The organism is Bradyrhizobium sp. 45, assembly GCF_023073155.1.
Lineage (GTDB): Bacteria > Pseudomonadota > Alphaproteobacteria > Rhizobiales > Xanthobacteraceae > Bradyrhizobium > Bradyrhizobium canariense_D.
Genome location: NZ_JADPIX010000143.1, coordinates 1 through 56,653, shown reverse-complemented (window position 1 = coordinate 56,653; position 56,653 = coordinate 1). Strand labels below are relative to the sequence as shown.

Below are 56,653 nucleotides of genomic sequence, written 5' to 3'. Positions count from 1 at the left end.
TTCCGTCGCCGGATTGACCACGGCGGTGGACTTCTTGACGGCGGGATCGACCCAGGCGCCGTCGATGTAGAACTGCATGCGATTGACCATAGTGAACCTCTTCTTGGGGGCTTGGGGGGCGTTTCGGCAGGCATCCTTGCACGAAAGCGCCGGCAATTGAACCCGCCATATGCGGGGCCAGCATTGCGGCGGACCGAGGTTATATGAGCCGATGGCGGAGGGGTGGCAAGGTCTCGATTGCCGTCGTCCTGGCCCCGTGCGCAATTGCGCACGGGGGCCAGGACCACGACGGAGAACTACACCGCCATCTTCCGATGCAACACCGGCGCGCCGGTGGTGAGGCTTTCGGCCGCATCGATGATGGCGTTGGCGTCAATGCCGTGGTGGCGGTAGAGGTCTGCGATGGTGCCGGTCTGGCCGAACTGCTCGACGCCGAGCGCCTCGACGCGATGGCCGCGGATGCTGCCGAGCCAGCCGAGCGCCGCCGGATGGCCGTCGATCACCGTCACTATGCCGCAGTCGCGCGGCAGCGGTGCGAGCAGTTTTTCGATGTGGCTGAGATGCTGCACGCCGCGCCGATCACGGCGCAACTTCCGTGCGGCCGTCCATCCCGCATGCAGACGATCCGCGGACGTGATCGCGAGCAGGCCGATGTCGCGCCGGCTCTCGCCAATGAAGCCGGTCGCTTCGATCGCTTCTGGCGCCACGGCGCCGGTATAGGCGATGACGGCTTCGGCATTGGGCCCCGGCTTGCGCAACCAATACGCGCCGTCGGTGATGCCCTGTGCAAGCTCGGGCGTCATGATCCGCTGCGCCTGCTCGATCGAGCGCGTCGAGAGCCGCAGATAGACCGAGCCGCCCTCACCCGGATCGCGCTGCATGTGATTGAAGCCCCACCCCATGATCACGGCGAGCTCGTCGACAAAGGCCGGCTCGAACGAGGCAAGGCCATCCTGCGCCATGCCGATCAAAGGGGTTGCGATCGACTGATGCGCGCCGCCTTCGGGCGCGAGCGTGATACCTGAGGGGGTCGCCGCCACCATGAAGCGCGCATCCTGGTAACAGGCATAGTTCAGCGCATCGAGACCGCGCTCGATGAAGGGATCGTAGAGCGTGCCGACCGGCAGCAGCCGCTCGCCGTTGATCTGGTGCGACAGGCCGAGCGCCGAGAGCATGATGAACAGGTTCATCTCGGCGATGCCGAGTTCGAGATGCTGGCCCTTGGGCGAGAAGTCCCAGTTGAAGGTGGATGGAATTTTCTCGCTGCGGAATAAGTCCGCCTTCTCGCCGCGCGCAAACAGGCCGCGCCGGTTCACCCACGGACCGAGATTGGTCGAGACGGTGACGTCAGGCGATGTCGTCACGATGCGCTTGGCGAGCTCGCTGTCGCCGCGCGCGATCTCGTTCAGCACCAGCCCAAAACCCTGCTGGGTCGACATCTGCGGCGCCGGCTTGAAGGCAAGCTGCGACGGCACCTCGATAACAGGCGCGGTGAGCCGGCGGCCGTCCTGGTTGAACGGCACGCCCGCGAGGAAGGCGTCGAGCTCGGCGGCACTTTGCGCGAGACCCTCGTATCTGTCCCATTCGTGTCCGGGCCGGATGTTCTGGCTGTCGCGATATTTCTCCATCTGCGCGACCGTCATTAGGCCGGCATGATTGTCCTTGTGGCCCTGGAACGGCAGGCCGACGCCCTTGATGGTGTAGGCGATGAAGCAGACCGGGCGGTCGTGGTCGATGGATTCGAAGGCGTCCAGCATGCTCGCCATGTCATGGCCGCCGAGGTTCGACATCAGCGCCAGCAGCTCGTCGTCGCTGCGCCTGTCGATCAGCTTGGTGATGGGGCCCTGATCGCCGATCTCGTCGTGCAAATGCTTGCGGAACGCCGCGCCGCCCTGAAAACACAATGCGGCGTAGAGTGCGTTCGGACAATTGTCGATCCAGCGCTTCAGCGCCTCGCCGCCAGCTTCCGCAAAGGCCTCGCGCATCAGGCGGCCATATTTCACGATCACCACGTCCCAGCCGAAATTGCGGAACACGGTCTCGAACTTCTCCCAGAGGCCTTCGCGGACGACGGCGTCGAGCGACTGCCTGTTGTAGTCGACCACCCACCAGGTGTTGCGCAGGCCGTGCTTCCAGCCCTCCGCCAGCGCCTCGAAGATGTTGCCCTCGTCCATCTCGGCATCGCCGACCAGAGCGATCATCCGCCCTTCGCGGCGATCCTTCATCCAGCCATGTGCCTTGACGTAGTCCTGCACCAGCGAGGCGAACAGCGTCTGCGCCACGCCAAGGCCGACCGAGCCGGTGGAGAAATCGACGTCGTCGACGTCCTTGGTGCGCGAGGGATAGGACTGCGCGCCCTTGAAGCCACGAAAATTCTCCAGCTTCTCGCGGCTCTGCCGGCCGAACAGATACTGGATGGCGTGGAACACCGGGCTCGCATGCGGCTTCACCGCGACGCGATCTTCGGGCTTCAGCACGTGGAAATACAGCGCCGACATGATGGTGGCGAGCGAGGCCGACGAGGCCTGATGTCCCCCGACTTTCAGGCCGTCCGCATTCGGGCGGATGTGGTTGGCGTGATGGATGGTCCATGACGACAGCCACAGCGTCTTGCGGGCCAGCGCGGTCAAGGTGTCGAGGCGGGCGGTATCAACGGGCATGGCAATGCTCCCGGAAAACAGGTGCCCGATGATACCCCTGCAGGAAGCGCCAAACTTCTCAATTTTTCGCGCAATACCAGCCAATATTGGGATAGCTTACCAATCAGCCGACAAAAACGACAGGTTCATCCCAATGCCCGACCTCGACGCCATTGACCGAAAAATCCTCGCTCTGCTCCAGAACGACAGCCGCCTGACCATGCAGGAACTGGCCGACAAGGTCGGGCTGTCGGTGTCGCCATGCCATCGCCGGGTCAAGCTGCTCGAGGAACGCGGCGTCATCTCGCGCTACATCGCGACCGTGGACCAGAAGGCGCTGGGGCTGCATGTCAGCGTCTTCATCTCGATCAAGCTGGCCCGGCAGAAGGAGGAGGACCTCAACCGCTTCGCGCGCGCGATCTCGAAATGGGACGAGGTGCTGGAATGCTATCTGATGACCGGCAATCGCGACTATCTCTTGCGCGTGGTCGCCGCCGACCTCGCCTCCTACGAGACTTTCCTGAAGACCAAGCTGACCCGGCTCGACGGCATCGCCTCGATCGAGTCCAGCTTTGCGCTCAGCCAGGTGAAATATTCGATCGCGCTGCCGGTGTAAGGCATCACCGCCACGGCTGCACGATGATCTTGGTGTGAGCCTCAGGGTTGGCGAGATCTGCGAAAGCCTTTGCGACACCGTCGATGCCGACTTCCGCCGTCACCATTGCCGCCGCATCCACCTGCCCCTCCGCGATCAGGCGCAGTGACGCCGCGAATTCGTCCGGCGTGTAGCCGAGCACATACTGGACGTTGAGCTCTTTCATGATGCCGAGCATGGGCTCGCTCCTGTCGGTCTCCATGCACACACCGACCACGACGATCCTCGCATCGCGCGGCGCGCCTTCGAAGACCTGCTGCAACAGACCGGGCACGCCGACGCATTCGAAGATGATCGCGGGCTTCAGCGCGGGCAGCATCGCCTGGAACGGCGGCCGGGCCGCCTTTTCGGCATCGGACATCTGCGCATGCTCGGCCCAGGTGGCATAGGGCTGCGACACTCGTGGATCCACGACGACATCGGCGCCGAGTTTTGCCGCAAGCGCGCGCCGCGCCGGCGAATAGTCGGCCGCGACGATCGGATGCAGGCCCTTGAGCTTTAGCGCCGCAATCACCGCGAGCCCAACCGGACCGCAGCCGATCACGAGCGGCACTTCGCCGCCTCGGATGTTGGCCTTGGCGACGGCGTGAACGCCGACCGCGAGCGGTTCGGTGAGCGCGGCATGCTCCGGCGCGAGACCGTTGGGCACCTCGAGCAGCAGCGCTTCGCTCAGCAGCATCGCCTCGGCATAGCCGCCAATATTGTCGTTGGAGTAACCGATACCTTCGATGCCCTGCGGCGTTACGAGGGCTGGCAGCGAGCAGACGCGCGTGCCCGACTTGAGCTTGCGCACGGTCCCCGGGCCGAAGTCGACGATCTCGCAGCAGAACTCGTGGCCGAACACGACGTCGCGGGCGAGATCCATCGGCTTGCGGCCGGTCTTTCGCGCCATCTCCACCATGCGGTGGGCGTGCTGGCGCGCGTGCAGATCGGAGCCGCAGATGCCGCAGGCGAGCGTCTTGACAAGCACCTGGCCGGGGCCGGGCTTTGGCTCGGCCATCCGGTCGACGACAATCTCACCGTTCCTGAAAATCGCAGCGCGCATCCGGCTCCTCCCGTCTTGTTGGAGCCGTCGATAGCACGAAGCGGACGCGCGATCTTGCGTCAGGGGTTCGGGGAACGCTCTTCCAGGATCAGGAGCTGGGCGCGGCGGATGCGCTCGCGATGGGCGATGTAGAGGCCGCTGGCGACGATGAAGGCCGCACCGGTGACGGTCCAGACATCAGGCACTTCGCCGAACAGGAAGAAGCCGAGGATGCTCACCCACAGCAACTGCGTGTAGGAGAACGGCGCCAGTACCGAGGCATCGCCGTAGCGATAGGCCAGCACGATGATCCACTGGCCGACGGTGGAGGCGACGCCGATCACGATGCCAAGCCCGATCGCCGTCCAGGTCGGCGTGACCCAGACGAACGGTACCATCAGGGAGAGGATCGCAACGCCCGTCAGCGCCGAATAGGCCATCGTGGTGAGGACGGCTTCACGCCCGCTCATCATGCGCGTCAGGATCAGCGCCGCGGCCCAGCAGAACGCCGAGACGATCGGGAAGAAGGCGGCGGCGTGAAACGCGCTGGAGCCCGGGCGCAGGATGATCAGCACGCCGGTCAGGCCGATCGCGGTCGCGATCCAACGGCGCATGCCGACCTTCTCGCTCAGGAAGACGATCGAGAGCGCGGTGACGAACAGCGGCGAGACGAAGCCGGTCGCGGACGCTTCTGCGATCGGCAGGAAGCTCAGGCCGGTGATGAAGAACAGCGAAGAGCCGAGCAATGCCGCGCCGCGCATCAACTGCAGGCCGAGGCGCTCGGTGCGCATCGCATGGAGCGGCGAGCCCGGCAGCATCACCGGCGTGAACATCAGCGCAAACGTCACGAAGCGGATCCAGGTGATCTCGATCGACGGCAGGCTCGACGACAGATATTTCGCGGTAACATCGGAGCAGCCGAGAAAGATCGTCGACAGCAGCACCAGCGCGATGCCTTTGAACGGGTGATCGACGCGCGCCGGCGCCCGTCGCGCCTGCGGCTTCTTTTCCGGCATGGGCATGGGAATACTGTCGAGCCTTGCGGCTGCGGCGGGCGGCGGGGTCACGGCTGGAACCTAGGAATGCGAATCGGGAATGATCGTAAAAAACGATAATTGCGCCGCTTTCACAACTTCCGAAAACAGGATGCCGATATGCGCTCACGTCCGCGCACGTCAAGACTCCATTAATAACGGGCGTTTGTGCACTACAGCATGGGCAGGCCGCGCGGCTTCGGACCGCGCGGAAACGCCGCATCGAGCGCCGCGATCTCGTCTTTCGTCAGCACCAGATCGCCGGCCGCAGCATTGTCGCCGGCATGTTCCGCGGACGACGCCTTCGGGATCGCGAACACCGTAGTTGCACGGGTGAGGAAGCTCAGTGCGACCTGGCGCGGCGTCGCGCGACGCGCCTCCGCGATGCGCGCCAGCACCGCGCCGCCCTTGCTGTTGCTCGCAGGGAAATCATCGTGGCCGAATGGCGAATAGGCGACCACGGCGACACCATGCCGTTCGCACCACGGGATCACCGCGTGCTCAATCGCGCGTTCCTTCAGATGATAGAGCACCTGATTGCAGGCGATGCGGTGTTCGCCGGCGGCGTCGAGGATCTCGTCGAGATCATCGGCATCGAAATTGGAGACGCCCCAGGATTTGATCTTGCCGGCCTTCACCAGTTCCTCGAATGCGGCGACGGTGTCCTCCAGCGGATACGAGCCGCGCCAATGCAGCAGATAGCAGTCGAGCCGATCGGTTTTCAGCCGCTTCAGCGAGCGCTCACAGGCGGTGATGGTTCCGCGGCGCGAGGCGTTGCTCGGCAGCACCTTTGACACCAAGAAAACCTCGTCGCGTCGGCCCGCGATCGCATCCGCAATGACGAGTTCGGCATCGCCATACATCTCGGCGGTATCGATGTGGGTCATGCCTAGATCGAGCCCGCGCTGAAGCGCCGCGATCGCGCGCTTGCGATCGCCATGGTCGAGATACCAGGTGCCCTGCCCGATGACGGAGACGCTGGCACCCGTTTTGCCGAAGGGTTTCGTGTTCATATTTGCTCCGATACCACTCGTTCGCTGAGGCAACCGCCGTCGCGCTCAAGAGTTCAATCCGCCGATGTCAGCGACCAATACGCTACCGGTTGCGGACTCCGTGATGTAGAGCCGATCCTTCTTCGCGCCACCAATCGCGACATTGGTGCAGTTCGGCCCTGCACACGATTTCACCCGCGCAATCAATTCGCCGTTGGGCGCGAACACGAAGACATGGCCGAGTGAGGCGTGACCGACGAACAGGCGGCCCTTGGCATCCATTGTCATGCCATCAGGGCCACTGGTGCCGAACAGCGAGCAGAAGCGGCCAACCTTCGACACGCTGCCGTCCTTCATGAACGGCAGCCGCCACACCGCGTTGTCGCGCGTCATTGCGACGAACAGCACGGTCTCGGTTGGATCGAGCACCAGGCCATTCGGGCTGATACCAGTGTCGATCAGGCAATCGAGCCGGCCGCTTTGCGTCAGGCGATAGACGCGGCCGCTGGGGTCATGCAGGCCGGTCTGTCCCTGGTCGGTGAAATAGATGTCGCCGTTGGACGCGAGATGCAGATCGTTGCAGCCCCGGAAAGACTCCGAGTTGCGCGAGGTCAGCACCGGCGCAATGCGCCCTGCCCTGGCGTCGAACTCCATGATGCCGTGCCTGTAGTCGGCGACCAGGATGCGGCCGTCGGCCGCGATCTTCAGCCCGTTCGGCCAGCCCTCATATTCAATCGCCAGCGACCACTCGCCGTCAGGCGCAATGCGGAAGATGCGGCCGAAGGGAATGTCGACGATGTAGAGATTGGCATCCTTGTCGAACGACGGCCCTTCGATGAAGGAATCCGTCGGCACACCGGGCCGGTTGGCATCGGCCCAATCGGTGCGCTCGCCCTTGCGGCGGAATTTGTCGGGCATGGCGGAAAAGAGCCTGGTCTCGATCAGGCGCGGCGGCGTTTCCAGGTACATCATTGTTGTTTTTGCGTGTTAAGGGCGAGAGCGCGGCACCATAGGACACAATGAGGCGTGCGTCGATTGGGCCGAAGCATAGCGCCCCGCCCTCGCTGTCATTCCCCGCGAAAGCAGGGAATCCAGTACGCAGTGGCCTTAGCGCTTGATCACAGGCGTCTCGGCGTACTGGATCGCCCGGTCAAGCCGGGCGATGACGGCGGAGTATGCGCGACGACCGAGAAAGTCGCCCCTACCCCGCCGCGACCGCGTGCTTGGCATGCTTCGCCGGCGCAATTTCGGTCGTCGCGATCAGGCGCTTCAGCTCGGGGATGCAGGAGCCGCAATTGGTGCCGGCCTTGAGCTTTGCGCCGATCTCGGCGGCTGTGCGCGCGCCTGCGGCGATGGTGTCGCAGATGGTGCCGCGGCCGACGCCGAAGCAGGCACAGACGACAGGACCGGTCGAAGCCGCGCCCTCGCTCGACTTGCCGGACAGCAGCATGCGCCGCTGCTCATCGGTGACGTGGTCGGCCACGAACAGGCTCTTCACCACCTCCCAGTCCCCGGCATCATGCGCGGGGCCGACGAACAGGCAGGTTTCGATGCGGTCGCCGGCAAACGAGGCCGCGCGATAAACGCCGCCGCCGAGGTCGCGATAGTCGGCGACGTCCTCGCCGGCAACGCCACCGAGCCAGGTCGGCCAGCGCGACAGGTCCGCATTGTCGGCGAAGAGGTAGCCGAAGCCGCCGGTAACAGTGACGCGGGTCCACATCAGGTTCGGTGGCAGCTCCAGCTGCTTGCGCGACAACGCAAAGCCGCGGAAGACGTATTCATAAGGCGAAATCGCCGCCGGTGTCGCCTTCGACTCCGGCTGCCCCGAGAACGGATCGGTGAACGGTGCGACCAGCGCCCCGACGCGACCGTGCGAGGCGTTCATCGCACTCCAGTGGATCGGCGCGAACAGCGTGCCGCGCTGCTGGTGGTCGCTGACGACGACCTTGAGGGTGCACTGGCCGTAGTCGGTGGTGATGCGGGCATAGCCGTCATGAACGACGTTGTATCTGCCGGCGTCATCGGGATGAATCTCGACGAACGGCTCGGGCAGATGCGCGCCGAGCCGCTGGCTGAGGCCCGTGCGCGTCATGGTGTGCCACTGGTCGCGGATGCGCCCGGTGTTGAGCCGCAGCGGCCGCGACGGCCCGGTCTCGCCGCGCAGCGCCGGCACCTCCGGCGCGACGAAGCGGCCCTTGCCGTCATTGGTGAAGAACCCGCCGGCCGCGAAGAAGCGCTCGCCGGGCGCCTGGCCTTCGGGCGCGGGCCACTGCACGGGCTTCAACGCGTCGAAGCCCTCGTCGGACAGCGAGGTCAGCGCGCCGATATCGAAGTCGCGGCTGCCATCGTTCTCGAACGCCGAGAGCGCGGCGTGCTCGCGAAAGATGTCGGCTGCGGATTTGTAATTAAAACTGTCGCCGAAGCCGAGGCGTTTTGCGGTTTCGCTCAGGATCCACCAGTCCGGCCGCGCCTCGCCGGGCGCCGGCAGGAACGAACGCTGGCGCGAGATCCGGCGCTCGGAATTGGTCACGGTGCCCGACTTCTCGCCCCAGGCGAGCGCGGGCAGCAGCACGTGCGGGCCAGCATCGACCGTGTCGTTGGAGAGCACGTTCTCGGAGACCACGAACAGCTCGAGCTTCTTCAGCGCCTCGCGCACGAAGTCCGCGTCGGGCAGCGACACTGCGGGGTTGGTGCCCATCACCCACAGCGCCTTAACCTCGCCGCGGTTGATGGCTTCGAACAGCTGCACCGCCTTCAACCCTTCATGGGTCGCGATACGCGGCGCCTTCCAGAACCGCCGCACGCGATCGATGTCCGGCGGCGTGAAGTTCATGTGTGCGGCGAGCTGGTTGGCGAGGCCGCCGACCTCGCGGCCGCCCATCGCGTTGGGCTGGCCGGTGAGCGAGAACGGCGAGGCACCGGGCTTGCCGATGCGCCCCGTGGCGAGATGGCAGTTCAGGATCGCGTTGACCTTGTCGGTGCCCTGCGCCGACTGATTGACACCCTGCGAGTACAGCGTGACGACGCGGGGCGTGTCACGGAACATCTTGAAGAAGGTGGCAACGTCCTGCTCGGAGAGGCCGGTCGCCAGTGCGGTCGCGGTGATGCTGCCGGCGATGCTGCGTGCGCGCGCCAGCGCGTCGTCAAAGCCCGACGTGTTTTGCCCGATGTAGTCCTGATCCAGGGCACCATTGTCGGCGAGGTGAACGAACAGGCCGGAGAACAACGCCGTGTCGGTGCCGGGCTTGAGGCCGAGGAACAGATCGACGTCGGTCGCGGTGTCGGTGCGGCGCGGATCGATCACGATCATGCGCGCGCCGCGCTCCTGCCGGTTCTTCAGCATGCGCTGGAACAGCACGGGATGGCACCAGGCGGCATTCGAGCCGACGAACACCAGAAGATCGGCCTGGTCGAGATCCTCGTAGCAGCCGGGCACGGTGTCGGCGCCGAAGGCGCGGCGGTGACCGGCGACCGATGACGACATGCAGAGCCGCGAATTGGTGTCGACGTTCGCAGTGCCGACAAAGCCCTTCATCAGCTTGTTGGCGACGTAATAGTCCTCGGTCAGCAGCTGGCCCGAGAGATAGAATGCGACCGCGTCGGCGCCGTCGCGCGCGACGATGTGCTGCATGCGGTGGGCGACGTGATCGAGCGCATCGCTCCAGGCGACGCGTTCGAGCACGCCCTTGCAGCGGATCATCGGATAGAGCAGCCGGCTTTCGAGCCCGACCGTCTCGCCGAGCGCCGAGCCCTTGGAGCACAGCCGGCCGAAATTGGCAGGATGATCGGGATCGCCCGCGATCGCCGCGCCGCCCTTGCCGTCTGGCGTCGCCAGCACGCCGCAGCAATACGGACAGGTCGTTTTGGTAGCGCGGAGCGTGGGGTCGATCGCCGTCATATCGAGCCGCCTCAATCAAGCCGCTTTGGAGGGACGCGCGAGCGCGCGGCCGAACATCATGTCGGTGCGGATCGCCGCCACCTTGTCACGATTGCGGATCAGTTCGAGATACCAGAGCGCATCGACGGTATCGCCGATCAGCACCGCGCCGGTGAGCCGGCCGTCGGAGATGACGAGCTTCTTGTAGGTGCCGCGCCTGCGGTCTGACAGCACGAGGCTCTCGCTGCCCTCCCCGCCCATGAAGTCGCCCGCGGAGAATACGCTGACGCCCGACACCTTCAGATTGGTCGAGACCACGCTGCCCTGATAGGCCGCGGGACGGCCCGCGAGATGCCGCGCCAGCACGCGCGCCTGCTCGTAGGCAGGCTCGACGAGGCCGTAGCAGGTGCCGCGATGCTCGGCGCATTCGCCAAGCGCATAGATATCGGGTGACACCGTCTGCATCTCGTCGTTGACGACGATGCCGCGGTTGACTGCGATGCCGGCGTCCTTTGCGAGCGCAATGTTGGGCCTGATGCCGGCGGCGAAAATCACCGCATCGGCCTCGATGCGGCTGCCGTCGGCAAGCTCGACCGCTTGGACATGACCTTCGCCGTGGATGCGCGCTGTGGATGCATTGAGCAGGATGCGAATGCCCTTGCGCTCGACCAGTGTCTTGAGCAGGTCCGCGGCGGAGGCATCGAGCTGGCGCTCCATCAGCCGGTCCATCAGGTGCAGCAGCGTCACCGGCGCTCCGGCCTTGGCGAGGCCGTAGGCCGCTTCGAGTCCGAGCAGACCACCGCCGACCACGACGACGCGCTTCCTGGCGGCCGCGAGCGTCAGCAGCAGGTCGACGTCGCGGGTATCGCGAAAGGTGTGCACGCCGGCGAGATCGGCGCCGGGCACGTTGAGCCGTAGCGGCGTCGAGCCGACGGCGAGCACGAGCTTGGAATATTCCATGCTCTCTTCGCCTTCGATCTTGAGCTCGCGTCGGCCGGTGTCGATCTCGGTGACCCGATAGCCGTAGCGCACCGTGACACCGCGATGGCGCCACCAGTCGGCGGGTCGGAGCTCGATCTCGTGCGAGCCGGTCTCGCCGGCCAGCACGGAGGAGAGCAGAACACGGTTGTAAGCGAGCCGCGGCTCTTCGCCGATGACGGCGACCGCGTAGCGGCCGAGTGCGGTCTTGGCGAGCTCGTCGACCAGACGCGCGGCCGCCATACCGTTTCCGACAATGACCAGCGGTTCACTCACAACGCATCTCCTATTCAGCGGCCTGCGACTGTGCGCCGTAGGCCTCGGACATCATGTAGCCGGACAACACGCCGTAGGCGTCGGTCCAGGCGGTAGCGAGTTCGGGCGTCCAGGCCTCGCCAAGGCCCTTCTCCAGGGTCCACAGCAAGGTCGCGCCGACCACGGGGTAGTGCTCGGCCTTGGCGCCGTAGCCGACGTGACGCTTCGCAAGCGCGGAGGCCGCCGGAAGAATCGAGTCCAGATTCGACAGACCGCCGACGACGGCGGCGAGCATGCCCATCAGCTTCTTGCGCTGCTCGGTCATGTCCTCGGGGAACATCGCGCGCACGGATGGCGCCACCTCGAACAGGCGATCGTAGAACAGCACCGCGGCCTGCGCGGAAATCGGCGCGACCTTGGCAAAGCTCTGCTGCACGAGGGTGATCTGTTCCGGCGTCATGATGTTCTCCTGCCTGTTGGGTTTGCCTTGGTGCGCGCCATTGCGAACCAGGTTCATTGTCAAACTGTCGGGCAATGCTTCTCCCCGCGTATGGGGAGAAGCGAGATTCGTACCAAGTATTAGACACGCGCGCCGGCGAGGCTTGACGCGCCTTCGCCCTGCGGGCTGCGACGCAGATAGAACCACCAGGTCAGCGCGAGGCAGGAGGCGTAGAAGCCGAGATAGATCGCGAGCGCGAGCTGCGGCCCGCCGGTCAGCGCGATCGACTTGCCGAACCCGGTCGGGATCAGATAGCCGCCAACGGCGCCGACCGCGCCGATGAAGCCGACCGCAGCACCGCTCTCGATGCTCGCCGTCTTCAAGGCGACCGCGCGCTCCGCATCGCCCTTGCCGCGCACCCTGAACAAGTTCTGCTCGCGGAAGATCGAGGGGATCATGCGGTAGGTCGAGCCGTTGCCGATGCCCGTCGTCACGAACAGGACCAGGAACATCGACAGAAAGCCGATGAAATCCTTGTGCCCGACGAAGTAGAGCACGCCGATCGTCGCGCCTGCCATGACAATGAAATTCCAGAACGTGATGACCGAGCCGCCGATCCTGTCGGCAAGCCAGCCGCCGAGCGGCCGCGACAGCGAGCCGACCAGCGGCCCCAGGAACGCGATCGCAATCGTCACTTGCGGGAACTGGGTCTTGATCAACAGCGGAAATGCAGCCGAGTAGCCGATGAAGGAGCCGAACGTGCCGATATAGAGATACGCCATGATCCAGGTGTGCTTGCGCCTGACCACGGCGAGCTGGTTCTTGATCGACGACTTGGCCGTGGTCAGGTTGTTCATGAAGAACACTGCGCCGAACACCGCGATCGCGATCGGCAGCACCCACATCAGGCCGGCGTTCTGGAGGAAGACGCCGTCGACGGGCGATGCCTGGAACAGGTTGATGACGGCGAGCGTCATCAGGATCGGGGTCAGGAGCTGCACGCTGGAGACGCCGATATTGCCGCCGGCCGCATTCAGTCCGAGCGCCCACCCCTTCATCCGGTCGGGGAAGAAGAACGAGATGTTCGTCATGCTGGAGGCAAAATTGCCGCCACCGAGACCGGCGGTCGAGGCAATCAGCAGCATCAGCCAGAACGGCGTGTCGGGCTGGCCGACGAAATAGGCCAGCGAAAGCGTCGGAATGAGCAGGATCGCCGCGCTGAAGATGGTCCAGTTGCGCCCGCCGAAGGTCGTCACCGCGAAGGTGTAGGGAAAGCGCATCAACGCGCCGATCAGCCCGGGCACCGCGACGAGCTGGAACAGCTGGTCGGTGGTGTAGTGGAAGCCCGCCTGCGGCAGCTTGGTGGTGACGATGCTCCAGATCAGCCAGACCGAGAAGCCGATATGTTCGGCCACGATCGACCAGATCAGGTTGCGTCGCGCGATAGTCTTGCCGGTCGCATTCCAGAACGCCTCATCTTCGGGGCGCCAGTCTGAAATCCAGGTTGGATTCTTCGTCATTGAGTATCCCTTCTTGCCTCACCGCTGCGTCGTTGCAGGCTCAGCCTCCGGCCACGGAGGCGCGCGCCGAGGCCAAGCCCCGGTGGCGAGTTCACGATGCTGATTGATGATGTTGAGGGACGTCGTCGTTGGCGTCGCGGTCGGTGTTTCAATTTCCGTGCCAACTGCGCGCATTCCGGAAACGCAGGAAATTCAGGAGCTTGTTCGTCGTGCCCCAAATTCTTGCAGCACTATTTCGCACGCAAATTTTGCGATTCGCTCAATCCCTGTGCGCCGCACAAGGATTGAGCTTGATGATTCAAAATTAGGCGTTGCGTGAGCACCTGTTGGTGACGCGCCTACGCGGCTTCGACGAAGCGATGACGCTCATAGAGGAATTCGAGCACGCGCTGCCGGCACTTCAGGTAAGTGACGTTGGTCGCGAGTTCGAGCCGCTTGCGCGGCCGCGCCAGCGGCACCTCCAGCACCTCGCCGATGCGCGCGCTCGGCCCATTCGTCATCATGACGATGCGATCGGACAGCAGCACCGCCTCGTCGACGTCGTGGGTGATCATCAGAATGGTGTTGCCGAGCTTCTGATGCAGCGCCATCACCGAATCCTGCAAATGCGCGCGGGTCAGTGCGTCGAGCGCGCCGAAAGGCTCGTCGAGCAGCAATACTTTCGGCTCCATGGCAAGCGCGCGGGCAATGCCGACGCGTTGCTTCATGCCGCCGGAGATTTCCGAGGGCCGCTTGTCCTTGGCATGGGCCATCTGCACGAGGTTGAGATTGTGCATGACCCAGGCGTCGCGTTCGGCGCGCTTCTTGGTCTTGGCGAAGACCTTGTCGACGCCGAGCCGGACGTTCTCGTACACGGTCAGCCATGGCAACAGGCTGTGGTTCTGGAACACCACCGCGCGATCCGGTCCCGGCGAGTTCACCTCGCGGTTCTCGAGCAGCACGCCGCCCATGGTGGCGTTGGTCAGGCCTGCGATGATGTTGAGCAGGGTCGACTTGCCGCAACCGGAATGGCCGATGATCGAGACGTATTCGCCCTTGTCGATGGTGAGATTGATATCCTTCAGCACCTCCGTGGAGGCTGCGCCGCGGGTGAAAATCTTGTCGACGTGGTCGAGCTTCAGATAAGCGGTCATGTGCTTCCCCTTTAATTCAGCGCGGTGCCGCGGGTGACGATCTTGCCGGCGCCTGCGATCAGGCGGTCGAGCACGAAGCCGATGATGCCGACATAGAACAGCGCCAGGATGATTTCGCTGATATGCGAGGAGTTCCAGGCGTCCCAGATGAAGAAGCCGATGCCGACGCCGCCGATCAGCATTTCCGCGGCGACGATCGCGAGCCATGACAGGCCGATGCCGATGCGAAGTCCCGTGAAGATGTAGGGCGCGGCGGCAGGGATCATGATCTTGGCAAAGAACTCGAGCGGGTTGAGCTGCACCACTGCGGCGACGTTGCGATAGTCCTGCGGAATGTTGCGGATGCCGACCGCGGTGTTGATGATGATCGGCCAGACCGAGGTAATGAAGATGACGAAGATCGCCGACGGCTGGCCGTCACGGAAGGCCGCGAGCGAAAGCGGCAGCCAGGCCAGCGGTGGGATCGTGCGCAAGACCTGGAACAGCGGATCGAGCCCGCGCATGGCCCAGACCGACTGGCCGACTAGGACGCCGAGCGCGATGCCGGCGATGGCGGAGAGCGAATAGCCGAGCGCGACGCGCTGGAGACTGGCGGAGAGATGCCAGAACAGACCCTTGTCGATGCCGCCATGGTCGAAGAACGGATCGAGGATCAGCTCCTTGGTGTCCTTGAAGACTTTTGACGGCGGCGGCAGCGCCGAGCCGGCGCGACGGCAGACCAGCTCCCATATCAGCATGAGCAACGCGACCACGACGAGCGGCGGGATGACGCGCACGGCGGTCTCCCGCGCCATCCGCGCGTAAGTCTCCGATCGCGGCGGCCGCTTCGGTGTCATCGCGACGACCGGCGCGGCAGCGCTCGCAGGCTTCGCGGTCTCAACCTCGATCTTCGTGGCGGGCATGTTCATCGCAATATCTCTCCGGCTGCAAAAGACGATGCGGCCGCCCGGAGGCGGCCGCTGGCGCCATCAGACTTCGACGCGCTTGATCGCGAGCGACTTCAGATAGGCAGCGGGATTTTCCGGATCGAACACCTTGCCGTCGAAGAAGGTCTCCTTGCCGCGCGACGTAGAGGCCGGGATCTCCGCACTTGCGACGCCGAGCGTCTTGGCCGCATCGCGCCACATGTCCTCGCGGTTGACCTTGGCGATCAGCGCCTTGGTGTCGAAATTCGCCTCGTACTTGCCCCAGCGGATGTCCTCCGTGAGGAACCAGAGGTCGTGGCTCTGGAACGGATAGGAGGCGAAGTCGCGCCAATACTTCATGATGTGCGGGGAGTTCTCGACCACCTTGCCCGGGATGCCGTAGTCGAACTTGCCAGCGGTGCGGTCGAGCACGTCTTCGACGGGGCAGTTCATCCACTGCCGCTTGCCCATGATGGCGGCAAGCTCGGCCTTGTTCTCGGCCTTGTCCGACCATTGCTGCGCTTCCATCACCGCCATCAGCAGCGCCTTCGAGGCCTTTGGATATTTATCGACGAAGGCGGCGCGCATGCCGAAGGATTTTTCCGGATGCTTGTTCCAGAGTTCGCCGGTGTTGATGGCGGTGTAGCCGATGTTCTGATGGATCAATTGCAGATTCCAGGGCTCGCCGACGCAGAAGCAATCCATGGTGCCGACCTTCATGTTGGCCACCATCTGCGGCGGCGGCACCACGATGGTCTCGATGTCCTTGTCGGGATCGATCCCGCCGGCGGCGAGCCAGTAACGGATCCAGAGGTCATGCGTGCCGCCGGGGAAGGTCATCGCGGCCTTCACGGCCTTGCCCGAGGCCTTCTTCTTCTCCAGCGCCGCCTTGAAGGGCGTGGCGTCGACGCCGAGCTTCAGGTCGGCATATTCGTTGGCGACGGAGATGCACTGGCTGTCGAGATTGAGCCGCGCCAGGATGTACATCGGCGTTGGCTGATTGTTCTGCGTCACCTTGCCGGCCGAGATCAGATACGGCATCGGGGTCAGGATATGCGCCCCGTCGATGCCGTTGCCTTCGGAGCCGAGCACGAGATTGTCCCGCGTGGTGCCCCAGGAGGCTTGCTTCTGCACGTCGGTGTCGGGCATGCCGTATTTGGCGAACAGGCCCTTGTCCTTGGCGACGAACAACGGGCCGGCATCGCTCAGCGCAATGAAGCCGAGCTTGGCGCCCTTGACCTCGGGGCCGGCGTCCTGCGCGAACGCGCCGGCGGGGAAATTCAGTTTTACGGCGGCCAGGAGTGCGGCGGTCGAGCCGGCGGCCTTCAACAATTGACGGCGGCTGAGGCCAGTGTCCGACGGCCGGCGGGTGCGCTTGGTCATAGGCGGTATCGTCCTTTGCGTCGTTGCAGAATGATTGCGTCAGTGCACACGAGCAGCCCATCCGGTCCGGTGACGCCTGAAGCAGCGCATGCGAACGCGCGACGGGGAGACCCCCGTCTGGTGGCGTCGGCAATTCGGATGAGAAGTCTCGCGGGACGGCTTCAATGGCGTCGGCCTGGAACTATTCAAGCTTCATGCCAAGCGCCACAACGCAGAAAATCTCGAAAGATCAACACGCTACAGGCAGCGCGCCAGTCTGTCGCAGGCCCGTTCCGCTCGCGAAATTTGCGGCTTGCTCAATATTTGTGCGGCGCACAACAGTTGTGCAGCAGCTCAAGCAAAAGGCCGCATCAAGCGCAAAAGCCGGGGCAGCCAAAGCTCTATCAGATTGATGTTGCTTGCTTTTTTATGAGCCCAGCACACGGCACGCAACTTGCTTCTCCATTTACGTCAATGAAGACTGCGGCTTTGCCGCATTGATGCAGGCGCTGGCGGCTGCATCCCGGAAGCTCAACTGCTTCGCGGCCCTCCTCGGCTCGGTCGTCGTGACGCAATCCCAAAGGCTTCCAACTCTCCATCGCCTCGTGCGCGGCAGGTCAGCCCGCACGGGCAGTGACGTTCAATCGCTCTCGCAGGAGGGCGAGATCTCTTTCTTAGGAAGCAAAAGGAACCATCGATGTCGTATCTCGCGCCTTCGGAATTCGTCACCAAGATGGTGGATGCGGGCGAGTCCAAAGTCTTCATGTCCACCCGGGATACCATCATCCGCGCCTACATGGCCGGCGCCATCCTGGCGCTCGCGGCATGGTTCGCCGTCACGATCAACGTGAACACGGGGCAGCCGCTGATCGGCGCGCTGCTGTTCCCGGTCGGCTTCGTCATGCTGTATCTGCTGGGCTTCGACCTCCTGACCGGCGTGTTCGTGCTCTCCCCGCTCGCCCTGATCGACAAGCGCCCCGGCGTCACCATCGGTGGCGTCTTGCGCAACTGGGGCCTCGTCTTCGTCGGCAACTTCGCCGGCGCCTTCACCGTGGCCTTCATGATGGCTTTCGTCACGACCTTCGGCTTCACGCAGGACCCCGATAAGATCGGCACCGCGATCGGCAATATCGGCGAAGGCCGAACGCTGGGCTACGCTGCGCATGGCGCGGCCGGCATGGCGACGCTGTTCCTGCGCGGCATGCTTTGCAACTGGATGGTCTCGACCGGCGTGGTCGGCGCCATGATCTCGACCTCGGTCCCCGGCAAGGTCATCGCGATGTGGATGCCGATCCTGGTGTTCTTCTACATGGTGTTCGAGCATTCCGTCGTGAACATGTTCCTGTTCCCGTCGGGCCTGATGCTGCACGCAAAATTCTCGATCATGGATTACCTGATCTGGAACGAGATCCCGACCGTGCTCGGCAACCTCGTCGGCGGCCTCGCCTTCACCGGCATGACCCTCTACGCCACGCACGTCATGACCAAGCCGAAGCGCCAGGCCGGCAAGGCCACGTCGCCCCGCGTCGCGGCCTGATACGTCTCGACAGGAGAGCCTCGCCCGATCAGGGTGAGGCTCCCCTTTGCCGGTGATGACGATGACCCGCGGACTTCAGATCTCGGTCGGCCAGCATTCCGACAAGGGTCGCAAGCCCATCAACCAGGATTTTCACGGCGTCCTCGTTCCGGACGAGCCGATGCTCAGCCTGAAGGGCATTGCAGCCGTCCTCGCCGACGGCATCTCCAGCAGCACGGTGAGCCAGATCGCCAGCGAGTCGGCGGTCAAGAGCTTCCTCATGGACTATTACTGCACCTCGGAATCCTGGACGGTGAAGACCTCCGCCCGCCGCGTGCTGGACGCGACCAATTCCTGGCTGCACGCGCAGACGCGCAAGAGCCAATATGCCTATGACCGCGACAAGGGTTATGTCTGCACGCTGAGCGCCATGGTCATCAAGGCGACCACCGCGCACATCTTCCACGTCGGCGACTGTCGCGTCTACCGCGTGGCCGGCAAGGCGCTCGAACAGCTGACCGACGATCACCGGATCATCGTGTCCTCGGAGCAGACCTATCTCGGCCGTGCGCTCGGGATCAATCCGCAGCTCGAGATCGACTACCAGAGTTTCGAGATCGAGACTGGCGACACGTTCCTGCTGGCGACCGACGGCGCCTATGAATTCGTCGACGCGCGTTTTGTCACGAGTGCGCTCAGCGACCATGCAGCCGAGCTCGACGGAGCGGCGAAGGCGATCGTCGAGGAAGCCTACCGGCGCGGCAGCGACGACAACATCACAGTCCAGATCCTCCGCATCGATGCGGTGCCGCAGCGCGAGCCGGCCGGCATCTTCAACCAGACCTCCCAGCTGCCGCTTCCCCCGCTGCCGGAGCCGCGGGCCATCTTCGACGGCTACAGAATCGTCCGCGAAATCCACGCCAGCAGCCGCAGCCATATCTACCTTGCCGTCGACGCAGTGACCGAGGAGCCGGTCGCGCTGAAGCTTCCGTCGATCGATTTGCGCGACAATGCCGCCTACCTGAAGCGCTTCCTGATGGAGGAGTGGATCGCGCGCCGGATCGACAGCCCGCACGTGCTGAAGCCGCTGTCGCAGTCGAAACGGCGCGGTTACCTCTACGTCGCGACCGAATTCGTCGAAGGTCAGACCTTGCGGCAATGGATGACGGACAATCCGCGCCCCGATCTCGAAACCGTGCGCGGACTGGTCGAGCAAATCGCCGCGGGCCTGCGCGCCTTCCACCGCATGGAAATGCTGCATCAGGACCTCAGGCCCGACAACATCCTGATCGACAAGACCGGCACCGCGAAGATCATCGACTTCGGATCGGTCAAGGTGGCAGGCGTCGCGGAAGCCGCCCCGCAGGACGAGACCGACGAAATTCTGGGAACGGTCCAGTACACGGCGCCGGAATATTTTCTTGGGCAAGGCGGCTCGCCGCGCTCCGACATGTTTTCGCTCGCCGTGATCTGTTACCAGATGCTGACGGGAAAGCTTCCCTATGGCACCCAAATCGCCAGGATCCGGCGCAAGGCGGACGTGCGGAGGCTCAAATACCGCCCGGCCGATGACGACAGCAACGTGCCCGCCTGGGTCGACGGCGCGCTCAGACGTGCGCTGCATCCGGATCCCTACAAGCGGCACGAGGATCTGTCCGAATTCGTCTTCGAGCTTCGCACACCCAATCCGGCCTATCTCGACACGCGGATCACGCCGCTCTTGGAGCGCAGCCCGCTGATGTTCTGGAAATTGACCACGGCGGCGCTCGCCTGCGTCGTCGTGGTCCTGCTTGCGATGTTGCACGCGCGCTGATCCGGGTGTCGCCACGCAAAGCATCACCACGTGATCAGCGGAGACCGATGCAGCCAGGTATCGGCGCGCACTTGATCCAGCACGAATGTCGCAACGTCTTCGCGCGCGATGCTACCGCCATGGAAGCCCGAAAGATCCGTCAGGGCCCGGACCGAGCCGCGGCCGGGCTTGTTGTTCAGGATCGAGGGGCGAACCAGGACCCAGTCCAGCCCGCTGTCTTTGACGATTGCTTCCTGCCGGTCCTTGTCGGTGTACACCTTCTTCAGGAGAAGCGGAAAGATCACATTGTCGGCGACAAAGCCGCCGTGCCCGGCACTGTCGCCGGCGCCCATTCCGGTGATGCAAACCAGCCGCGAGACCTGCTCGGCCTTCATCGCGCTCACGAGTGCGCGCGTCGCGGTCGAGAGAAGCGTCACCTCGCGGAACGGGCTTACCGGTGTACCCAGCGCACTGACCACGGCCTCACGGCCTTTGAGGGCTGCGCGCAGGGCTGTTTCATCGCGGGCGTCTCCGACGATAAGCTTCGCCCCCGTGATGTCACGTGCCTTCTCGGCGGAACGCACCAGCACGGTGACGTCGTAGCCTCGCGCCACCGCCTGGTTGACGATCAGGCGACCGGTGGCACCGGTCGCTCCAAGCACCAATATCTTCGTCGCACCTTGCGGATCCGCCGGAACAGTGGCGATTGAAGAGGTCATGATAGGAGTCCTCGTTGTCGTGATGGGGACGTGCCCATGCCGTCAGGCAGAGGCCGCGATTTCGGAGACGAAGTCGCGATAGGAGCGCAGGGGGCGGCCCAACAACGCGGTCAGACGCTCGACGTCGCCGGCTTCGGGGACCATTCCCTCGGTGAGGAAACGCTCGCTCATCAGCCGCATGTCGTAGGCCATCCAGCTCGGCATGAACTGCCGGAGATTCTTCTCGAAGCCGGCGGTATCGTCACCGGGATAGGCGACCGTGCGGCCCAGCACCTCCGACCAGACCGCGGCGGCTTTCGCGCCGGTCAGCGTATCAGGACCGACGAGATTGATGCGCGTGAGCGGAAGCGGTGATGCGGCGCGCTCACGACGGATGAGCTCGAGGGCCGCGATCTCGCCGATGTCGCGCGCATCGATCATGGCGAGCCCCTTGCTCCCGATCGGCATCGGATAGATGCCGTATCCGGTCACCACGTCCTTGATCGTGACGTCGTTGTTCATGAAGTACGCCGGGCGCAGGATGGTGGCGTTGAAGCCCATCTGCTCGATCATCCGCTCGACGCCGAACTTGCCGGCAAAGTGCGGGACGTTCACGTAACGATCGCTGTGGATCACCGAGAGGTACACGACTCGCTCGACGCCAGCCTCGCGGGCGACGTTGAGCGCGATCAGCGCTTGCGTGAATTCATCCGGCACCACTGCGTTGAGCAGGAACAGGGTCGAGACGCCCTTGAATGCGCTGCGGAGCGAGTCGACGTCGAGCAGGTCGCCCTGCACGACGGTGACGCCTGCCGGGAGGTTTGCCTTGGCTGGATCGCGGGCGAGAGCACGGACATCGGCGCCGCGCTTGACGAGCTGTTCGACGACGTGGCGGCCGACGGTGCCGGTTGCACCGGTAACGAGGATGGTCATGGAGATCACTCCGGGTTGGTCAGAAGACACCCGGAAATTAGCGATCCACAAACGAACCGATAGCCGCTATATCTGGACAGACCGTCTCACTGGTGGAACAATGGACCTGCTCGCACTCGCCGATTTCAATCTTGTCGCCCGGCACGGCGGGTTCGGACGGGCCGCGCGGGCCGCCGGACGCCCGAAAGCCACCCTGTCCCGGCGGGTCGCCGAGCTGGAAGCCGCGCTTGACCTCCGCCTGTTCGAGCGTGGCGCGCGGGCCCTGAAACTCACGCAGGAAGGACGTGCCCTTTACGAGCGGACGGGAGCCTTGCTCACAGAGCTCGACGAGACGGCGACAGCGATCGCGTCGGGTGGGGACAGGCCGCGGGGGCGCTTGCGGATCAGCGCGCCCTTGCTGTTCTCGCAGACTGCAATGGGAAACCTCGCGGCTGGGTTCGCGCTCAGATATCCGGAGATCCGTCTTGAGGTCACGACGGAAGATCGCTCCGTCGACATGGTGGAGGAAGGGTATGACCTCGTCATTCGGGTCAATCCCGATCCGGATGACAGCCTTGTCGGACGAATCTTTCTGCGCGATCGGCTGGTGGTCGTGGCAAGCCCGGACCTGAAACGACCGAGGGACGGCATCGCTGTGCCGGCTGTCATGCGCGGAGCGGGCGACCAGCTGACAAGCTGGGAAGTCACGATGCCCAGTGGAAGGTCGCGCATCGCGATTGATCCGGTCCTGCGCCTGTCATCGCTCGTCATGGTTCGCGACGCGGTCCGGGCGGGCGTCGGCGCCGCACGCCTTCCGGTATCACTGGTCAGTCACGACCTGGCTGCCGGCACGCTGGTGCATTGGGGCGACATCGACGGACCAGAGATCGCGTTATGGACGCTCTATCCATCGCGCCGGCTGTTGAGCGCGCGCGTCTCCGCCTTCCTCGACTTCATGAAAGAAGCCTTTCCGATGGGGACGCCTGACGAGCTGGCGGCGTTTATCGGGAGATGAGCGGGCGGCGCGCGCTGCTCGCGCCTGACGGTCAGGCGTGCTCCTCCGCCTTCGTCCCCAGCGGCTTCGGCGCCATGCCGCCGCCGGGCTTGAGGTGGAATTCGTAGGTCATCAGGTGCCATCGCCCGTTCGCCTTGGTGCCGTCGGGCAGCTCGAGATCGTTGCGCGGCTCGACCTTGGCGACGAGGTCGTCCTTCACGCCGAACACCACGTCGGAATCCAGATATTTGTCGCCGTCCATGAAGACGTGGGTGATCAGCGGCTCGTAGCCCTTGGCATTGACCAGGAAGTGCACATGCGCCGGGCGCATCGGGTGACGGTTGGTCTGCACGATCATCTCGCCGACCGGGCCGTCGGTCGGGATCGGGTAGCTGCACGGCAAGATGGTGCGGAAGAAGAAGCGGCCATCGCTGTCGGTGATGAAGCGCGCCCGCGCCGAGGCGCCGACCTCGTCATAGTTCGGCTTCTGCGAGTCGTAGAAGCCGTCATCGTCGGCGTGCCAGACGTCGACGGGGACATTCGCGAGCGGCTTGCCCTTGAGATCGGTGACACGGCTCTGCACGAACATCCGTTCGCCGGTTTGATTGTTCGGAGAGATGTCGGTGCCGTGCGCGGTCACCTTGTGCTCGCCGACATAAAACGGCCCGAGCACGGTGGTCTGGGTGGCGCCCTCGCGCTCGCGGTGGTTGACCGCGTCGACCAGCATGGAGACGCCGAGCACGTCGGACAGCAGGATGAATTCCTGCCGGGTGTCCGTGCATTTCTGGCCGGTGCGGGTCAGGAAATCGATGGCGTATTCCCACTCCTCGAAGGTGAGGCCGGTCTTGCTCACGTAATCGTGCAGCGACTTCACCAATTCCTGGAGTAGGAATTTCGCGCGCGGATCGGGTGTCTGGTCAAAACTCCGGACGACGGCTTCGGTGAGTTCGGTCTCGTTGAACTGGGTCATGGTGCGTTTGCCTGCGTTTTCTCATTGGCCCGTTAGGGATCTCTTGGGCTGCTTGGAGGCGTCCACGCTGGAGCCTACACCAAACAGGCGGCCGGGGTTAAGCGCGACCGGGTTGGAATGAGACCGCCATATCGGCTATCAACGTCGGACAAACTGCCCGGAGGAACTGATGCTTGCTCCCACCCCCGCCTCGCCCGAATCCGTCGGCATGTCCAAGGCCGCGCTCGACCGCGTCGACGCGCATCTGAAGAGCCGGTACATCGATGCCGGCCGCTTCCCGGGCACGCATCTCCTGGTCTATCGCCGTGGCAAGATCGCCCACAGCTCGGTGCAGGGATTTTCCGACGTCGAGCGCAAGCTGCCCGTCAAGGACGACACCATCTACCGCATCTATTCCATGACCAAGCCGCTCACCAGCGTCGCCTTCATGATGCTGGTCGAGCAAGGCCTCGTCGCGATCGATGAGCCCGTCGCCAAGTACATTCCGGAATGGAAGGATCTCGGCGTGTTCGTCGCCGGCACCGCGCCATCCTTCCTGACCCGTCCGCCGTCGCGGCCGATGCTGATCGTCGATCTCCTGCGCCACACCTCCGGCCTCACCTATGGCTTCCAGCAGCGCTCGAACGTCGATGCCGCTTACCGCGCTGAAAAGATCGGCGAGGTCGAGAAATCGGGCACGCTCCAGACCATGATCGAGAGCCTCGCAAAAATTCCGCTGGAGTTCTCGCCGGGCGAGGCCTGGAACTACTCGGTTTCGACCGACGTGCTCGGCTACCTCGTCGGCAAGATCTCCGGCATCCCCTTCGAGCAGTTCCTGAAACAACGCATCCTCGATCCACTCGGCATGACCGACACTGATTTCCACGTGCCGGCTTCCAAGGCCCACCGGTTCGCTGCCTGTTACTCGGCCGACCCGGGTGGCGGCATGACCTTCCATGCCGGCCAGCGCCGCGAGGGCCTGACGTTGCAGGATGATCCAACCAAGAGCTCGTTCCTGTCGCCGCCGTCCCTGATCTCAGGTGGCGGCGGGCTGTGCTCGACGACGGCCGACTATCTCACCTTCTGCCGTGCGCTGCTCAATGGCGGCGAACTCGGCGGCGTCAGGTTGATCGGGCCGAAGACGCTGGCGCTGATGACGACCAACCACATTCCGGGTGGACGCTCGCTGCCGGAAGTGTCGCGCTCGCTGTTCGCGGAAGCCGCCTACAACGGCATCGGCTTCGGCCTCGGCTTCGCCGTGACGATGCGCCCGGCCGAGACGCTGGTCGCCGGCAGCCCCGGTGAATACAATTGGGGCGGCGCGGCCACGACTTCGTTCTGGATCGACCCGGCCGAAGAATTGATCACCATCTTCATGACGCAGGTGCTGCCGTCGAGCGCCTACCCGCTCCGGCGCGAGCTGCGCAGCATGGTCTACGCTGCGATCACCGAGAGCAATCTCTGAGAAAAATGCACCGATTCCGCGGCATCAGAGCCGCGGGATCAAGCCCCGCTCATTTCAACATCTCCGGCACGATCAGGCGCGGCAGGAACAGGGAAACGCTGGGCCAAATAATGAGCGCCGCCAGCACGAGCAGCATGGGGATCAGCATGATCACCGTGTCCTTAAGCGCATAGCGCAGCCGTACCCCGGCGATCGAGCAGGCGATCATCAAGCAGAGGCCATAAGGCGGCGTCACCAATCCGAAGGCGAGCGAGACGATCGAGATGATCGCAAACTGCACCGGATGAAGGTCGACCGATTTCGCCAGCGGTTCGAGAACGGTGCCGACGATGATGATCGCCGGAATGGCGTCGAGGAAGCAGCCCACCACCAGAAAGCAGAACGCGATGAAGAAGCCGGCCCCGATCGCGCCCATGCCCCAGGTCGAGACGTTAGCCAGCAGTTCCTGCGGAATCCTGTAATAGGCCAGCAGCCAGCCGAACGCGCTCGCGGTACCGACGCAGAACAGCGCCACGCCGGCAAGGCGCCCGGTATCGAGCAGCGCCTTGTAGAGTTCGCGCGCGCCGGTTTCACGGTAGAAGAACGTCGACAGCGCCACGGAATAGAGCACTGCGACGCAGGCGGATTCGGTCGCGGTGAACCACCCCAGCAGGATGCCGCCGACAATGATGAACGGCGTCATCAGCGCCGGTATCGAGCGCCAGATGGCGCAGCACATCTCCCTCCAGGTGTCCTTCGGATAGGTCGGATAGCCGCGGCGCACGGCATAGATATGCACGGTCGCCATCTGCGCGCCCGCGATCAGCAATCCCGGCACGATGCCTGCGAGGTACATCGCGGCGATCGAGGTCGAGATCAGTCCGCCCCACACGATCATCAGGATCGAGGGTGGGATGATGACGGCGAGCACGGCCGAGACCGCGGTGATGGCGATCGAGAACGAGAGGTCGTAGCCCTCCTTGGTCTGGGCATCGATGAATATCTTGGACTGGCTCGCCGCGTCCGCGGTGGAGGATCCGGAGATGCCGGCAAAGAACACCGACAGCACCACGTTGATCTGCGCCAGCGACCCCGGCCAGTGCCCGACCATCGAGCGGGACAGCGCGACCAGCCGGTCGGTGATGCCGCCGATGCTCATCAGATTGGCGGTGAGCAGGAAGAACGGCACCGCCAGCAGGATGAACGAATTGTAGGCGTTGAAGGTTTCCTGCGCGAGCGTCATCAGCGACAGATGCGGCTCGATCAGCAGGATCGGCACGCAGGCAAGGCCAAGCGCGAAGGCGACCGGGACGCGGATGATGAGCAGGCCAACGAAAGTACCGAACAGGACCATTGCGGCCTGCCCGGCAGAAAGAACATTGCCGCTCATTGATTTGCCCCAAACAAAATCCGCATCTCGTCGACGATCTGTTCACCGGCGAACACGATCCAGGTCACGCCGGAAATCGGCCAGGCGACGTGGATCAGCCAAAGCGGCAGATCGGCCAGCTCCGAAGTTCTGTTCCAGGCAAAGCGGGTGAACTCGATTCCGGCGGTTACGAACACCAGTGCCAGCGCCAGCACGCCGAGCCGCGCGAGAATCCGGACCATGGCTTCGCTTCGGCGTGACAGGTCAGGCCAGACGTCGACTTCAAAATGCTGCGACTCTCTGATGCCAACCATGGCGCCAATCATGATCGTCCAGATGAACATGAACCGCGCCATCTCCTCGGTCCAGATGTAGGACGGAATCAAAGGCGTGTAGCGCGAGAGGATCTGCAACGTGACCGGAATGACCAGCATGCCGACGGAGGCGGCGAGCAGGATTTCCAGCAGTTTTGCATAGGCCGCCGTTGCTCGGCGCCATGGCGACGGGTTCGGTGGCATCGATATTTCAGTCATCACGACTCCGGGGGATCACAATCACGCAATGGGGCAAGCCGTCTGGCTTGCCCCGACGTCCTGTCGCGTGGGCGGCGACAGTTTTCAGACGACGTTGATCTTCTCGAAAATGCCTTCCGCGCCAATTTCCTTGGCGTAGGTGGCCATCACGGGATCGGCGAGCTTCTTCATGGCGTCCCGTTCTTCGAAGGGAACGCGCTTGAGCTTCCCGGCCTTCTCCAGCGTGTCGAGCTTGACGACTTCTTCACTCGACTCCAGTTGTCGGCCGTAGTCGCCGGCCTCCTTGCCGGCCTTCATGATCGCGTCCTGCAACTCCTTCGGCAAGGTCTTTAGCGTCTTCACCGAGAAGCAGATCGGCCGGCTCGACACGGCGTGTTGGGTCAGGTTGAGATGCGGAGCCACTTCGTAGAACTTCATCGCCTCGACGCCGGCCGCCTCGTTCTCGCCGGCCGCAATCACGCCGTTCTGGATCGCGTTGTAGATTTCGTTGTAGGCGATCACCGTCGGGCTCATGCCTACGGCCGCAAAGGTCTTCGACCAGATCGGCGCGCCCTGTACGCGCACCTTGAGTCCCCTAAGGTCGGCGAGAGTCTTGAGCGGCTTGTTGGCGAAGATATTGCGGATGCCACCGCCGGAATAGCCGATCAGAACGACCTCGGCCTTGGACGCGACTTCGTCGGCGATCGGCGCCAGGATATTGGCTTCGACGACCTTGTTCATGTGGTCGATGCCCTTGAACACGAAGGGCGCGTCGATGAACGGGGCCGCCTTGGCGAAGGTCGACATGTGAGCCGGCGAGACGATGCCGTAATCGACGGCTTTGCCCTGCGACATGTACTCGAAATATTGCTTTTCGAGGCCAAGCGAGGAATTCCTGTGCAGTGTGAAGTTGACGGGCTTGCCGTAGTACTTCTTGACCAGCTCTTCGAACCGGAGCAGGGCCCGGTTGAAGGCGTGGTCGTCGTTGAACTGGACCGCGCCGTTCAATGTGATCGGCGACTGTGCCCTGACGATTGACGGCATGCCCATCGCAGCCGCCGCAGTGGTCGCGCCGAGCCCAGCGAGAAATGATCTTCGCTTCATCGTCTCCCCTCCTTTTGATGCTCCGGCCCTGTCGCCGGGCCGTGAGCGCAGCCGGTATGCGGCTTGCGAGTGGGAAGCGTATGGAAAACCTCGGCGGGACGGAAGTCATTTCACGCGCGGGGGAGGCCCTCTTCGTCGCAGGGCCACCCCTTTCGCGAACTGCTGCACTGCAACTTGCGCTCCTGCCGGTGCGTGGCAGGCCGAGGGGAGCAGCCTCTCTTAGCAGACAGACGGCGTGCGGGCCCGTGCGCTGCACGCACAGACCCGCCTTCCACTGCCGCTTAGTGCATGTGGCCGATCAGATAGATGCCGCCGCCGATCACCAGCACGGCCGGCACGGCCCAGAGAATCAGAACTGGCATTTGTCATCCTCCTCAGTTGGACGTGCAGACCTTGACGGTCTTCATGCCGGCTTCAGCTTCGGTGCGCGATTTGTAGATCGCGCCCGATGGGCTGACCACGGTCATGGACGTGTCCGTCGGCTTCTTGTCGACGATTGTGCACTTCTTCGTCTTGACGTCCTGCACGACATAGAACTCGTCGGCCGCGAACGCCGGCAGGGATATTGCGGAAAGCATCAATGCTGCAGTTACTATCTTCAACTTCATTTGTAGTCCTCCTCCAGAGCCCGAGCCGTCAGCCCGGTCATCTACAAACGGGAAAAAGCGGCAATTAGTTCCCTGAGCCGGGAACGCTGTCCGCAATGAGGGGTTGTTGCGGCGCATGTTCAAACGAGGAGAACGAGATGAAGAAGTTGTTCCTGCTTTCCGCCGCGGCGGTCCTGATGTCGACCGGTGCTTTCGCGCAATCGACCGTCGTGACGACGACCGGGACGGGCCACGCGGCGGCCGTCCAGATCGAGCCGCAGTACCGAACCAAGATCAAATCCTACGTCACCGAGCATCGCATTCGCCCGGTGACCACGAAGGAAAAGATCGTTGTCGGTGCGGCGGTGCCGAGCGACGTCGAGCTTGAGGCCGTTCCCGCAGACTGGGGTCCGTCGCTGACGAAGTATCGCTACGTCTACTCCGGCGATCGCGTGATGCTCGTCGATCCCGGTACGCGCACGGTCGTTCAGGAAATTGATTGATCCAGGTGTAAGGGGGCCGCCTTGAGGCGGCCTCCCTCTCTGGGAGTAGACATTATGAAATCGCATCGAGAGGCCCGGATCGCCGGGCTCAGCCTGGCGGCCGTGTACGCCATGTGTCTCCTACTGACCGCAATCAGCATGAGCTGAGGCGCAGCCGCGGACCGCGCTGCAAAATCTTCTTCCTGGGCGGCGCGTCCGAACGCAAAAATTATTGGCGTAGCGCAAATCCCGCCCCTATGGTCTCCCAAAATCATAAATCCGGCGCTCCCCTGCGCTGGAACCGGGACGCCCGCGTTTGTCAAAGCTCACTTTGCCGGTCCGGCTCGCTCTTCTGGTGACGGGAACGATGTTGCCGCTGATCGTCTTCGCGGTCGGCATTGCCGTCTACAATTACAAACAGGACCGCAACGACGCGACCCGCCGCGTGCTGGAGAATGTGCGCAGCATGCGCCTCGTGCTGGACTCCGAGGTGCAGCGGATGACCGGCGGCCTGCAGGTGCTTGCACTGACGAATTCGCTGCGCAACGACGACTTCCAGAGCTTCCGCCGCATCGCGCTCGGCTTCGTCGACCAGTACGGCAAAGGCGGCCTCGTGCTGATCTCCGATCGCCAGGGCCGGCTGTTGTTTTCCTCCGCGACCGAGGACACCGCAAGCCTGCCGCCACGCGGTCATCTTGAGATCATCGAGAAGGTGTTTGCGACCAGGTCGCCGCAATATTCCGACCTGTTCACCGGCGCAATCAACGGCCGGCAGGTGCTTACGGTCGAGGTTCCGGTGCTCCGCGACGGCGAAGTGATCTACGACCTCTGCTTCAGCCCGCCGGTCAGCACCTTTCAGGACCTGGTGGAAAAGCAACGGCCCGACCGGGATTGGACGGTCTCCCTGCTCGACACCAAGGCTATCGTGTTCGCGCGCACGCCGAACCCTACGGAGATCTTTGGCAAACGGGCTACCGGCGCACTGTACGAGAGTATGTTGCGCACGCCGGAAGCCGCACTCTCGACGGTTTCGCTCGACGGCGTCGCGTTGTCCACCGTCTATACGAGGTCGCGGCTGACCGGCTGGACCATCGTGGCCGGCGTCGCCGAGAGCTCGCTAATCGCTCCGCTCTGGCGCAACATCGCGATCACCAGTTTTATCGGCGGCGTCCTGCTGCTGACCGGCCTGACCTTCGCGGTCCGGATGGCGACCACGATCGCGCGCGGCGAGATGCTGCACGATCTCCTGATCGACGAGCTCAACCATCGCGTCAAGAACACGCTCGCGTTGATGCAGGCGATCGCCGTGCAGACCTTCCGCAGCGCCAGCCGGGACGAGCGGGTAAAATTCGAGGGCCGGCTCGGCGCGCTGGCCGAGGCGCATAATTTGCTCAGCCAGGAGAAATGGGCGGGCTCCGAGCTGCGGGACGTGATCGCCCGCGCGCTCCAGCCGTTCCTGCTGAATAATCCGGAGCGCATCCGCATGGCCGGACCCGCGGTGCCGCTGTCGCCGCGGCTCGCCGTGGTGCTGTCGATGATCGTGCACGAGATCGCCACCAACGCGGCGAAGTACGGCGCGCTATCCAATGAGACCGGCCGGGTCACGCTGGAGTGGCAGGTCATCGCCGATGCGCCGAAGCCGCGGCTGCGCCTGATCTGGACCGAGATCGGCGGACCGCCGGTGACGGCGCCGGTGCAACGCGGCTTCGGCTCGCGCCTGATCGAGCGCAGCGCGCGCGACCAGCTCGGCGGCGAGGCAACGGTCGACTTCCTGCCCCGCGGCGTGGTCTGCACGGTGATTTGCGCGCTGGACGAGGCGCGATGAACGGAGGCCGGCAATGAAGATCACAAGGATTCGCACGCACATTCTCGAAGCAAAGCTGTCGCAGCCCTTCGCCTATTCGCGCGCCTGGTACGACACGCGCACCGCAATGCTGGTCGAGATCGAGACTGACAATGGTCTTGTCGGATGGGGTGAATGCTACGGCCCGGCGCGCATCACGGCGGCAGTGGTGCAGAGTATCGCTCCGTGGCTGATCGGCGAGGATCCGTTGCGCACCGACGTGCTGTGGCAGATGGTCTATGCGCGCCTGCGGGATCACGGCCAGAAGGGCGTCGTGATCCAGGGGATGAGCGGCATCGACATCGCGCTATGGGACATCAAGGGCAAGCATTTTGGCGTACCCGTGCATCAGCTTCTCGGCGGCGGCGCGCGCAAGCAGGTTGCGGCCTATGCGACCGGTCTCTACCGGCGCAAGTCAGGCGATCCGCTGAACTATCTGGCGGAGGAAGCGGCGGGTTATGCCGCCGAAGGATTCCGCGCCGTGAAGCTGAAGGTCGGTTTCGGCATCGCGGAGGATGCCGCGGTCACCCGCGCGGTGCGCGAGGCGATCGGCCCCGATGTCGCGCTGATGGTCGATGCGAACCACGCCTATGACGCGGTCGCGGCGATCCGGCTCGGCCGCCTGATCGAGCGCCATGACATCGGATGGTTCGAGGAGCCGGTGCCGCCGGAGGACATCGCGGGCTATCGCGCGGTGAAATCCGCGCTTACGATTCCGGTCGCCGGCGGCGAGTGCGAATTCACGCGCTTCGGCTTCCGCGAGTTGTTCGTCTCGCACGCACTTGACATCGCCCAGCCCGACACCTGCGCGGCAGGTGGTCTCTCCGAATGCAAGAAGATCGCCGACATGAGCGAGGCGTTCGGCATCCGCTACAATCCGCATGTCTGGGGCACCGGTATCGCGATCGCCGCGTCGCTCCAGCTCCTCGCGGTGCTGCCCTCGCAAACGCCGACTTCGCTGTCACCGCTCGAGCCGATGCTGGAATTCGACCGCACTGAACATCCGATCCGGCAGGCGATTTTGCAGGAGCCGATCGAGCATGCGAGCGGCGTCGTGCGGGTGCCCGAGGGGCCTGGCCTCGGTATCGAGATCGACCGCGCCGCGCTAGCGCGCTTTGATGCGGAGGCCTAACCGATCGTCTGCAACGTCGGAAACGTCTCCAGCAGCCAGATGCTCACGTTCGAGACCGCGCCGGTGAGGAATCCAATACCGGTGATCACCATCAGGACGCCCATAGCGCGCTCGACATTGACGAGATGGCCCTTCATGCGCGCAAACAGGGTGGAAAACTGCTCGATCATCAGGGCAGCGATCAGGAAGGGAATGCCGAGCCCGGCCGAATAGACCGCGAGCAGGACGGCGCCCTTTGTCACCGTGGCTTCGGCCGCGGCGACCGAGAGGATCGCGGCAAGGATCGGGCCGATGCAGGGCGTCCAGCCAAAGGCAAAGGCCAGCCCCATCACATAAGCGCCCCAAAGGCCGACGGGCTTGGGCGCGGTCAAGCGTCCCTCGCGCATCAACAGGCCGATGCGCGTCAGGCCGAGGAAGTGCAGGCCCATGACGATGATGACGATGCCGGCGAGGATCGAGAGTTCGGCCGACCAGGCCCGGATCAGCGCCCCGATCAGCGAGGCGCTGGCGCCGAGCGCCACGAACACCGTGGAGAAGCCGAGCACGAACAGGAGTGCCGACATCATGATGGCGCGTTTGGAGGCCGATGCGGGCTCTTCGCTTTCGACATGCTCGATCGTCGCGCCCGTCAGATAGATCAGGTAGGGCGGGACCAGCGGCAGGACGCACGGGGAGAGGAAGCTGACGAGGCCGGCAATCAGCGCCGCCGGGATCGAAACATTTTGCATGATGCAGTCGGAACCATCTCTGGCGCCGATGCGGCGCGCGGGGAATGCGCGCGGCCCGGAGCCGAACCGGCTCTGGTGTAGCCGATGCCAGCGAATGCGCAACAGAGGCGCACAAAACCAGGGCTCCTCCCGATGCCGTCTGTGATCACAGATGCGGCACCGGGACACGCACAAATCTCGCCAAAAAGCGAAACTCGGCGGCGCGGCTACTTCACCACGCGGAGCAGCGGACGCCGGGGCTGGTCCTGCGTCTGCTTGGAAGGGGGCTGCGGTTCGTTCGTGGCCGTCCGCAGCATTTCGTCGCACAGTGCCTTGAGATCGGCACTGTCAATTCCTTTGAGCTTCATCCGCACGTCCAGGATGACAATGGACAGCAGCTCGGCCGACTCACGGCTATTGCTCTCGTTGAGCACCCTGCGGCACTCTTCGAGCGTTTCCAGCACCGACTGCAACTGTTCGTCTGAATGCGACACGGCGTTCTTTCCGCTAATTCGGCCTGTGAGACGTGGTTGTGACGACCCCTTTGGCCCCCATGGAGCGTCGAGGATAACACGAGGCCGCTACGCCCCCGAACATGATTTCAGTGTGTTTCTGCCTTGAAACCGCGGTTCCGGCGCGTATCGCGTCGCGCCGCCGGCCGTCGAAACGCTCAGTCGTAAAGCGCTCGATCGTAAAACGCTCGCTCGTAAAACGCCTGGCGTGCTGCAATTGATCCACCGCGGAAGGCACCTGCTCTCGCGCAAGGACGTTCATTGCGGAGAATGCCGACAATCCCGCAGGCAAGTCACGGCTCACAACGGAACTCACGCCACACCCCTCATACGGGCGATGGTTTGCCCGATTCCTAGCCCTTGTTCCTAGGCTTGGCAGCACCCGAATACCACCTGCGGCGTAGTAAGGATGACGTTCAAAACTCGTCGTTCCCCAACCCGCCGTGGTTGTGGTTTGCCCGAGATTCTGCCAGTTTAGCGACCCGAAGGGACTTGTATGCACTCCTTGGCGGAAAGGGGCGTTCCTCTGGAGGAACGCCCAAAGACAAACGTCAGCGGCCTCTCGGACTGGGATGCGGCGCGCATTTTCCTGGAAGTTGTCCGATGCGGAAGTTTCCGCTCGGCGGCCGAGCGCCTGTCGCTGTCGATCAACGCCGTTCGCCGCCGGATCGATGATTTCGAACGCCAGACCGGCACCACGTTGTTCACCCGCGACGTCCACGGCACCCGTCTGACCGACGAAGGCGCGCTGGTGGTCTCCGCCGTCGAGCAAATGGAGGCGGCTGCCTTCGACGTGCTGCGCACCAGCGATTCGACGGCGAACGCCCTGTCCGGCGAGGTCCGCGTCGCCGTCACCGAGGGACTTGGCACATTCTGGCTCGCCCCGCGACTGGTCGAATTCCAGCAGACCTATCCGAAGATCCTGGTCGATCTGCATTGCGCGATGCGTTCGGCCGACGTCTCCCGCCATGAGGCCGACGTCGCCATTCACCTGTCGCGGCCTTCGGCGCTCGACGTCAAGCTGGTGCGGCTCGGCCGCATGCATCTGATGTTCTGGGCCTCCGAGAAATACATTTCGAAACATGGCGCGCCGCGCTCGGCGATGGAGTTGATCAAGCACCGCCTGGTGCTGCAGTTCGCCGACCAGCTTGCTGCCAAGCAAACTTTCGAGAGCTTCTTCCCCGGCGTTCCGGAACGTGACCTTCTGGTCATGAAGACCAACGTCTCGAGCGCCAACTACTGGGCGGTCGCGAATGGCGCCGGAATCGGCGTGTTTCCGAGCTACGCCATTGCGCTTGGCGGGAAGTTGATTCCACTGGAGGTCGAGCTGAACAGACCGCTGGATATCTGGTTGTCCTACCATCCCGGTAGCGGCCGGATTCCGCGCGTACGACACATGATTGACTGGCTGATCGAAGCCTTCAATCCGGCGCGTTTCCCGTGGTTTAAGGAAGAGTTCGTGCACCCGCATGAATTCAAGGACGAGTATATGGGCGAACCCCTGACCCAGCTCTTCGGGGGGTTTTCAACCGAAGACCGATGAGAAAAAAGATGAAGACAGCGGCGAAGAGAATGAAGCAGCGCAGTGCCGGCAAGCCGGACATTGAGCTGGGCAAGCGAATCCGTCTACGGCGCGTCGAGATGAAGGTCTCGCAGGCCGAGCTCGGCGAGAAGCTCGGCGTCAGTTTCCAGCAGGTCCAGAAGTACGAGAAGGGCGTCAATCGCGTCGGCGCGGCCCGGCTTCAGCAGATCGCCACCGCCCTCGATGTGCCCGTGACCTTCTTCTATGACGGCGACAACAAGGCGCGCGAAGTCGAGAGCCTGCTCTTCCTGGACTCGGCCTTCAGCCTCCGCCTGCTGCGCGCCTACAGCAAGATCAAGGACCAGACGGTGCAGCGTCAGCTCGTCTCGCTGATGGAATCGATCGCGGCGAACGAAGCCTGAGCCGATCGGCATTCGTGCCTTTCTGCCCGATGTTCAATCCGCCGCGCCACGGGGCGCGGCTGGATTGGACGAGATCCGGACGAGATATCTCCGGCCGCGCGCTCGCGCGGACTTCTCGGGGCGGCATGACCGCCCCTTTTTGTTGACCATTTTTCCCGCCGTCGCCCGCGGTTTGCGCGAACCCATTCCGGCCCTCTCGCGACCCAATCCAGAGACCGCGTGCCTTGCGCATGGGGCTCGCGATGCGCCGTGCTTAAGGGAGCCGCAACCGGGAGGCGCTAGCCTCCCGCCGATTTCTCGAATCAGCCCGACGAACCGGGAATTGCCGATGCGAGCGCCTGTCCGGGCCTCGCTCTCATAGGGAAGATGGGACACATGTCGAAGCGCCATGCGATAATCATTGCCGTCGGCATGCTTGCGAGCGCCTCTGCGCTTGCTCAGACCGAGACCATTGGACAGGCCGGGCCCAAGCCGGCGACTGCGGCTGGCACGGTGCCGGCCATCGCCAATCCGGCCCACGCAGCCGCACCGAAAACCGCCGCGCCGGCGGCCGCATCTACGGCGGAGAGCCGTTCGGCCGCAGCGCTCGCGCTGACGCATGAGCCGACCTATGACGAAGGCTCCGCCCAGCGCATCAAGGATGCGGCGCTGAGCTATTCCGATCTGGCCGTGCGCGGCGGCTGGCCGACGATCCCGGCGGACGCCAAATTCGCGCCCGGCGCCCAGGGCGCCAATGACGATCTCCTGCGCAAGCGGCTGATCGTCTCCGGCGATCTTTCCGCCGACAAGGCGAGCGGCGCCTTCGACCAGGATCTCGCCGACGCCGTGAAACGCTTCCAGGCCCGCCACGGCCTCGCGCCGACCGGAACGATGACGCCGCGCACGATCGCGGCGATGAACGTGCCGGTGCAGAAGCGCATCCGGCAGCTGGAGGCTTCGCTGCAGCGGCTCGAGAACATGAATTTCGGCTTCGGCCAGCGCTATGTCGTGGTCAACATCCCCGCCGCCTTTGCCGAAGCGGTCGAGAACGACGTCGTGGTAAGGCGCTATCGCGTGATCGTCGGCAAGACCGAAAAGCCCTCGCCGACGCTGACGGCCCAGATCAGCAGCGTCGTCCTCAATCCGACCTGGACGGTGCCCTCCTCGATCGCCAAGACCGAGATCTCCGCGCATATGCGCAAGGATCCCAGCTATCTGTCGCGCATGCACATGGAGGTGCTCGACGCCCACGACAATCCGATCGACCCGAATTCGGTTGACTGGTCGGGCACCCATACGCCGAATTTCACCGTGCGCCAGCACAACGGCACGTTCAACGCGCTCGGCGCGGTCAAGATCGACATGCCGAATTCCTATTCGGTCTACATGCACGACACCAACCAGCGCAATCTGTTCAGCGATGATTACCGCTTCGATTCCCACGGCTGCTCGCGCGTCGACAATGTGCGCGATCTCGCCGCCTGGCTGCTGAAGGACCAGCCGAAATGGAGCCGCGCCGCGATCGACGCGGAGATCGCCAGCGGCCAGCATCTCGACGTCGCCATGGCGAAGAAGGTGCCGGTGGCCTGGATCTACCTCACGGCGTGGATGACCAAGGACCAGACCGTCCAGTTCCGCAACGACGTCTATCACCAGGACGAGCAGTTGCTGGAGGCGACCGCCGAAGAGGCGGCCTTCTTCAGCAATGCCGGCAGCCACCCGCTGACCGCGCACATGACCAGATAGATCGCGCCATGCAATCGCGGCACAGGCGGCTGCAAAGCCAGGTCCGTTGTCGCGGTTGACCCTGGCCTCGCCCCGGCCGAACATTGCGCCTCGCCAACGAAAGCGCCCGCGATGTCCGACATGTCCAGCACGACCGAAATTCCCTACGCCGACGGCAAGATCCTCAAGCACACAGCCAGTGGCGTCGGCGTGATCACGTTCAACAATCCCGACAAGCGCAACGCGATGTCGCTGGAGATGTGGGAGGGATTTGGCGAGGCGCTGACCGCCTTACGCGATGACGCTGCCGTGCGCGTCGTGATCCTGCGCGGCGGCGGTGGCAAGGCATTCGTGTCGGGCGCCGACATCAGCCAGTTCGAGAAGACGCGCCATAACGCCGCCGCTTCCGAGGAATACGCAAAACGCAGCGCCGCCCAGCGCGCGCTGCTCGCCGATTATCCCAAGCCAACGATTGCCTGCATCCAGGGTTTTTGTCTCGGCGGCGGCATGCAGGTGGCGATGCTCGCCGACATCCGCATCGCCTCCCATGGCAGCCAGTTCGGCATTCCCGCGGCGAAGCTCGGCATCGCTTATGGCTATGACGGCTTGCGGCACTTGGTGTCGCTGGTTGGCCCGTCCTGGGCACGGCTCCTGATGTATACGGGCATGCGCATCGATGCGTCGGAAGCGCTGCGCATCGGGTTGGTCGAGCGCGTGCTTCCGGAGGATCAGCTCTGGGGCGAGACCATGGCCATCGCCGAGACGATCTCGCAAAATGCGCCGCTCGCGATCAAGGCCGCCAAGCTCACCATCGCGCAAGTGTTGAAGGACGAAAGCGCGCGCGACATGGACGCGATCAGGGCGGTCGGCACGGCCTGTATGGACAGCGTGGATTTTCGCGAGGGCCGGCAGGCCTTCATGGAGAAGCGCAAGCCGCAGTTCCAGGGACAGTGATTCCGTCGCCAGCGAGCAAAATGAAACAATCCAGAGTGCCTCTGCCTGCTTGGCTCTTCGCGATGACGGCGGGCAAACTGAACATGCATTCAGGAAGATTAAATTCCCACGGCCCCGCAACACCATAGCAACCGGCTGATTTGCTGGAAGTTCTCTCGCCATCAAACGAGGGAGATTGCGATGAAACTGAAATTTGCTGTTGTTGGTCTGGCTGCCCTGGGCGGCGCCGCTCTCGCATCAGGACAGGCACTCGCAGCGATGCCGAACGGCATTCCGCAGGCCGACCGTATCGCGAGCGGCCCGGCAGCCGACGTCGATCAGGTGCGCTGGGTCTGCAACCCCTGGGGTCGCTGCTTCTGGCGTCCGAATTATTACGGCGCCTACGGTTTTTACGGCGGCCCGCGACGCTTCTACGGCGGCCGTCCGTGGGGCTGGGGCGGCCACCGCCACTGGCGTCGCTGGTGAATTGCGAGGGGCCGCGAGGCCTCTCTTCCTTGACTACAGCGCCGCAAGCACCGCCTTCGTGATGTCGGCGGTTCCGTTGCGGCCACCAAATTCCATCGGCTTGAGACCGTCGGCATAGACCTTGTCCACCGCACGCTCGATGGTCTCGCCGGCCTCGGCCGCTCCTTCGACGCCGTGCTTGTCGGCGAGCCAGTCCAGCATCATTGCAGCCGACAGGATCATCCCGGTGGGATTGGCTTTGCCCTGCCCCATGATGTCGGGCGCGGTGCCGTGGCACGGCTGGAACACGGCGTATTTGTCGCCGATGTCGGCCGACGGCGCCATGCCGAGGCCGCCGATCAGGCTCGCGGTGATGTCGGAGACGATGTCGCCGAACATGTTCTCCATCACCATCACGTCGAAATCCCAGGGACGCTTCACCAGCATCGCCGAGCAGGCGTCGACATAGAGCCGGTCGGTCTTCACCTCCGGATGACGCTTGGCGATCTCGTCGAAGATGCCGCGGAAGAACGCAAAGGCCTTGAACACGTTCGCCTTGTCGACGCAGGCCAGCGCGCCGGGCTTGCCGCGCGCCTTGCGCCGCTCGGCGAGACGAAACGAGAACTCGAACAGGCGCTCGGACGTCTTGCGCGTGATCAGCATGGTCTCGCGCGCCTCCTCATGGGTGACGACGCCCTTGCCCATCGAGGCGAACAGGCCTTCGGTGGACTCCCTGATCACGACGAGATCGATGCCGCGCTGGTCGGCGCCGACGATCGGACTCGGCACGCCCGGAATGAGCCGCGCCGGGCGCACACCGGCATAGAGATCGAAGATGAAGCGCAGCTCGATCTGCGGCGCGATCTCGGTGTTGTCAGGGTAGCGCACCGACGGCAGGCCGCAGGCGCCGAGCAGGATCGCGTCCGCCTCCTCGCACAGCTTGATGGTGGTGTCCGGCATCGACTTGCCGGCGGCGAGATAATGATTGGCGCCCGCCGGCCCCTCGGTGAAGCGAAAGCTCAGGCCGGATTTCGTCTCGATCTTGCGCAGGACTTCGATGGCCGGCGCCATGACTTCGGGACCGATGCCGTCACCGGCAAGCACGGCAATGTGGAAGGCGTTATTTGCGGACATGGGAAGCCTCAGGAGGAGCGAGCTAAATCGTCATTGCGAGCGAAGCGAAGCAATCCAGAACTGCATCTGCGGAAACACTCTGGGTTGCTTCGTCGCTTCGCTCCTCGCAATGACGGAGGATGGAGCGTTGGTTACGGCGTCAGCACCGTGCGGCCAACCACCGCGCCCTGCTGCAGCTGCACCAGCGCGTCGTTGGCCTTGGCGAGCGGCTGCCGCGTCACGGGGATCGGCGCTATGTTCTTCGCTCGCACGAGGTCGAGCAGCTCCTGCGTCTCGCGCAAATTGCCGACATAGCTGCCCTGGATCGTCACCGCCTTGATCGGAATCAGCGGCAGCGCCCAGGTCGCACCGCCGCCGAACAGGCCGACGAGGACGAGCTTGCCGCCCTTGGTCAGGCAGTCGAAGCCGAGTTGCGTGGTGGCGGCGTTTCCGACGAGATCGAGCACGGCGCGGATGGGACCACCGGCTTTCTTGGCAAGCTGCTCCAGCGCGTCGGCCGCCTTGGGATCGACGGTCGCGAGCGCGCCGGCTTGCTCCGCCGCTTCGCGTTTCTTCGCGTCGATGTCGACCATGATCGCGCCCTTGCCGCCCATCGCCTTCAGCAGCGACAGTGCCATCAGGCCAAGTCCGCCGGCGCCGAACATCACGATCGGCGTGTGGAAGTGCTGCTCGAGCTTCTTCAGCGCGCTGTAGGTCGTGACGCCCGAGCAGGCGTAGGGTGCAGCTGACGCGGGATCGAGGCCTTTGAGGTTGAGCAAATAGCGCGGATGCGGCACCAGCATGTGGTCGGAATAGCCGCCGTCGCAATAGACGCCGAGCGAGCGCGGCGTCAGGCACATGTTCTCGTCACCGGCGAGACAGGTCGCGCATTTGCCGCAACCGATCCAGGGATAGACCAGCCCGACATCGCCGATCTTCACGTCGCCCTGGTCCGACGACTTCACGTCCGGGCCGAAGGCGAGCACCTCGCCGACCGTCTCGTGCCCCATGGTCAGCGGCAGGTTGATGCCGCGGTCCTTCAGCGAGAGCGGCTTGCGGCCGTGGCCGAGATCGTAGCCACCTTCCCAAATGTGAAGGTCGCTATGGCAGACGCCGGCGGCCTTCACCTTGATCAGCACCTGCGTGCCGGACGGTTGCGGCGTGGCCTCGTCGAACTCCTGCAGCGGCGCCTTGAAATCGGCGACCTTGAAACTTTTCATTGGCGTCCTCCCGGATATTTTTCTTGTCGTCGCCACCATGGCATGGGCGGCGGGACGAGACAAACTCGGACCTGTCTAATTTAGGCTGACGGATGATGGCAAGCCGGCCACGCGCAACGCCGCATTGCTTGCCACAGCGTGGTATCCGTCAGACTTCCCGTGAGACTTGCCGTCAGCCTTGCCCTCAGCCTTGCACGGCTGTTTTGCCTGACGGAATTGGCGCATTGTCGGTGAGCCCGATCTCCGCGCGCAGTCCGTCCGTGTGCTCGCCAAGAACGGCCATCGTCTTGCCCGGTGTTGTATCAGCACCGGTCATCCGGAACGGCAGATTGAGGACCTGGAACGAGCCGCCTTCATCCTCGACAGACGAGAGCGCCTCTCGGTGCGCGAGCTGCGGATCGGCCAGTGCTTCGGACACAGTGCGGTAGGCCGAGGCCGGCACGCCGGCCGCACCTAACGCGACAAGACAGACATCGGTCGAGAGCTGCCGCGACCAGGCCTCGACACCGTCCATCAAGTCGGCCCAATGATCGCGACGCGCGGCGTAGGTGGAGAAGCGCGGATCGGAGATCCATTCGGGGCGGCCGATCACTCCCATCAGTCCCTGAAACGTCTTCTCGCTGGCAACCGTGATCATGACATAACCGCTCGCCGTCTCGGTCGGCCCGAACATCGGGCGCGGCGGCGGCTTCACGGTGAACTGCGAGTTCTGCAACTCGATCAATGTCAGCGTCAGCATCGATTCCAGCATGGAAACGTCGATATGCTGGCCGAGCCCAGTCAGGGTGCGCTGGTAGAGCGCCGACGCGATCGCGCCGAACCCGTAGGTGCCGGTGACGACGTCGGCATGGTAGATGCCGCAATAATCCGGGCGGCTGCGGCCGGGCTGATAGGCGAGATGCGCCATGTCGTAGCCCGAGGCTGCATGGATCACCGGCGCATAGGCCGGCAGCTCGGCCGACGGGCCGCTCTGGCCGTAGCCGGAGATCGAGCAGTAGATCAACTTCGGGCTGACCGTGCGTATTCTGTCATAGTCGAGCCGCAGCCGATGCATCACGCCCGGGCGGAAGTTCTCGACCAGGATGTCGGCAGTCGCGGCCAGCCGGCGGACCGCCTCCTTGCCGTCCTCGGACTTGAGGTCGAGCACGACGCTCTTCTTGCCGACGTTGAGCTGGCCGAACACGGTGCTGCAGCCCTTGCGCAGCGGCGGCCGGGTCCGCATCGTCTCGCCGCCGTCGGTCTCGATCTTGATGACCTCGGCGCCCATGTCGGCGAGCATCCGCGCACAATGGGGACCGGCGATGGTGGTCGAAAAATCCAGGACCCTAAGGCCGGCGAAGGCCTTTGGCGTGGTCCCCTCATGCTTATCTGATAGCTGCATGCCTGCTTGCGTCCTTGAGTCACTTAGGAACTTATCGAAGTTCTCTGTTGTTGGTGCGCCGACCCTAGAGGGCGGCCGCTGAGTAGGAAAGTCTTTACCGAACAGACACGTCTCGCGGGCGGGCTTGGGAATTCCAGGGCAACTGGACCCGTTCTTGCATAGCAGCAATCGGGCTCCGGCAGAGGGCAGCAGTTCTTGAGGGTCTTGTTCGTTACGACAGAAATGGACGACTTTGTCCGCGTCGGCGGACTTGGAGCCGTTTCCGCTGCACTCCCCCGAGCCCTTCGTCCTTTCGCCGACATGCGGGTCATGTTGCCCGGCTATCGCGACATCATCGAACAACTCACGCATATTCAGGTCGTTGGCCGCTGTCCGGCGTTCGCGGAGATGCCGGCCTGCTCGCTCGGCCGCGCCGCGACCAAGGACGGCCTGCCGGTCTATGTGCTGTTGTGCTCGCAACTCTACGACCGGCCCGGCAACCCCTATGGCGACGAGTCCGGGCGCGACTGGCCCGATAACGACATCCGTTTCGCGCGCTTTGCCTCGGCCGCCGCTGAGCTGGCGATGGGCACGCTGGACAAGGATTGGGCAGCAGACCTGATCCACGCCAATGACTGGCAGGCTTCGCTCGTGCCGGCCTACCTCGCCTGGCGCGGCTCCAAGCTGCCGTCGATCCTGACCATTCACAACCTCGCCTATCAGGGCCTCTTCCCGAAGGACTCGCTGCGGCGGATCGGCGCGCCGGAGAGCTCCTTCCACATCGACGGCGTCGAGTTCTACGACCAGCTCTCCTTCCTCAAGGCCGGGCTGGTCTACGCCTCGCATCTCACCACAGTCAGCGGCACCTATGCGCGGGAGATCACCACGGATGAATTCGGCTGCGGTCTCGAAGGCCTGCTTCGAGTCCGCTCCGACGCGGCCGAGCTCACCGGCATCCTCAACGGCATCGACGAGAGCTGGGACCCGCGTTCCTGCGCCCAGCTTGCCCAGCAGTTCGGCGCCGGCGACTGGGTCGGCAAGAAGGCCAATGCGGATTACGTGCGCAAGCAGTTCGGGCTTGCGGTGTCGCGCGGCCCGATGTTCGGCATCGTCGCCCGCCTCGTGCACCAGAAGGGCATCGACCTCGTGCTGGCGGCGGCCGACGAGATCGTCGATGCCGGCGGGCAGATCGTGGTCACCGGCTCCGGCGAGCCGGCGCTCGAGCAGGCGCTAATCGACGCGCATCGCCGGCGGCCTGACGCGATCGGGGTCGTGATCGGCTTCAACGAGGCCCAGGCGCGCCGTATCTTCGCCGGTAGCGACTTCACATTGATGCCGTCACGCTTCGAGCCCTGCGGGCTCAGCCAGATGTACGCCCAGCGCTTCGGCTCGCTGCCGATCGGCCACCAGACCGGCGGCCTCGCCGAGACCATTACCGACGGCGAAACCGGCTTCCTGTTCTCAAAACCTTCGCATGAATCCTTCCTCGGCGGCGTCCGCCGTGCGTTCTCCGCCTTCATGGCGCAGGACCAGCTCGACACCATGCGTCGCAGTGCGATGGGACGGTCGTTCTCCTGGAGCATCCCGGCCGGCAGCTACAACGCGCTGTACCGGAAGCTGGCGGCGGTGTGAGGCCTGCGTGTCCTCGTCATTGCGAGCGTAGCGAAGCAATCCAGACTGTTTCCGTGGCAGCAGCCTGGATTGCTTCGTCGCAAGAGCTCCTCGCAATGACGGTGGTTTGTGGCAACGGCGGAGGACTTCACCCCCTCCCGCGCACATCCATCTGCGACCGTCCGATCCAGGCACGGTTGAGGCACCGCGTCATCCAGTCGGGCTGCGGCTCTCCGCGCAGCCGCGCTTGCGCTTCCTGGTAGGGACCGACATAGCGCAGCCGGTCTGGCAACCTTGGATAGACCCGCCGTATCCATCGCAGCGCCTTCTCGGCGGATCTGGTGTCACGCTCGTCAAGCTCGAACCCGAATCCCACACGCAAGCTTTCCGGCAGCAGGCTCGCGGTGAGCGCGCGATACCAGCGCGGCGGACGCAACCAAGGGCGCGCTCCACCAAAGATCTGCGCGGCGATCTCGCGCGCGGCCGGGCTGACGGTCAGCGTATCCGACTGCGTCATTGCCGCGGTGTAGGCCGCAAAGCCGGACCAGTCCGCCGGCAGATCGTGCGCCGTCAACCCGAACAACGCACCGAACAACCGACTCTCGGCCCAGTAGCGTTCGCGTTCGTCCGCCGCGAGCGGCGGCAAGACCAGATCATGCGCCATCAGCGCGGCCTCGACCAGCGTGGCATGAACCCAGCGCAGCGACGGGATGTCGTTGGCACAGTAGCGCGAGCCTGCCGCGAATGGACCGACGGTCTCGGGCATCTCGCCGACGATCATGCTGTGGCGCCGGTGCAATTGCCGCGACGACAACAGCGCGCGGTCAAGCGAACCGAACACCATGGCAAAGACGATGTCGAAGGTGCGGTGAAATCGTCCGATCGGATCAGCGAGGGTTTTCGAATGCTCGGCGATGGCGGCGGCGACCCAGGGATGCGCGAGTTGAAGGAGCAGCGCCCGGCCGGCGCCGAGAAAGATCACGGCCTCGCGGTCGATTTGCCAGGTCACCGTGTCAGGGCCGAACACGCCGGCGACCGGTCCCGCCGCGTTGGCGCGGACGGTATCAAGGGCAGATTCAAGTTCGCTCCCGGACACCACCTGCAGGGACTTTCGATTGCGGACCAGGACCGACAATCCGCAAGGCATGTGGCAATTCGATGAAGGGGACGATCGCTTGCGGCCCTACTCCGCCGCCATCGGCATCTCGTCCATATGTTCGTGCAGCACCACGCTCGCGAGCGGATCGAACTCGCCAACCCACGGCCTTCGCTCAAGCACTGACTTTGTGTGCGAATAGCCGGCATCCCAGCGCCGCATGATGCCGGACGGACTGAAGTCGATATCCTTGGTGTGGCTCTCGCGGTCGAGCTGCGGCGCAAGCAGGCGCACGACATGCATCCTGGTCGGGCAGCCGTAGTCGATCAATTCCCTCACCGCCGGATTGCTGCGCTCGCTTTCAGGCAGTCGCGCGGCGAGCTGGCTAATGACGTGGCGCAGGCGATGGGTTTGCTGCTGGCGCGTGATCTGGCTCGCGATCCGGCTGGAATATTGCACATCCTTGTGCCGGTTCAGCACCTCCGCCATCGTGGTCGGCTCGGCGCCGGCGGGATTCCACAAATGCACGGCGAGGATCAGCGAATTTTTGCGCGGATTGTCGTCGAAGACGGCCTCGGTCGGCGTGTTCGACAGAATGCCGCCGTCCCAATAGAGCTCGCCGTCGATGCGTACCGCCGGAAACGCCGGCGGCAGCGCGCCCGAAGCCATGACATGCTTCACCGTCAGCTCGCCGTCGCGGCTGTCGAAATAGTGCATCTGGCTGCTGCGGACGTGAGCGGCGCCGACCGTCAACCGTGGCGCGCAGCGGTTGATCCGGCCGAAATCGACAAGCTCGAGCAGCGTCCGCTCCAGCGGCGCCGTCGAATAGAAGCCGGCGTGATCGGCTCCGAGCGGATAGGAATCGCCCGCATGCGCCAATGGATTGGGACGGAAGAAGCCGGGAATGCCGTGGGTCAAGGTCGACCAATAGGCGAGCTTTTCATTGAAGCCGGCAAACGGGGTGCGCAGATTCCAGACCGGATTCTGCTCCATCCGTTTCCAGAACTGCTTCAGGCGCAGCAGCCGCTGGTCAGGCGCGTTGCCCGCAATGAGCCACGCATTGATGGCGCCGATCGAGGTGCCGATGATCCAGTCCGGCTCGATGCCGGCCTCGTGCAGCGCCTGGTACACCCCGGCCTGATAGGATCCGAGTGCACCGCCGCCCTGAAGCACCAGCACCACCTGGCCGGGCAGATCCTTCGACACGCTGGTATCGCGCTTCACATCGTTCATATTCTGCTCCCTGAGAGCCCGTACCCTTGCCATGTTCGCTCCTAACGATCCTATGTTACGCGCTCGCCTCAATGCGCGGTCCAGCCTCCGTCCACGGGCAACGCAATCCCGGTGATCGTGGCCGCTGCGTTGGTGGACAGAAATACGCTGAGCGCACCGAGCTCCTCGACGGTCGAGAAGCGCTTGTTCGGCTGTTGCGCCAGCAGCACGTCACGGATCACCTGGTCACGCGAGATTCCATGCGCCTTGGCCTGCCCATCGATCTGCGCCTCGACCAGTGGCGTATAGACATAGCCGGGACAGATCGCGTTGCAGGTAATGCCCTCTTCTGCCGTCTCCAGCGCGGTCACCTTGTGAGCCCGACGATGCCGTGCTTGGCGGCGACGTAGGCCGCCTTGAACGGCGAGGCGACCAGGCCGTGCGCGGAGGCGATGTTGATGATCCGCCCGAACCCGTTCTGTCGCATTGCGGGCAGCGCGAGCCGCGTGGTGTGGAAGGCCGACGACAGATTGATCGCGAGGATCTGGTCCCATTTCTCGACCGGAAACTGCTCCAGCGGCGCAACGTGCTGGATGCCGGCATTGTTGATCAGGATATCCAGGCGGCCGGCCTGCGCAACCGTCGCCGCGATCATTTCGGCGATCGAATTCGGTCTGGTCATGTCGGCCGGCGAAAACCTTGCCTTGACGCCGAACTCCGCCGCGATCTGCTCGCGCGTCCGGTCGAGCTCGGCCGCCACACCAAGGCCGTTCAGCACGATGTCGGCGCCGGCCGCGGCAAGTGCCCGCGCGATACCGAGGCCGATGCCACTGGTTGAGCCCGTGACCAGCGCAACCTTGCCCGCGAGCGCCCGGGAGGCGGACGTCTGCGGCTTGACGGACATATTCACGGGCAAACTCCTTTGGCATGACGACTTGTGCTGAGCCGACTGTGAAGCATCGCCGGGTTTGACGGAAATGCCCGTTGGCTTCCGAAACCATGCCTGTGCTCTATTGCGGTCGGGATGTCATTCTCCGCGCCGATCGGCTAGCTTTCGGCTGATCTTGCCGGGAGCCGATCCATGGAAATGCACCAGGTCCGCTATTTCCTCGCGGTGGCGCAACTCTTGAACTTCACGCGTGCCGCCGAGGAATGCAACGTGACGCAGCCTTCGCTGACGCGCGCGATCAAGCAGCTCGAGGCCGAGCTCGGCGGCGATCTGTTTCGCCGCGAACGGCCCGCGGCGCAATTGACCGAGCTCGGCCAGCGCATGCATCCGCTGCTGAAGCAGTGTTTCGAAGCGGCCACCGGCGCCCGATCGCTGGCCTCCTCGTTCCGGAGCGGCGAGATCGGCGCGCTCCGCGTCGCGCTGACGCATGCGATCGACCTGTCGCTCCTCATTCCGCATCTCAACCAGATCAAGCGGCAGTTCAACCGGCTCGAATTCCGCTTCCTGCGCGGCTCGAGTCGTGAAGTGGCCGAGTTCCTGAAGAAGGGCGAGGCCGAGCTAGGGATTGCCGCGGACATCGACGAGGCCTGGGAGCGGCTCGATGTCTGGCCGCTGTTCACCGAGAGCTTCGAGCTCGTGGTCAGCGACGGACACCGCCTCGCCGGCCGCAGCAGCATCGAACTGGACGATCTGCGCGCGGAGCAGCTGCTGAGCCGGACGTTTTGCGAGCATTCCGCCCGTATCTCGGCGAGCCTGCGCGAGCACGGCATCGCGATCGAGCAGGGTCACGAAATCTCGAACGAGCGCGATTTGATCGAGCTGGTCGAGGCCGACATCGGCGTCGCCATGCTGCCGCACACCTCGCCCGTTCCGGAGACGTTGACGCGCGCTGCGGTCGCCGGGCTGGACGCCCGTCGCACCGTCAGCCTCTACGGGGTGGCCGGCCGGCAGCGCACGGCGGTGGCCAATGCCGTTATGCGCATGTTGCGCGGTGCGGATTGGCGGGAGATTGCGGGGTAGCAGCCACGCTCGCTCCTCACTCTTTCAGGCCTCCCTGCTCGCGCCTTCCAACGCTTCAAGCAGATCATCGATCTCGATTCGCTTGCGGAAATCCGGATCGACGAAGCGGGCTTTCACGAGACCGTCGCGACCAACGACGAACACGGCCGGGATCGGCAGCATCCAGCCATCATTGCCGTGGAATTTCGCCATGTCCTGATAGGACAACAGGTGCTGGATCTCGGCACCGAGCCAGATCGCGAGATTGAGCGACAACGCATAGCCGTTGTCGAGGTCGGTCAGGATCGGAAATGGGGCACCAGCTTCCGCCTTGAGCTGCTGGGTGTATTCCTGCGTCTCCGGCATGATCGCGACTATGCGCGCACCCATGGACTCGACGCGGTCCAGCGCCTGGACCACCGCGCGGACATTGAGCCGGCAATAGGGACACCAATGGCCGCGGAAAAACATCACGGCGACCGGGCCGCTCTCCAGCAGTGAGGACAGCGCGACGAGACGCCCGCTCTCGTCCGGCAACATGAACGGCGGCATCGACTCGCCCGGACGCGGCGCGGTCTCGCCGCCGCCGTTTCCATTCAATCTGGTCACCAGATTGTCGACTGCTTCGCCATAGGCCGGGAACACGTCGCGGCTGGCGTCGGCATAGGCGCGGAGCTGCTCGTTCAGCGTGCCATCCATGTCACGGCAGCGCTGGAAGGCGTGTTTAAGCCGCTCGGCATCGGCCGGCGAGAGAGAGGTCATCTTGCGCTCCAGCGTTCAGGGGACGAATATTAGGTGCCCGATCCGGCCGCCCGCAAGGGGCGGCCGTCATGCGCACGCGATCAGTTCACGTAGAAATTGCCGGTCGGGTCCAGGCGCCCCGAGGTGGAATACAGCGATCCGTTGTCCATGAAGAAGACGGTGTTGTCGGGGACTTTCTTGGCGTTCTTCATCATGGCCTCGTGGTTCTTCTCCGCCGGGGCCATGGCCATCGCCGACATCTTGCCGGGTCCGCCATACATGTAGGCCATGCCGGCCTTGAAGTCCCATGTGGCTTCCGAGAAGGCCGATGTGGCGATGACCACGAACGCAGCCGTGGCAATCAAGGTCTTGGACAATTTCGTCATGAGATGTTCCTCCGGAGTGACGTGAACGCCCGCCAACCGGGCGCCCCACCATCGAACGCCAGTCGCTCGGGAAGCGGAAATGCCAATCCCCAATCGGTTCGATAGCGAGCGCCTATCGGGCCCGATAGCGCCGGTCTATCGCAGCGAGAGCGAAAGAGCATTTCAGAACGAGCGCCCTCTCGACGAAAGTCCCAACAGAGCCAGCGACCATTGCGGTTGCGGCCAACACAGGAGACGTCCCGATGTTCAAGCATCACACATTGTCGCGTGCGGTCTGGCCCGGCCTGGCCATCCTCGGCGTATTGACACTCTCGGCGCAGCCAGTCTCCGCCGGCGAATGCCCGGCCGACAAGATCAAGCCGAACGCGCAGCAGATGGTCGACTACAAGCCGGTCGGCGTCACCGACGTCACGCTCGGCGCCATCGACCTCGGCAAACAGCCGGCGCATATCGAAGGCCGCGAGCTGCGCTTCCGCAAGCTGACCATCGAGCCCGGCGGCATCGTGCCCTGGCACAGCCATGACGACCGCCCTGCCCTGATCTTCGTGCAGCAAGGCGAGATCGTCGAACACGTTTCCAACTGCGTCGATCCGATCGTGCACAAGGCCGCCGACATCCGCCCGGAGGTGTCCGGCACCTCGCACTGGTGGAAGAACCTCGGCAAGGAAACGGTCATTCTCTATGTCGGCGACGTCCGCAAGGACCCGCACGACCACAACATGTAACGGGTGCGCGACCCCAGCGCACGCGTGACGGAATGTGGCGCCCGCGATCCCCATGCTGCCCCGCATGCGGGCGCCACATTCATCACAAGGGAGGCCTGCCATGACCGATCTTTCCGCGCCGATCAAACCAACCGCGATGACGATGGACGCGCATTCACCAGGTCTTGCGCTTCGCTCTCTCGTGATCGGCCTCACTGCCTTCCTGACGGTCGTCGATCTCTTCGCGACACAGGCGATCCTGCCCTCGCTGACGCGCCGCTACGGCGTCACGCCGGCCGCGATGAGCCTGGCCGTCAACGCCAGCACGTTCGGCATGGCTGTCGCAGGCCTCGTCGTCGGCCTTCTCAGCCCGCACATCGACAGGCGGACCGGCATCCTGCTCAGCCTGACCCTGCTCGCGATTCCGACGAGCCTGCTGGCGACTGCGCCCAATCTTGCCGTCTTCACCGGCCTGCGGGTCGCGCAGGGCCTCTGCATGGCATCCGCCTTCGCGTTGACATTGGCTCATCTCGGCGAGCAATGCAGCGCAATGGATTCCGGCGGCGCCTTTGCCGCCTACATCACAGGAAACGTCGCCAGCAATCTCGTCGGCCGGCTGGTCTCGGGGCGATCGCCGATAGCCTTGGCCTGGCATGGAATTTCTACTTCTTCGCGGCCCTCAATCTGGCCGGTGCCGCCCTGGTCTATTTCACCATTGCGCGCGTACAGCCGACGCGTGCAACGACGTCGACGGCATCGGCGTTTGCCGCGACGATCGCGCAGTGGCAGGATGCACGGCTGCGTGCCGCCTACGGCATCGGCTTCTGCATCCTGTTCGCATTCATCGGCACCTTCACATTCGTCAATTTCGTTCTGGTTCGACCACCGCTGTCGCTGGGCATGATGGACCTCGGCTTCGTTTACTTCGTCTTCCTGCCGTCGGTGGTCACCACGTTGCTGGCTGGCAAAGTGGCGTCGCGCCTCGGAACGCGTCCGACGATCTGGGGCTCGCTCGCCATCGCCGGGGTCGGCTTGCCGCTGATGTTGGTCCCGCACCTGGGCGCGGTCCTCGCCGGGATGGTTCTGGTCGGAAGCGGCACCTTTTCCGCGCAAGCGGCTGCGACAGGATTCGTCGGACAGGCTGCGGCTGTAAACCGCGGCATCGCCAGCGGCACCTATCTCGCCTGCTATTTCTGCGGTGGGCTCGTCGGCACCGCCGTCCTCGGCCGGCTGTTCGACGCGTATGGCTGGCATGCCTGCGTGGCCGGGGTGGGCCTGGCGCTCGCTGTCGCGGCCCTGCTGACGCTCGCCTTGAAGCGCTAGCGCTTGGCCGGCGCCTCCTGCGGCGGCTCGTCGTCGGCGATGGCGCGCCAGGCGGCGCCGTCGAGATCGTCGTACTGGCCGCTTCGAAGCGACCAAAGGAAAGCGGCCAGACCGGCGAGACCGAGCATCAGCGCCAGCGGCACCAGGATGACCAGAATTTCCATCACACGATCTCCCGCGGGGCGCCGCGCGCACGCAGCGAATTCAGCATCACCAGGATCGACGATCCGCTCATGGCGGCAGCCGCGATCAAGGGCGTGACGACGCCGCTGATCGCGACCGGCACCGCGAGGAAATTGTAGCCGATCGCCAGCCAGAGATTCTGCCGCATCAGGTGCAGCGCCTTGCGCGAAGCATCGATGGCGGCGACGACCGGAGCCAGCGGCCGGCCGAGAAAGACGAGATCGGCGGTCGCCTGGCTCAAATGCGCGGCCGAGATCGGCGACATCGAGACGTGCGCTGCCGCCAGCGACGGCGCATCATTCATGCCGTCGCCGACCATCAGGACCTTCATGCCCCGCTGCTTCAAGACCTCGATCCGCGCGATCTTGTCGGCCGGGGTCACGCCGGCTCGCCATTCGGAGATACCCAGCGCATGGGCCGCCGCGATCACCGCCGGTTCACGGTCGCCGGAGAGAATCTCGATGCCGATATTGCGCGCCTTCAGCGCCGCGATCACAGCCTGCGCATCGGGACGGAGGCCCTGGCGCACGGAGAGGATGAATTTTTCGCTGCCATTGCTGAACGCCACGACGGAGGCTTCGGGATCGAGATTTGTCACGTCGGAGACCAGCGTCTCGGCGCCGCAGAAGGACGGACGGCCGAGGCGAATCTCGATGCCATCGAGCACAGCGCGCACGCCCTGGCCGGCCTCCTCGACCGCGCTAACGATCGGCGATCTGGCGTCGGAGGCCTGCGCGACCGCGGCGGCGACCGGATGATGGCTCGACAGCGCGAGCCGCCCGGCAAGCTCGAAGATATCGGCGGGAATATCGGCCGCATTCATCACTTCGAGATCGGGCAGCGTCAGCGTGCCGGTCTTGTCGAAGATGACGTGATCGGCTTCCGCGAGACGCTCGATGGCATCGCCGGAATTCAGCAGCACACCCGCCTTGAACATCGCGCCAGAGGCCACGGTCTGTACCGTCGGAATGGCGAGCCCGAGCGCGCAGGGACAGGTGATGATCAGCACCGCGACGCCGGTCACGATGGCATCATGCCAGCCGGCGTCCGCGATGACCCAGCCGAGGATGGTGACGAGCGCGGTGGCATGCACCACCGGCGCGTAGAGTCGCGAAGCGCGGTCTGCGAGCCGCATGTAGCGCGAGCGCGCCTGCAGCGCATTGTCGAGCAGCCGCGTGATCTCGGCGAGCAGCGTCGCCTCGGAGGCCGCCGAGACCCGCACCCGCAAGGTCCCTGAGATGTTCATCGATCCCGCATAGACCGGCGTGCCCTGCTCGGCCGTGACATAGAGCGTCTCGCCGGTGATCAGGCTCTGGTCGATCTCGGAACGGCCCTCGATCACAGTGCCGTCGACCGCGCAGCGCTCGCCGGGCCGCAGCAGCACGATGTCGCCGGGATAGATCGCGGCCACCGGCACTTGGGATATCTCGTCGGGCCCGACGAACTTGGCCGCGGTCTCCGCCTTAAGCGCGGCGAGATTGCCCGCGACCGCGCGGGTCCGCCGCCGCATGTTCTGGTCGAGGAAGCGACCGACCAGGAGGAAAGTGAGCAGCATGATCGCCGCGTCGAAATAGGCGTGCTCGGCGTGGTTGATGGTCTCGACCACGGACATGCCGAGCGCCAGCGTCACGCCGATCGAGATCGGCACGTCCATGTTGGTGGTCCTGGCCGACAGCGCGCGCCAGGCCGAGCGGAAGAACGGCTGGCCGGCATAGGCCGCCGCCGGCAGCGCGATCAGCGCCGACAGCCAGTGGAAGAAATCGCGCTGCTCCGGCAGCATGTCCGAGACGTTGCCGGACCACACCGGGATCGATAGCATCATCACGTTCATGGTGGCGAACGCGGCGACGCCGAGGCAGCGCAGCAGGAAGCGCGATTCGGCGACCTCGGTCGCCTCCGCGCTCTCGGTCTCGTAAGGATAGGCCTTATAGCCGAGCTCTTCGAGGCGGTCGATGAAGCTGATAGGATCGAGCGTGCCCGCCTTCCATTCCAGTGCAACGCGCCGGTCGGTGAGGTTCACGCGCGCCAGCATGACGTCGGGAATCGCGGATAGCCCGCGCTCGATCTTGGCCATGCAGCCGGCGCAGTGCACGCCCTCGACCGCGAGATCGATGTGCTGGACGCCCTCGCCCGCAGTCCGGACGTAATGCGAAAAGTCCCGCGAGACGTGCATGGCAAAATCCTTCAGTTCAGGATCACGCGGTTGCGGGACTTGAACACGCGCGTTCCCCGCGCCTCGCCCTCGATCACCAGGTCCCATTGGCCCGGCGCGACCGATGCGACATTGCCGCGATAGAGGCCGATGCCGGCCTCCGAGAGCTCGATGGCGAGATCGGCGCGCTTGTCAGTCGGCCGCTCCAGGCGGCCGCCGAATTTCAGTCCGGCGATCGGCTGGCCGCTCGCGTCGCGCGCCTCGACCTGAAGCACGGCGCCGCCATCGGCGCGGCGCTCGACATGGGCGTTGACCTTCCATTTGCGCGCGGCCTGGTCCTGCGCCGCCGAAATTTCGCGGTCATAGGTGAGGCCCGCGGCATAGGGGCTGTCGACGTCCGTCCCTGGCAGCGTCGCGATCGCGAGCTTCATCATGGTCGCGTTGACGCCGATCACGACGCCGAAGAAGGCGACCAGCATCAGAAACACTTTTGTTCCGGTCAGCGGCTTGGTTGCCATGGCGAACTCCTGATCCTAGGGCGCGACGAAATTGTCGGTGGCGCTGGCGACTTCGCCGAGGCCGATATCGGTGACGTGAAAGTGAACCGGGATGGACTTTTCCGGATTGCCCTCCACCGGAGCGGTCACGAGCAGCCGCAGCTCGCTGGTGGAGTCGCGCGGAACCACGATCATCGGCCGGTCCGACGTCACAGAATCGATTCCGATGACATGGATTGTCGCATTGACCGGGCCGCTCGCGTCGATCGCGATGACCCGGTCGTAACCGCTCTTGTTGAGCAGCCGCACCGTGTAGGCATTGCGGATCGAGCCGTCGCTGAGCCTGACCGCGATCGGGTTGCGGTCGTGCAGCACGTTGACGTCGAGCAGGCTGCGAGTCGCCAGCGTATAGATCATGATGCCGCCGACCGCCGCGATGATCGCGCTGTAGGCGACGGTGCGGGCCCGGACGATGCGGTAGATCGGCGCCTTGCCTTCCTGGCGGCGCTGGATGTTGACGTCGTTGTCATAGCCGATCAGCCGCTTCGGCCGGCCGATTTTCGTCATCACATTGTCGCAGGCATCAATGCAGAGCCCGCACTGGATGCATTCCATCTGCGGTCCGTTGCGGATGTCGATGCCGGTCGGGCAGACCGCCACGCACTGGTAGCAATCGACGCAATCACCAACCTGCTGCCCGAGCGCGCGCAGCTCGGCCGCCTTCTTCACCGACGTACGCTTCTCGCCTCGGTCGTAGCGGTAGGTGACGTTGAGCGCCCATTCATCGGTCAGCGCCGCCTGGATGCGCGGCCACGGGCACATATAGGTGCAGACCTGCTCGCGCATGTAGCCGGCGAGCAGATAGGTCGTCGCGGTGAGAATGCCGATCCAGACATAGGCGAGCATCGGCGCCTGGAACGTGACGAGTTCCTTGACCAGCGTCGGTGCGTCGTTGAAATAGAGCACCCAGGCGCCGCCGGTCCACCACCCGATCAAGAGCCAGATCGAATGCTTGAGCACGATCTCGGAGATCCGCTCCAGCTTCATCGGGTCGGACGATTTGTCCTTCTTCATCCGCTCGCGCCGGTCACCCTCGATCAGACGCTCGACCGCATAGAACAGGTCGGTCCACACCGTCTGCGGACAGAGATAGCCGCACCAGATACGGCCGCCGACCGAGTTCATCAGGAATAGCGCCACCGCGGCGACGATCAGCAGGCCGGTGAAGTAGTAGACCTCCTGCGGCCACAGCTCGATGAAGAAGAAATAGAAGCGACTGTTGGGAAGATCGATCAGCACCGCTTGGCTGGGAGCGCCGAGTCCGCGGTTCCAGCGCACGAACGGCAGGAAGTAGTAGACGCCGAGGCAGAAGGCCATCAGGCCCCATTTGATCCGGCGGAAGGTGCCGGAGGTGCTCTGGGGATAGACTTTCTTCTGGGCCACATAGAGCGGCCCGTTGTCATCGTCTAATGGGAGCTCTTTTGGGTTCGCGGTCCTGTTCATCGCCTGCAGCTTTTCGAGAGGTGCGATAAAACCTAGACCCGACGCCGCCGCGTCAGTTGATCCAGCGCAAGCGGGGGCTTTTTTTGTTCGCCCCCGCTTGTCCCGGATTGGCTATTTTCCGCCGCCCAGCGAGTGGACGTAAACTGCCATCGCCTTGATGGTGGCGGGATCGAGCCGCCCTTCCCAGGCCGGCATCACGCCCGCGCGGCCCTGGCTGATGGTCTCGATCAGCGTCGCCTCGTCCGAACCATAGAGCCAGATCTTATCGGTCAGGTTAGGGGCACCCATCTCCGGGTTGCCCTTGCCGCCGTCGCCATGGCAGGCGACGCAATTCTCCGCGAAGATCTTCTCGCCCTTGGCCGCGTCATAGCCCTTGCGGGTCGGAAGGCCCGACAGTGCCCGGACATAGTTGGCGGCCGTGACGATCTCATCCGGCTTCAGCACGCCGTCCTTGCCGAATGCGAGCATCTGGCCTTCATGCGTCTTGGCGTGGCCGGAACGTGCGCCGAACTGGATGGTCTGCATGATCTGGTCGAGCGAACCGCCCCACAGCCAGTCGTCGTCGTTCAGATTCGGATAGCCCTTGGCACCCGCGCCGCCTGAGCCGTGACATGGCGCGCAATTGTCGCCGAACACGGTCTTGCCCTTGGCGCGCGCGAGCGCCAGCAGCGCCGGGTCCTTCTCGATGTCGGCGAGCGAGGCCGCGCCCAGCGCAACCATCTTGGCTCCGCGGATCTTCTCGAGATTGGCGAGCTCGACCGCGACATCGGCGCGTGTCGAGTAGCCGAACAGGCCCGTGGTATTGCTGGAGATCAGGGGCCAGGCCGGATACACGATCCAGTAGCCGATCGACCAGACGATGGTGAGGTAGAAGCTGATCACCCACCAGCGCGGCAGCGGCGTGTTGAGCTCCTTGATGCCGTCCCATTCATGTCCGGTCGTGGACTTGCCGGTGACGGAATCGATGTCGCTATGATGATCGGTCATGGTCTCTCACTCCTCCCGCAACGGCAGGTGTGCTGCTTCGTCGAACGCAGCCTTGTTACGGGGCCATAATGCGTAGGCGATGATCGCGAGAAAGATCGCGACGAACACCGGCGTCCAGATCGTGGTCACGAGACCGGACGCGAGATTGTCGAGTGTCAGGATGGCTTTCATCGTGGGTGCCTTCTCAGCGAAGATTGGCTTTCTC

Annotated in this window: 51 protein-coding genes and 2 pseudogenes (1 of these 53 cut by a window edge); 17 read left to right on the top strand and 36 right to left on the bottom strand. The window is 64.2% G+C overall.

The genetic code is table 11. The features are described from left to right. Together IVB42_RS32825 and IVB42_RS32820 are read right to left on the bottom strand one after the other, a co-directional pair. A protein-coding gene (locus tag IVB42_RS32825) for an aldehyde dehydrogenase family protein (protein WP_018457078.1) crosses the window boundary here: on the bottom strand, window positions 1-90 show its 5' end (the start). 1,341 nt of this gene lie to the left of the window's left edge; only the first 90 of its 1,431 coding nucleotides appear in the window; the start codon lies at window positions 88-90; its stop codon lies off the left edge, out of view. A gap of 206 nt (window positions 91-296) precedes the next feature. Then, the gene (locus IVB42_RS32820; protein ID WP_085352130.1) at window positions 297-2,660 is read right to left on the bottom strand and encodes a transketolase; all 2,364 of its coding nucleotides are present in this window, start codon (window positions 2,658-2,660) and stop codon (window positions 297-299) included. A 133-nt stretch (window positions 2,661-2,793) separates the two neighbouring features. Here IVB42_RS32820 and IVB42_RS32815 point away from each other — a divergent pair, with 133 nt between their 5' ends. Next, window positions 2,794-3,255 (top strand): Lrp/AsnC family transcriptional regulator, encoded by a 462-nt coding sequence (locus tag IVB42_RS32815; protein WP_014497003.1) that lies wholly within the window; start codon window positions 2,794-2,796, stop codon window positions 3,253-3,255. Between the two features lie 4 nt (window positions 3,256-3,259). Here the strand turns inward: IVB42_RS32815 and IVB42_RS32810 are convergent, their stop codons facing one another. The 11 genes from IVB42_RS32810 to IVB42_RS32760 all read right to left on the bottom strand — a co-directional run bounded on the left by IVB42_RS32810 (window position 3,260) and on the right by IVB42_RS32760 (window position 16,834). Continuing rightward, on the bottom strand, window positions 3,260-4,339 hold the full coding sequence (locus IVB42_RS32810) for a zinc-binding dehydrogenase (RefSeq protein WP_085352129.1): 1,080 nt from the start codon (window positions 4,337-4,339) through the stop codon (window positions 3,260-3,262). Window positions 4,340-4,398: 59 nt separating this feature from the next. Then, window positions 4,399-5,340 carry a DMT family transporter gene (locus IVB42_RS32805; RefSeq protein WP_018457082.1) on the bottom strand — a complete coding sequence of 314 codons (942 nt, stop codon included), beginning with the start codon at window positions 5,338-5,340 and terminating at the stop codon, window positions 4,399-4,401. 185 nt (window positions 5,341-5,525) lie between these two features. After that, window positions 5,526-6,365, bottom strand: a complete 840-nt coding sequence (locus IVB42_RS32800; RefSeq protein WP_018457083.1) for an aldo/keto reductase — start codon at window positions 6,363-6,365, stop codon at window positions 5,526-5,528. Window positions 6,366-6,410: 45 nt separating this feature from the next. Further along, entirely contained in the window at window positions 6,411-7,313 is a 903-nt protein-coding gene (locus IVB42_RS32795) for an SMP-30/gluconolactonase/LRE family protein (RefSeq protein ID WP_085352126.1), read from the bottom strand. 232 nt (window positions 7,314-7,545) lie between these two features. After that, window positions 7,546-10,242: a nitrate reductase gene (locus tag IVB42_RS32790; RefSeq protein WP_247471850.1), complete on the bottom strand. Its 2,697-nt coding sequence runs from the start codon at window positions 10,240-10,242 to the stop codon at window positions 7,546-7,548. A gap of 15 nt (window positions 10,243-10,257) precedes the next feature. Further along, the gene (locus tag IVB42_RS32785; RefSeq protein ID WP_346659072.1) at window positions 10,258-11,475 is read right to left on the bottom strand and encodes an FAD-dependent oxidoreductase; all 1,218 of its coding nucleotides are present in this window, start codon (window positions 11,473-11,475) and stop codon (window positions 10,258-10,260) included. A gap of 10 nt (window positions 11,476-11,485) precedes the next feature. Continuing rightward, window positions 11,486-11,914, bottom strand: a complete 429-nt coding sequence (locus tag IVB42_RS32780) for a globin family protein (RefSeq protein WP_026233298.1) — start codon at window positions 11,912-11,914, stop codon at window positions 11,486-11,488. Window positions 11,915-12,033: 119 nt separating this feature from the next. Continuing rightward, window positions 12,034-13,413 carry an MFS transporter gene (locus tag IVB42_RS32775; protein WP_018457089.1) on the bottom strand — a complete coding sequence of 460 codons (1,380 nt, stop codon included), beginning with the start codon at window positions 13,411-13,413 and terminating at the stop codon, window positions 12,034-12,036. A 338-nt stretch (window positions 13,414-13,751) separates the two neighbouring features. Beyond that, window positions 13,752-14,546, bottom strand: a complete 795-nt coding sequence (locus IVB42_RS32770) for an ABC transporter ATP-binding protein (protein ID WP_085352123.1) — start codon at window positions 14,544-14,546, stop codon at window positions 13,752-13,754. 11 nt (window positions 14,547-14,557) lie between these two features. Further along, window positions 14,558-15,454 (bottom strand): nitrate ABC transporter permease, encoded by an 897-nt coding sequence (gene ntrB, locus IVB42_RS32765; protein ID WP_085352122.1) that lies wholly within the window; start codon window positions 15,452-15,454, stop codon window positions 14,558-14,560. A gap of 60 nt (window positions 15,455-15,514) precedes the next feature. Continuing rightward, window positions 15,515-16,834, bottom strand: a complete 1,320-nt coding sequence (locus IVB42_RS32760; protein ID WP_085352121.1) for a CmpA/NrtA family ABC transporter substrate-binding protein — start codon at window positions 16,832-16,834, stop codon at window positions 15,515-15,517. Window positions 16,835-17,510: 676 nt separating this feature from the next. On the opposite strand from IVB42_RS32760, the gene IVB42_RS32755 reads away from it, so the two are divergent. Together IVB42_RS32755 and IVB42_RS32750 are read left to right on the top strand one after the other, a co-directional pair. Then, a complete protein-coding gene (locus tag IVB42_RS32755; RefSeq protein ID WP_018457093.1) occupies window positions 17,511-18,350 on the top strand; it encodes a formate/nitrite transporter family protein in 840 nt (279 codons plus the stop codon). Between the two features lie 55 nt (window positions 18,351-18,405). Next, the gene (locus IVB42_RS32750; protein ID WP_247300324.1) at window positions 18,406-20,142 is read left to right on the top strand and encodes a bifunctional protein-serine/threonine kinase/phosphatase; all 1,737 of its coding nucleotides are present in this window, start codon (window positions 18,406-18,408) and stop codon (window positions 20,140-20,142) included. A gap of 23 nt (window positions 20,143-20,165) precedes the next feature. On the opposite strand, the gene IVB42_RS32745 is transcribed toward IVB42_RS32750, so the two are convergent. Both IVB42_RS32745 and IVB42_RS32740 read right to left on the bottom strand, forming a co-directional pair. Continuing rightward, on the bottom strand, window positions 20,166-20,840 hold the full coding sequence (locus IVB42_RS32745) for an SDR family oxidoreductase (protein WP_247300278.1): 675 nt from the start codon (window positions 20,838-20,840) through the stop codon (window positions 20,166-20,168). Window positions 20,841-20,882: 42 nt separating this feature from the next. Continuing rightward, complete coding sequence (locus IVB42_RS32740; RefSeq protein ID WP_247394472.1) at window positions 20,883-21,752, bottom strand: NmrA/HSCARG family protein; 870 nt, start codon at window positions 21,750-21,752, stop codon at window positions 20,883-20,885. A gap of 100 nt (window positions 21,753-21,852) precedes the next feature. Between IVB42_RS32740 and IVB42_RS32735 the strand changes: the two genes are divergently transcribed. Next, a complete protein-coding gene (locus tag IVB42_RS32735) occupies window positions 21,853-22,746 on the top strand; it encodes a LysR family transcriptional regulator (RefSeq protein ID WP_247394698.1) in 894 nt (297 codons plus the stop codon). Between the two features lie 31 nt (window positions 22,747-22,777). Here the strand turns inward: IVB42_RS32735 and IVB42_RS32730 are convergent, their stop codons facing one another. Further along, window positions 22,778-23,695, bottom strand: coding sequence for an intradiol ring-cleavage dioxygenase (locus IVB42_RS32730; RefSeq protein WP_247394474.1), 918 nt, complete (start codon window positions 23,693-23,695; stop codon window positions 22,778-22,780). A gap of 169 nt (window positions 23,696-23,864) precedes the next feature. Here IVB42_RS32730 and IVB42_RS32725 point away from each other — a divergent pair, with 169 nt between their 5' ends. Continuing rightward, window positions 23,865-25,139: a serine hydrolase domain-containing protein gene (locus tag IVB42_RS32725; RefSeq protein ID WP_247394478.1), complete on the top strand. Its 1,275-nt coding sequence runs from the start codon at window positions 23,865-23,867 to the stop codon at window positions 25,137-25,139. 49 nt (window positions 25,140-25,188) lie between these two features. Here IVB42_RS32725 and IVB42_RS32720 read toward each other — a convergent pair whose 3' ends face one another. The 4 genes from IVB42_RS32720 to IVB42_RS32705 form a co-directional block, all read right to left on the bottom strand. Further along, window positions 25,189-26,508 (bottom strand): TRAP transporter large permease, encoded by a 1,320-nt coding sequence (locus tag IVB42_RS32720; RefSeq protein WP_018457100.1) that lies wholly within the window; start codon window positions 26,506-26,508, stop codon window positions 25,189-25,191. Beyond that, a complete protein-coding gene (locus IVB42_RS32715; RefSeq protein WP_085352116.1) occupies window positions 26,505-27,020 on the bottom strand; it encodes a TRAP transporter small permease in 516 nt (171 codons plus the stop codon). The genes IVB42_RS32720 and IVB42_RS32715 overlap by 4 nt, the downstream gene beginning before the upstream one ends. A gap of 84 nt (window positions 27,021-27,104) precedes the next feature. After that, window positions 27,105-28,103: a TRAP transporter substrate-binding protein gene (locus IVB42_RS32710; protein WP_247471847.1), complete on the bottom strand. Its 999-nt coding sequence runs from the start codon at window positions 28,101-28,103 to the stop codon at window positions 27,105-27,107. 374 nt (window positions 28,104-28,477) lie between these two features. After that, a complete protein-coding gene (locus IVB42_RS32705) occupies window positions 28,478-28,711 on the bottom strand; it encodes a hypothetical protein (RefSeq protein ID WP_026233301.1) in 234 nt (77 codons plus the stop codon). A gap of 137 nt (window positions 28,712-28,848) precedes the next feature. Here IVB42_RS32705 and IVB42_RS32700 point away from each other — a divergent pair, with 137 nt between their 5' ends. The 3 genes from IVB42_RS32700 to IVB42_RS32690 all read left to right on the top strand — a co-directional run bounded on the left by IVB42_RS32700 (window position 28,849) and on the right by IVB42_RS32690 (window position 32,147). After that, entirely contained in the window at window positions 28,849-29,193 is a 345-nt protein-coding gene (locus IVB42_RS32700) for a DUF1236 domain-containing protein (RefSeq protein WP_018457104.1), read from the top strand. A gap of 346 nt (window positions 29,194-29,539) precedes the next feature. Continuing rightward, a complete protein-coding gene (locus tag IVB42_RS32695) occupies window positions 29,540-30,997 on the top strand; it encodes a sensor histidine kinase (RefSeq protein ID WP_247394714.1) in 1,458 nt (485 codons plus the stop codon). 13 nt (window positions 30,998-31,010) lie between these two features. Continuing rightward, window positions 31,011-32,147, top strand: a complete 1,137-nt coding sequence (locus IVB42_RS32690) for a mandelate racemase/muconate lactonizing enzyme family protein (protein WP_247394481.1) — start codon at window positions 31,011-31,013, stop codon at window positions 32,145-32,147. Here the strand turns inward: IVB42_RS32690 and IVB42_RS32685 are convergent. Next, window positions 32,144-32,875 carry a cytochrome c biogenesis protein CcdA gene (locus tag IVB42_RS32685; protein ID WP_083926459.1) on the bottom strand — a complete coding sequence of 244 codons (732 nt, stop codon included), beginning with the start codon at window positions 32,873-32,875 and terminating at the stop codon, window positions 32,144-32,146. The genes IVB42_RS32690 and IVB42_RS32685 overlap by 4 nt on opposite strands. A 206-nt stretch (window positions 32,876-33,081) precedes the next feature. Beyond that, window positions 33,082-33,348: a hypothetical protein gene (locus IVB42_RS32680; RefSeq protein ID WP_007593979.1), complete on the bottom strand. Its 267-nt coding sequence runs from the start codon at window positions 33,346-33,348 to the stop codon at window positions 33,082-33,084. A gap of 514 nt (window positions 33,349-33,862) precedes the next feature. On the opposite strand from IVB42_RS32680, the gene IVB42_RS32675 reads away from it, so the two are divergent. The 5 genes from IVB42_RS32675 (at window position 33,863) to IVB42_RS32655 (ending at window position 38,433) form a co-directional block, all read left to right on the top strand. Continuing rightward, the gene (locus IVB42_RS32675; protein WP_231188740.1) at window positions 33,863-34,909 is read left to right on the top strand and encodes a LysR family transcriptional regulator; all 1,047 of its coding nucleotides are present in this window, start codon (window positions 33,863-33,865) and stop codon (window positions 34,907-34,909) included. A 29-nt stretch (window positions 34,910-34,938) separates the two neighbouring features. Further along, window positions 34,939-35,310 carry a helix-turn-helix transcriptional regulator gene (locus tag IVB42_RS32670; RefSeq protein ID WP_026233304.1) on the top strand — a complete coding sequence of 124 codons (372 nt, stop codon included), beginning with the start codon at window positions 34,939-34,941 and terminating at the stop codon, window positions 35,308-35,310. 375 nt (window positions 35,311-35,685) lie between these two features. Further along, the gene (locus tag IVB42_RS32665) at window positions 35,686-37,035 is read left to right on the top strand and encodes a L,D-transpeptidase family protein (protein ID WP_247300290.1); all 1,350 of its coding nucleotides are present in this window, start codon (window positions 35,686-35,688) and stop codon (window positions 37,033-37,035) included. Between the two features lie 111 nt (window positions 37,036-37,146). Continuing rightward, a complete protein-coding gene (locus tag IVB42_RS32660; RefSeq protein WP_018457114.1) occupies window positions 37,147-37,968 on the top strand; it encodes an enoyl-CoA hydratase in 822 nt (273 codons plus the stop codon). 180 nt (window positions 37,969-38,148) lie between these two features. Further along, the gene (locus tag IVB42_RS32655) at window positions 38,149-38,433 is read left to right on the top strand and encodes a hypothetical protein (protein WP_085352111.1); all 285 of its coding nucleotides are present in this window, start codon (window positions 38,149-38,151) and stop codon (window positions 38,431-38,433) included. A 33-nt stretch (window positions 38,434-38,466) separates the two neighbouring features. Here IVB42_RS32655 and IVB42_RS32650 read toward each other — a convergent pair whose 3' ends face one another. The 3 genes from IVB42_RS32650 to IVB42_RS32640 all read right to left on the bottom strand — a co-directional run bounded on the left by IVB42_RS32650 (window position 38,467) and on the right by IVB42_RS32640 (window position 42,126). Further along, window positions 38,467-39,546, bottom strand: coding sequence for an isocitrate/isopropylmalate dehydrogenase family protein (locus IVB42_RS32650; protein WP_247394500.1), 1,080 nt, complete (start codon window positions 39,544-39,546; stop codon window positions 38,467-38,469). 131 nt (window positions 39,547-39,677) lie between these two features. Beyond that, window positions 39,678-40,745, bottom strand: a complete 1,068-nt coding sequence (locus IVB42_RS32645) for an alcohol dehydrogenase (RefSeq protein WP_247394517.1) — start codon at window positions 40,743-40,745, stop codon at window positions 39,678-39,680. Window positions 40,746-40,929: 184 nt separating this feature from the next. Beyond that, window positions 40,930-42,126 (bottom strand): CaiB/BaiF CoA-transferase family protein, encoded by a 1,197-nt coding sequence (locus tag IVB42_RS32640; protein ID WP_247394520.1) that lies wholly within the window; start codon window positions 42,124-42,126, stop codon window positions 40,930-40,932. Window positions 42,127-42,321: 195 nt separating this feature from the next. On the opposite strand from IVB42_RS32640, the gene glgA reads away from it, so the two are divergent. Beyond that, window positions 42,322-43,737: a glycogen synthase GlgA gene (gene glgA, locus IVB42_RS32635; RefSeq protein ID WP_247454664.1), complete on the top strand. Its 1,416-nt coding sequence runs from the start codon at window positions 42,322-42,324 to the stop codon at window positions 43,735-43,737. Window positions 43,738-43,864: 127 nt separating this feature from the next. Here the strand turns inward: glgA and IVB42_RS32630 are convergent, their stop codons facing one another. The 3 genes and pseudogenes from IVB42_RS32630 to IVB42_RS32620 all read right to left on the bottom strand — a co-directional run bounded on the left by IVB42_RS32630 (window position 43,865) and on the right by IVB42_RS32620 (window position 46,928). Further along, entirely contained in the window at window positions 43,865-44,815 is a 951-nt protein-coding gene (locus IVB42_RS32630; protein ID WP_247394718.1) for an oxygenase MpaB family protein, read from the bottom strand. A gap of 84 nt (window positions 44,816-44,899) precedes the next feature. Beyond that, window positions 44,900-46,045: a patatin-like phospholipase family protein gene (locus IVB42_RS32625; RefSeq protein WP_247394524.1), complete on the bottom strand. Its 1,146-nt coding sequence runs from the start codon at window positions 46,043-46,045 to the stop codon at window positions 44,900-44,902. A gap of 68 nt (window positions 46,046-46,113) precedes the next feature. Further along, window positions 46,114-46,928, bottom strand: a pseudogene (locus IVB42_RS32620) (3-hydroxybutyrate dehydrogenase). Window positions 46,929-47,105: 177 nt separating this feature from the next. Between IVB42_RS32620 and IVB42_RS32615 the strand changes: the two are divergent. Then, window positions 47,106-47,993, top strand: a complete 888-nt coding sequence (locus IVB42_RS32615) for a LysR family transcriptional regulator (RefSeq protein ID WP_247394527.1) — start codon at window positions 47,106-47,108, stop codon at window positions 47,991-47,993. Between the two features lie 24 nt (window positions 47,994-48,017). Here IVB42_RS32615 and IVB42_RS32610 read toward each other — a convergent pair whose 3' ends face one another. Both IVB42_RS32610 and IVB42_RS32605 read right to left on the bottom strand, forming a co-directional pair. Beyond that, on the bottom strand, window positions 48,018-48,734 hold the full coding sequence (locus tag IVB42_RS32610; protein ID WP_085362251.1) for a peroxiredoxin-like family protein: 717 nt from the start codon (window positions 48,732-48,734) through the stop codon (window positions 48,018-48,020). Window positions 48,735-48,814: 80 nt separating this feature from the next. Further along, a complete protein-coding gene (locus IVB42_RS32605; RefSeq protein WP_247394530.1) occupies window positions 48,815-49,099 on the bottom strand; it encodes a hypothetical protein in 285 nt (94 codons plus the stop codon). A 242-nt stretch (window positions 49,100-49,341) separates the two neighbouring features. Here IVB42_RS32605 and IVB42_RS32600 point away from each other — a divergent pair, with 242 nt between their 5' ends. Beyond that, window positions 49,342-49,824 (top strand): cupin, encoded by a 483-nt coding sequence (locus IVB42_RS32600; RefSeq protein WP_247471844.1) that lies wholly within the window; start codon window positions 49,342-49,344, stop codon window positions 49,822-49,824. A 100-nt stretch (window positions 49,825-49,924) separates the two neighbouring features. Then, a pseudogene (locus IVB42_RS32595) lies at window positions 49,925-51,126 on the top strand (MFS transporter). Here IVB42_RS32595 and ccoS read toward each other — a convergent pair. The 6 genes from ccoS to IVB42_RS32565 all read right to left on the bottom strand — a co-directional run bounded on the left by ccoS (window position 51,123) and on the right by IVB42_RS32565 (window position 56,619). Then, window positions 51,123-51,290: a cbb3-type cytochrome oxidase assembly protein CcoS gene (ccoS, locus tag IVB42_RS32590; protein WP_007594007.1), complete on the bottom strand. Its 168-nt coding sequence runs from the start codon at window positions 51,288-51,290 to the stop codon at window positions 51,123-51,125. The pseudogene IVB42_RS32595 and the gene ccoS sit on opposite strands and share 4 nt — an antisense overlap. After that, a complete protein-coding gene (locus IVB42_RS32585) occupies window positions 51,290-53,482 on the bottom strand; it encodes a cation-translocating P-type ATPase (RefSeq protein WP_085362247.1) in 2,193 nt (730 codons plus the stop codon). Before IVB42_RS32585 ends, ccoS begins: the two co-directional genes overlap by 1 nt. 11 nt (window positions 53,483-53,493) lie before the next feature. Beyond that, complete coding sequence (locus IVB42_RS32580) at window positions 53,494-53,979, bottom strand: FixH family protein (protein ID WP_247394533.1); 486 nt, start codon at window positions 53,977-53,979, stop codon at window positions 53,494-53,496. Window positions 53,980-53,994: 15 nt separating this feature from the next. Then, window positions 53,995-55,461 carry a cytochrome c oxidase accessory protein CcoG gene (ccoG, locus tag IVB42_RS32575; protein WP_247394555.1) on the bottom strand — a complete coding sequence of 489 codons (1,467 nt, stop codon included), beginning with the start codon at window positions 55,459-55,461 and terminating at the stop codon, window positions 53,995-53,997. Between the two features lie 111 nt (window positions 55,462-55,572). Next, on the bottom strand, window positions 55,573-56,448 hold the full coding sequence (gene ccoP, locus IVB42_RS32570; RefSeq protein WP_018457131.1) for a cytochrome-c oxidase, cbb3-type subunit III: 876 nt from the start codon (window positions 56,446-56,448) through the stop codon (window positions 55,573-55,575). A 6-nt stretch (window positions 56,449-56,454) separates the two neighbouring features. Next, a complete protein-coding gene (locus IVB42_RS32565) occupies window positions 56,455-56,619 on the bottom strand; it encodes a CcoQ/FixQ family Cbb3-type cytochrome c oxidase assembly chaperone (protein WP_018457132.1) in 165 nt (54 codons plus the stop codon). Window positions 56,620-56,653 lie beyond the last annotated feature (34 nt).

Coding starts and splice junctions, on each gene's coding strand:
- IVB42_RS32820 (WP_085352130.1), bottom strand. CDS start 2,660: ATGCCCGTTGATACCGCCCGCCTCGACACCTTGACCGCGCTGGCCCGC.
- IVB42_RS32815 (WP_014497003.1), top strand. CDS start 2,794: ATGCCCGACCTCGACGCCATTGACCGAAAAATCCTCGCTCTGCTCCAG.
- IVB42_RS32810 (WP_085352129.1), bottom strand. CDS start 4,339: ATGCGCGCTGCGATTTTCAGGAACGGTGAGATTGTCGTCGACCGGATG.
- IVB42_RS32805 (WP_018457082.1), bottom strand. CDS start 5,340: ATGCCCATGCCGGAAAAGAAGCCGCAGGCGCGACGGGCGCCGGCGCGC.
- IVB42_RS32800 (WP_018457083.1), bottom strand. CDS start 6,365: ATGAACACGAAACCCTTCGGCAAAACGGGTGCCAGCGTCTCCGTCATC.
- IVB42_RS32795 (WP_085352126.1), bottom strand. CDS start 7,313: ATGTACCTGGAAACGCCGCCGCGCCTGATCGAGACCAGGCTCTTTTCC.
- IVB42_RS32790 (WP_247471850.1), bottom strand. CDS start 10,242: ATGACGGCGATCGACCCCACGCTCCGCGCTACCAAAACGACCTGTCCG.
- IVB42_RS32780 (WP_026233298.1), bottom strand. CDS start 11,914: ATGACGCCGGAACAGATCACCCTCGTGCAGCAGAGCTTTGCCAAGGTC.
- IVB42_RS32775 (WP_018457089.1), bottom strand. CDS start 13,413: ATGACGAAGAATCCAACCTGGATTTCAGACTGGCGCCCCGAAGATGAG.
- IVB42_RS32770 (WP_085352123.1), bottom strand. CDS start 14,546: ATGACCGCTTATCTGAAGCTCGACCACGTCGACAAGATTTTCACCCGC.
- ntrB (WP_085352122.1), bottom strand. CDS start 15,454: ATGAACATGCCCGCCACGAAGATCGAGGTTGAGACCGCGAAGCCTGCG.
- IVB42_RS32760 (WP_085352121.1), bottom strand. CDS start 16,834: ATGACCAAGCGCACCCGCCGGCCGTCGGACACTGGCCTCAGCCGCCGT.
- IVB42_RS32755 (WP_018457093.1), top strand. CDS start 17,511: ATGTCGTATCTCGCGCCTTCGGAATTCGTCACCAAGATGGTGGATGCG.
- IVB42_RS32750 (WP_247300324.1), top strand. CDS start 18,406: ATGACGATGACCCGCGGACTTCAGATCTCGGTCGGCCAGCATTCCGAC.
- IVB42_RS32745 (WP_247300278.1), bottom strand. CDS start 20,840: ATGACCTCTTCAATCGCCACTGTTCCGGCGGATCCGCAAGGTGCGACG.
- IVB42_RS32740 (WP_247394472.1), bottom strand. CDS start 21,752: ATGACCATCCTCGTTACCGGTGCAACCGGCACCGTCGGCCGCCACGTC.
- IVB42_RS32735 (WP_247394698.1), top strand. CDS start 21,853: ATGGACCTGCTCGCACTCGCCGATTTCAATCTTGTCGCCCGGCACGGC.
- IVB42_RS32730 (WP_247394474.1), bottom strand. CDS start 23,695: ATGACCCAGTTCAACGAGACCGAACTCACCGAAGCCGTCGTCCGGAGT.
- IVB42_RS32725 (WP_247394478.1), top strand. CDS start 23,865: ATGCTTGCTCCCACCCCCGCCTCGCCCGAATCCGTCGGCATGTCCAAG.
- IVB42_RS32720 (WP_018457100.1), bottom strand. CDS start 26,508: ATGAGCGGCAATGTTCTTTCTGCCGGGCAGGCCGCAATGGTCCTGTTC.
- IVB42_RS32715 (WP_085352116.1), bottom strand. CDS start 27,020: ATGACTGAAATATCGATGCCACCGAACCCGTCGCCATGGCGCCGAGCA.
- IVB42_RS32710 (WP_247471847.1), bottom strand. CDS start 28,103: ATGAAGCGAAGATCATTTCTCGCTGGGCTCGGCGCGACCACTGCGGCG.
- IVB42_RS32705 (WP_026233301.1), bottom strand. CDS start 28,711: ATGAAGTTGAAGATAGTAACTGCAGCATTGATGCTTTCCGCAATATCC.
- IVB42_RS32700 (WP_018457104.1), top strand. CDS start 28,849: ATGAAGAAGTTGTTCCTGCTTTCCGCCGCGGCGGTCCTGATGTCGACC.
- IVB42_RS32695 (WP_247394714.1), top strand. CDS start 29,540: ATGTTGCCGCTGATCGTCTTCGCGGTCGGCATTGCCGTCTACAATTAC.
- IVB42_RS32690 (WP_247394481.1), top strand. CDS start 31,011: ATGAAGATCACAAGGATTCGCACGCACATTCTCGAAGCAAAGCTGTCG.
- IVB42_RS32685 (WP_083926459.1), bottom strand. CDS start 32,875: ATGCAAAATGTTTCGATCCCGGCGGCGCTGATTGCCGGCCTCGTCAGC.
- IVB42_RS32675 (WP_231188740.1), top strand. CDS start 33,863: ATGCACTCCTTGGCGGAAAGGGGCGTTCCTCTGGAGGAACGCCCAAAG.
- IVB42_RS32670 (WP_026233304.1), top strand. CDS start 34,939: ATGAAGCAGCGCAGTGCCGGCAAGCCGGACATTGAGCTGGGCAAGCGA.
- IVB42_RS32665 (WP_247300290.1), top strand. CDS start 35,686: ATGTCGAAGCGCCATGCGATAATCATTGCCGTCGGCATGCTTGCGAGC.
- IVB42_RS32660 (WP_018457114.1), top strand. CDS start 37,147: ATGTCCGACATGTCCAGCACGACCGAAATTCCCTACGCCGACGGCAAG.
- IVB42_RS32655 (WP_085352111.1), top strand. CDS start 38,149: ATGAAACTGAAATTTGCTGTTGTTGGTCTGGCTGCCCTGGGCGGCGCC.
- IVB42_RS32650 (WP_247394500.1), bottom strand. CDS start 39,546: ATGTCCGCAAATAACGCCTTCCACATTGCCGTGCTTGCCGGTGACGGC.
- IVB42_RS32645 (WP_247394517.1), bottom strand. CDS start 40,745: ATGAAAAGTTTCAAGGTCGCCGATTTCAAGGCGCCGCTGCAGGAGTTC.
- IVB42_RS32640 (WP_247394520.1), bottom strand. CDS start 42,126: ATGCAGCTATCAGATAAGCATGAGGGGACCACGCCAAAGGCCTTCGCC.
- IVB42_RS32625 (WP_247394524.1), bottom strand. CDS start 46,045: ATGAACGATGTGAAGCGCGATACCAGCGTGTCGAAGGATCTGCCCGGC.
- IVB42_RS32615 (WP_247394527.1), top strand. CDS start 47,106: ATGGAAATGCACCAGGTCCGCTATTTCCTCGCGGTGGCGCAACTCTTG.
- IVB42_RS32610 (WP_085362251.1), bottom strand. CDS start 48,734: ATGACCTCTCTCTCGCCGGCCGATGCCGAGCGGCTTAAACACGCCTTC.
- IVB42_RS32605 (WP_247394530.1), bottom strand. CDS start 49,099: ATGACGAAATTGTCCAAGACCTTGATTGCCACGGCTGCGTTCGTGGTC.
- IVB42_RS32600 (WP_247471844.1), top strand. CDS start 49,342: ATGTTCAAGCATCACACATTGTCGCGTGCGGTCTGGCCCGGCCTGGCC.
- ccoS (WP_007594007.1), bottom strand. CDS start 51,290: ATGGAAATTCTGGTCATCCTGGTGCCGCTGGCGCTGATGCTCGGTCTC.
- IVB42_RS32585 (WP_085362247.1), bottom strand. CDS start 53,482: ATGCACGTCTCGCGGGACTTTTCGCATTACGTCCGGACTGCGGGCGAG.
- IVB42_RS32580 (WP_247394533.1), bottom strand. CDS start 53,979: ATGGCAACCAAGCCGCTGACCGGAACAAAAGTGTTTCTGATGCTGGTC.
- ccoG (WP_247394555.1), bottom strand. CDS start 55,461: ATGAACAGGACCGCGAACCCAAAAGAGCTCCCATTAGACGATGACAAC.
- ccoP (WP_018457131.1), bottom strand. CDS start 56,448: ATGACCGATCATCATAGCGACATCGATTCCGTCACCGGCAAGTCCACG.
- IVB42_RS32565 (WP_018457132.1), bottom strand. CDS start 56,619: ATGAAAGCCATCCTGACACTCGACAATCTCGCGTCCGGTCTCGTGACC.